Annotated in this window: 60 protein-coding genes, 1 tRNA gene and 2 pseudogenes (2 of these 63 cut by a window edge); 26 read left to right on the top strand and 37 right to left on the bottom strand. The window is 33.2% G+C overall.

Annotation, left to right across the window (positions count from 1 at the left end):
* From istA to HUE88_RS01980, 5 genes and pseudogenes are all read left to right on the top strand, one after another.
* On the top strand, positions 1 to 1,560 hold the 3' portion of the coding sequence (gene istA, locus HUE88_RS02000) for an IS21 family transposase (protein ID WP_194370579.1). 9 nt of this gene lie to the left of the window's left edge; 1,560 of the gene's 1,569 nt are visible here — the last part of the coding sequence; its start codon lies off the left edge, out of view; it ends in the stop codon at positions 1,558 to 1,560.
* Between the two features lie 18 nt (positions 1,561 to 1,578).
* Positions 1,579 to 2,331 (top strand): IS21-like element helper ATPase IstB, encoded by a 753-nt coding sequence (gene istB / locus HUE88_RS01995; protein ID WP_194370577.1) that lies wholly within the window; start codon positions 1,579 to 1,581, stop codon positions 2,329 to 2,331.
* Positions 2,332 to 2,409: 78 nt separating this feature from the next.
* On the top strand, positions 2,410 to 2,859 hold the full coding sequence (locus HUE88_RS01990) for a tyrosine-type recombinase/integrase (RefSeq protein WP_194372473.1): 450 nt from the start codon (positions 2,410 to 2,412) through the stop codon (positions 2,857 to 2,859).
* Positions 2,860 to 3,170: 311 nt separating this feature from the next.
* Positions 3,171 to 3,482, top strand: coding sequence for an NINE protein (locus HUE88_RS01985; protein WP_194370575.1), 312 nt, complete (start codon positions 3,171 to 3,173; stop codon positions 3,480 to 3,482).
* A 174-nt stretch (positions 3,483 to 3,656) separates the two neighbouring features.
* Positions 3,657 to 3,845: pseudogene (locus HUE88_RS01980) on the top strand (DEAD/DEAH box helicase family protein); the annotation flags it as partial.
* 103 nt (positions 3,846 to 3,948) lie between these two features.
* On the opposite strand, the gene HUE88_RS01975 reads toward HUE88_RS01980, so the two are convergent.
* Positions 3,949 to 4,161, bottom strand: a complete 213-nt coding sequence (locus HUE88_RS01975) for a hypothetical protein (protein WP_194370571.1) — start codon at positions 4,159 to 4,161, stop codon at positions 3,949 to 3,951.
* 261 nt (positions 4,162 to 4,422) lie between these two features.
* On the opposite strand from HUE88_RS01975, the pseudogene HUE88_RS01970 reads away from it, so the two are divergent.
* Positions 4,423 to 4,734 (top strand): annotated as a pseudogene (locus HUE88_RS01970) (DEAD/DEAH box helicase family protein); the annotation flags it as partial.
* A gap of 115 nt (positions 4,735 to 4,849) precedes the next feature.
* On the opposite strand, the gene HUE88_RS01965 reads toward HUE88_RS01970, so the two are convergent.
* A complete protein-coding gene (locus HUE88_RS01965; protein WP_194370569.1) occupies positions 4,850 to 5,773 on the bottom strand; it encodes a HEPN domain-containing protein in 924 nt (307 codons plus the stop codon).
* Positions 5,774 to 6,829: a DUF262 domain-containing protein gene (locus HUE88_RS01960; protein WP_194370566.1), complete on the bottom strand. Its 1,056-nt coding sequence runs from the start codon at positions 6,827 to 6,829 to the stop codon at positions 5,774 to 5,776.
* A gap of 144 nt (positions 6,830 to 6,973) precedes the next feature.
* Between HUE88_RS01960 and HUE88_RS01955 the strand changes: the two genes are divergently transcribed.
* Positions 6,974 to 8,377, top strand: coding sequence for a DNA cytosine methyltransferase (locus HUE88_RS01955; RefSeq protein ID WP_194370564.1), 1,404 nt, complete (start codon positions 6,974 to 6,976; stop codon positions 8,375 to 8,377).
* On the opposite strand, the gene HUE88_RS01950 is transcribed toward HUE88_RS01955, so the two are convergent.
* Positions 8,374 to 9,561, bottom strand: coding sequence for an MvaI/BcnI family restriction endonuclease (locus HUE88_RS01950; protein WP_194370562.1), 1,188 nt, complete (start codon positions 9,559 to 9,561; stop codon positions 8,374 to 8,376). The genes HUE88_RS01955 and HUE88_RS01950 overlap by 4 nt on opposite strands.
* Positions 9,562 to 9,573: 12 nt before the next feature.
* Positions 9,574 to 10,086 (bottom strand): helix-turn-helix domain-containing protein, encoded by a 513-nt coding sequence (locus HUE88_RS01945; protein ID WP_194370560.1) that lies wholly within the window; start codon positions 10,084 to 10,086, stop codon positions 9,574 to 9,576.
* A gap of 377 nt (positions 10,087 to 10,463) precedes the next feature.
* Between HUE88_RS01945 and HUE88_RS01940 the strand changes: the two genes are divergently transcribed.
* A complete protein-coding gene (locus HUE88_RS01940) occupies positions 10,464 to 11,042 on the top strand; it encodes a tyrosine-type recombinase/integrase (protein ID WP_194370558.1) in 579 nt (192 codons plus the stop codon).
* Positions 11,043 to 11,106: 64 nt separating this feature from the next.
* Positions 11,107 to 11,403, top strand: coding sequence for a hypothetical protein (locus HUE88_RS01935; protein WP_194370556.1), 297 nt, complete (start codon positions 11,107 to 11,109; stop codon positions 11,401 to 11,403).
* Positions 11,404 to 11,420: 17 nt separating this feature from the next.
* On the opposite strand, the gene HUE88_RS01930 is transcribed toward HUE88_RS01935, so the two are convergent.
* A complete protein-coding gene (locus HUE88_RS01930) occupies positions 11,421 to 11,567 on the bottom strand; it encodes a hypothetical protein (protein ID WP_194370554.1) in 147 nt (48 codons plus the stop codon).
* A 383-nt stretch (positions 11,568 to 11,950) separates the two neighbouring features.
* Between HUE88_RS01930 and HUE88_RS01925 the strand changes: the two genes are divergently transcribed.
* Both HUE88_RS01925 and HUE88_RS01920 read left to right on the top strand, forming a co-directional pair.
* Entirely contained in the window at positions 11,951 to 12,253 is a 303-nt protein-coding gene (locus HUE88_RS01925; protein ID WP_194370553.1) for a DUF2958 domain-containing protein, read from the top strand.
* A 1-nt stretch (position 12,254) separates the two neighbouring features.
* Positions 12,255 to 12,395: a hypothetical protein gene (locus tag HUE88_RS01920; protein WP_194370551.1), complete on the top strand. Its 141-nt coding sequence runs from the start codon at positions 12,255 to 12,257 to the stop codon at positions 12,393 to 12,395.
* Between the two features lie 82 nt (positions 12,396 to 12,477).
* On the opposite strand, the gene HUE88_RS01915 is transcribed toward HUE88_RS01920, so the two are convergent.
* From HUE88_RS01915 to HUE88_RS01900, 4 genes are read right to left on the bottom strand one after another with little or no spacing between them, the layout of a single operon-like run.
* Positions 12,478 to 13,632, bottom strand: coding sequence for a hypothetical protein (locus tag HUE88_RS01915; protein WP_194370549.1), 1,155 nt, complete (start codon positions 13,630 to 13,632; stop codon positions 12,478 to 12,480).
* 17 nt (positions 13,633 to 13,649) lie between these two features.
* Positions 13,650 to 14,921, bottom strand: coding sequence for a hypothetical protein (locus tag HUE88_RS01910; RefSeq protein WP_194370547.1), 1,272 nt, complete (start codon positions 14,919 to 14,921; stop codon positions 13,650 to 13,652).
* A 44-nt stretch (positions 14,922 to 14,965) separates the two neighbouring features.
* A complete protein-coding gene (locus tag HUE88_RS01905; protein WP_194370545.1) occupies positions 14,966 to 15,508 on the bottom strand; it encodes a hypothetical protein in 543 nt (180 codons plus the stop codon).
* 1 nt (position 15,509) lies between these two features.
* Positions 15,510 to 15,857 carry a hypothetical protein gene (locus tag HUE88_RS01900; protein ID WP_194370543.1) on the bottom strand — a complete coding sequence of 116 codons (348 nt, stop codon included), beginning with the start codon at positions 15,855 to 15,857 and terminating at the stop codon, positions 15,510 to 15,512.
* Between the two features lie 316 nt (positions 15,858 to 16,173).
* On the opposite strand from HUE88_RS01900, the gene HUE88_RS01895 reads away from it, so the two are divergent.
* Positions 16,174 to 17,397 (top strand): hypothetical protein, encoded by a 1,224-nt coding sequence (locus HUE88_RS01895; RefSeq protein ID WP_194370541.1) that lies wholly within the window; start codon positions 16,174 to 16,176, stop codon positions 17,395 to 17,397.
* An 87-nt stretch (positions 17,398 to 17,484) separates the two neighbouring features.
* On the top strand, positions 17,485 to 18,612 hold the full coding sequence (locus tag HUE88_RS01890; RefSeq protein WP_194370539.1) for a tyrosine-type recombinase/integrase: 1,128 nt from the start codon (positions 17,485 to 17,487) through the stop codon (positions 18,610 to 18,612).
* Here the strand turns inward: HUE88_RS01890 and HUE88_RS01885 are convergent.
* From HUE88_RS01885 to HUE88_RS13755, 3 genes are read right to left on the bottom strand one after another with little or no spacing between them, the layout of a single operon-like run.
* Positions 18,609 to 18,920, bottom strand: a complete 312-nt coding sequence (locus HUE88_RS01885; RefSeq protein WP_194370537.1) for a hypothetical protein — start codon at positions 18,918 to 18,920, stop codon at positions 18,609 to 18,611. The two genes, HUE88_RS01890 and HUE88_RS01885, sit on opposite strands and share 4 nt — an antisense overlap.
* On the bottom strand, positions 18,901 to 20,169 hold the full coding sequence (locus HUE88_RS01880; RefSeq protein WP_194370535.1) for an McrC family protein: 1,269 nt from the start codon (positions 20,167 to 20,169) through the stop codon (positions 18,901 to 18,903). The genes HUE88_RS01885 and HUE88_RS01880 overlap by 20 nt, the downstream gene beginning before the upstream one ends.
* A gap of 5 nt (positions 20,170 to 20,174) precedes the next feature.
* Positions 20,175 to 23,201, bottom strand: coding sequence for an McrB family protein (locus tag HUE88_RS13755; RefSeq protein WP_229860121.1), 3,027 nt, complete (start codon positions 23,199 to 23,201; stop codon positions 20,175 to 20,177).
* A 190-nt stretch (positions 23,202 to 23,391) separates the two neighbouring features.
* On the opposite strand from HUE88_RS13755, the gene uvrB reads away from it, so the two are divergent.
* Entirely contained in the window at positions 23,392 to 25,374 is a 1,983-nt protein-coding gene (uvrB, locus tag HUE88_RS01870) for an excinuclease ABC subunit UvrB (protein WP_194370534.1), read from the top strand.
* Between the two features lie 13 nt (positions 25,375 to 25,387).
* A complete protein-coding gene (locus HUE88_RS01865; RefSeq protein WP_194366297.1) occupies positions 25,388 to 25,954 on the top strand; it encodes a DedA family protein in 567 nt (188 codons plus the stop codon).
* Positions 25,955 to 25,973: 19 nt separating this feature from the next.
* Here the strand turns inward: HUE88_RS01865 and pckA are convergent, their stop codons facing one another.
* Positions 25,974 to 27,557: a phosphoenolpyruvate carboxykinase (ATP) gene (pckA, locus tag HUE88_RS01860; RefSeq protein ID WP_194370532.1), complete on the bottom strand. Its 1,584-nt coding sequence runs from the start codon at positions 27,555 to 27,557 to the stop codon at positions 25,974 to 25,976.
* Between the two features lie 159 nt (positions 27,558 to 27,716).
* Here pckA and HUE88_RS01855 point away from each other — a divergent pair.
* Positions 27,717 to 27,791: transfer RNA gene (locus tag HUE88_RS01855), tRNA-Val, on the top strand.
* Positions 27,792 to 27,874: 83 nt separating this feature from the next.
* Here HUE88_RS01855 and HUE88_RS01850 read toward each other — a convergent pair.
* From HUE88_RS01850 to HUE88_RS01835, 4 genes are all read right to left on the bottom strand, one after another.
* Positions 27,875 to 28,330 (bottom strand): hypothetical protein, encoded by a 456-nt coding sequence (locus tag HUE88_RS01850; RefSeq protein ID WP_194370531.1) that lies wholly within the window; start codon positions 28,328 to 28,330, stop codon positions 27,875 to 27,877.
* A complete protein-coding gene (locus HUE88_RS01845) occupies positions 28,327 to 28,590 on the bottom strand; it encodes a hypothetical protein (protein ID WP_194370530.1) in 264 nt (87 codons plus the stop codon). Before HUE88_RS01845 ends, HUE88_RS01850 begins: the two co-directional genes overlap by 4 nt.
* Positions 28,591 to 28,655: 65 nt before the next feature.
* Positions 28,656 to 29,207 (bottom strand): YqiA/YcfP family alpha/beta fold hydrolase, encoded by a 552-nt coding sequence (locus HUE88_RS01840; protein ID WP_194370529.1) that lies wholly within the window; start codon positions 29,205 to 29,207, stop codon positions 28,656 to 28,658.
* A 52-nt stretch (positions 29,208 to 29,259) separates the two neighbouring features.
* The gene (locus HUE88_RS01835; RefSeq protein WP_194370528.1) at positions 29,260 to 30,162 is read right to left on the bottom strand and encodes an MBL fold metallo-hydrolase; all 903 of its coding nucleotides are present in this window, start codon (positions 30,160 to 30,162) and stop codon (positions 29,260 to 29,262) included.
* Positions 30,163 to 30,389: 227 nt separating this feature from the next.
* Here HUE88_RS01835 and nrfH point away from each other — a divergent pair, with 227 nt between their 5' ends.
* The 4 genes from nrfH (at position 30,390) to HUE88_RS01815 (ending at position 34,568) form a co-directional block, all read left to right on the top strand.
* On the top strand, positions 30,390 to 30,926 hold the full coding sequence (gene nrfH, locus HUE88_RS01830; RefSeq protein WP_194370527.1) for a cytochrome c nitrite reductase small subunit: 537 nt from the start codon (positions 30,390 to 30,392) through the stop codon (positions 30,924 to 30,926).
* Between the two features lie 10 nt (positions 30,927 to 30,936).
* Positions 30,937 to 32,427, top strand: a complete 1,491-nt coding sequence (gene nrfA / locus HUE88_RS01825; protein WP_194370526.1) for an ammonia-forming cytochrome c nitrite reductase — start codon at positions 30,937 to 30,939, stop codon at positions 32,425 to 32,427.
* Between the two features lie 91 nt (positions 32,428 to 32,518).
* The gene (locus tag HUE88_RS01820) at positions 32,519 to 32,857 is read left to right on the top strand and encodes a DUF3465 domain-containing protein (RefSeq protein ID WP_229860120.1); all 339 of its coding nucleotides are present in this window, start codon (positions 32,519 to 32,521) and stop codon (positions 32,855 to 32,857) included.
* A 112-nt stretch (positions 32,858 to 32,969) separates the two neighbouring features.
* On the top strand, positions 32,970 to 34,568 hold the full coding sequence (locus tag HUE88_RS01815) for a cation:proton antiporter domain-containing protein (RefSeq protein ID WP_194370525.1): 1,599 nt from the start codon (positions 32,970 to 32,972) through the stop codon (positions 34,566 to 34,568).
* Between the two features lie 103 nt (positions 34,569 to 34,671).
* Here the strand turns inward: HUE88_RS01815 and HUE88_RS01810 are convergent, their stop codons facing one another.
* The gene (locus HUE88_RS01810) at positions 34,672 to 35,814 is read right to left on the bottom strand and encodes a BaiN/RdsA family NAD(P)/FAD-dependent oxidoreductase (RefSeq protein WP_194370523.1); all 1,143 of its coding nucleotides are present in this window, start codon (positions 35,812 to 35,814) and stop codon (positions 34,672 to 34,674) included.
* Positions 35,815 to 35,865: 51 nt separating this feature from the next.
* Between HUE88_RS01810 and rimO the strand changes: the two genes are divergently transcribed.
* Positions 35,866 to 37,179, top strand: a complete 1,314-nt coding sequence (gene rimO / locus HUE88_RS01805; RefSeq protein ID WP_194370521.1) for a 30S ribosomal protein S12 methylthiotransferase RimO — start codon at positions 35,866 to 35,868, stop codon at positions 37,177 to 37,179.
* Positions 37,172 to 38,167, top strand: a complete 996-nt coding sequence (tilS, locus tag HUE88_RS01800; RefSeq protein WP_194370520.1) for a tRNA lysidine(34) synthetase TilS — start codon at positions 37,172 to 37,174, stop codon at positions 38,165 to 38,167. The genes rimO and tilS overlap by 8 nt, the downstream gene beginning before the upstream one ends.
* On the opposite strand, the gene HUE88_RS01795 is transcribed toward tilS, so the two are convergent.
* The 8 genes from HUE88_RS01795 to HUE88_RS01760 form a co-directional block, all read right to left on the bottom strand.
* A complete protein-coding gene (locus HUE88_RS01795; protein ID WP_229860119.1) occupies positions 38,150 to 38,566 on the bottom strand; it encodes a hypothetical protein in 417 nt (138 codons plus the stop codon). The genes tilS and HUE88_RS01795 overlap by 18 nt on opposite strands.
* 112 nt (positions 38,567 to 38,678) lie before the next feature.
* Positions 38,679 to 39,203, bottom strand: coding sequence for a hypothetical protein (locus HUE88_RS01790; RefSeq protein WP_194370518.1), 525 nt, complete (start codon positions 39,201 to 39,203; stop codon positions 38,679 to 38,681).
* Positions 39,200 to 40,192 (bottom strand): hypothetical protein, encoded by a 993-nt coding sequence (locus HUE88_RS01785; RefSeq protein WP_194370517.1) that lies wholly within the window; start codon positions 40,190 to 40,192, stop codon positions 39,200 to 39,202. The genes HUE88_RS01790 and HUE88_RS01785 overlap by 4 nt, the downstream gene beginning before the upstream one ends.
* Positions 40,192 to 41,025: a tyrosine-type recombinase/integrase gene (locus HUE88_RS01780; protein ID WP_194370516.1), complete on the bottom strand. Its 834-nt coding sequence runs from the start codon at positions 41,023 to 41,025 to the stop codon at positions 40,192 to 40,194. The genes HUE88_RS01785 and HUE88_RS01780 overlap by 1 nt, the downstream gene beginning before the upstream one ends.
* Positions 41,003 to 41,461: a hypothetical protein gene (locus HUE88_RS01775; protein WP_194370515.1), complete on the bottom strand. Its 459-nt coding sequence runs from the start codon at positions 41,459 to 41,461 to the stop codon at positions 41,003 to 41,005. The genes HUE88_RS01780 and HUE88_RS01775 overlap by 23 nt, the downstream gene beginning before the upstream one ends.
* Positions 41,451 to 42,074, bottom strand: coding sequence for a lysophospholipid acyltransferase family protein (locus tag HUE88_RS01770; RefSeq protein WP_194370514.1), 624 nt, complete (start codon positions 42,072 to 42,074; stop codon positions 41,451 to 41,453). The genes HUE88_RS01775 and HUE88_RS01770 overlap by 11 nt, the downstream gene beginning before the upstream one ends.
* On the bottom strand, positions 42,067 to 43,368 hold the full coding sequence (gene miaB, locus HUE88_RS01765) for a tRNA (N6-isopentenyl adenosine(37)-C2)-methylthiotransferase MiaB (RefSeq protein WP_194370512.1): 1,302 nt from the start codon (positions 43,366 to 43,368) through the stop codon (positions 42,067 to 42,069). The genes HUE88_RS01770 and miaB overlap by 8 nt, the downstream gene beginning before the upstream one ends.
* Positions 43,369 to 43,377: 9 nt before the next feature.
* Complete coding sequence (locus HUE88_RS01760) at positions 43,378 to 43,623, bottom strand: HP0268 family nuclease (RefSeq protein ID WP_194370511.1); 246 nt, start codon at positions 43,621 to 43,623, stop codon at positions 43,378 to 43,380.
* Between the two features lie 292 nt (positions 43,624 to 43,915).
* Between HUE88_RS01760 and nusA the strand changes: the two genes are divergently transcribed.
* The gene (gene nusA, locus HUE88_RS01755; protein ID WP_194370509.1) at positions 43,916 to 45,049 is read left to right on the top strand and encodes a transcription termination factor NusA; all 1,134 of its coding nucleotides are present in this window, start codon (positions 43,916 to 43,918) and stop codon (positions 45,047 to 45,049) included.
* A gap of 101 nt (positions 45,050 to 45,150) precedes the next feature.
* On the opposite strand, the gene HUE88_RS01750 is transcribed toward nusA, so the two are convergent.
* The 3 genes from HUE88_RS01750 to HUE88_RS01740 form a co-directional block, all read right to left on the bottom strand.
* Positions 45,151 to 46,107: an ABC transporter permease gene (locus HUE88_RS01750; RefSeq protein ID WP_194370508.1), complete on the bottom strand. Its 957-nt coding sequence runs from the start codon at positions 46,105 to 46,107 to the stop codon at positions 45,151 to 45,153.
* Positions 46,108 to 46,222: 115 nt separating this feature from the next.
* Positions 46,223 to 46,885 carry a TorF family putative porin gene (locus HUE88_RS01745; protein ID WP_194370506.1) on the bottom strand — a complete coding sequence of 221 codons (663 nt, stop codon included), beginning with the start codon at positions 46,883 to 46,885 and terminating at the stop codon, positions 46,223 to 46,225.
* Between the two features lie 196 nt (positions 46,886 to 47,081).
* Positions 47,082 to 48,452: an OprD family porin gene (locus HUE88_RS01740; protein ID WP_194370505.1), complete on the bottom strand. Its 1,371-nt coding sequence runs from the start codon at positions 48,450 to 48,452 to the stop codon at positions 47,082 to 47,084.
* Positions 48,453 to 48,557: 105 nt separating this feature from the next.
* Between HUE88_RS01740 and HUE88_RS01735 the strand changes: the two genes are divergently transcribed.
* On the top strand, positions 48,558 to 48,914 hold the full coding sequence (locus tag HUE88_RS01735; RefSeq protein ID WP_194370503.1) for a hypothetical protein: 357 nt from the start codon (positions 48,558 to 48,560) through the stop codon (positions 48,912 to 48,914).
* Between the two features lie 40 nt (positions 48,915 to 48,954).
* Here HUE88_RS01735 and fabI read toward each other — a convergent pair whose 3' ends face one another.
* From fabI to gap, 4 genes are read right to left on the bottom strand one after another with little or no spacing between them, the layout of a single operon-like run.
* The gene (fabI, locus tag HUE88_RS01730; protein WP_194370502.1) at positions 48,955 to 49,776 is read right to left on the bottom strand and encodes an enoyl-ACP reductase FabI; all 822 of its coding nucleotides are present in this window, start codon (positions 49,774 to 49,776) and stop codon (positions 48,955 to 48,957) included.
* A 13-nt stretch (positions 49,777 to 49,789) separates the two neighbouring features.
* On the bottom strand, positions 49,790 to 50,503 hold the full coding sequence (locus tag HUE88_RS01725; RefSeq protein ID WP_194370500.1) for a triose-phosphate isomerase: 714 nt from the start codon (positions 50,501 to 50,503) through the stop codon (positions 49,790 to 49,792).
* 3 nt (positions 50,504 to 50,506) lie between these two features.
* Complete coding sequence (locus HUE88_RS01720) at positions 50,507 to 51,706, bottom strand: phosphoglycerate kinase (protein ID WP_194370499.1); 1,200 nt, start codon at positions 51,704 to 51,706, stop codon at positions 50,507 to 50,509.
* Between the two features lie 28 nt (positions 51,707 to 51,734).
* Positions 51,735 to 52,736: a type I glyceraldehyde-3-phosphate dehydrogenase gene (gap, locus tag HUE88_RS01715; RefSeq protein ID WP_194370497.1), complete on the bottom strand. Its 1,002-nt coding sequence runs from the start codon at positions 52,734 to 52,736 to the stop codon at positions 51,735 to 51,737.
* Positions 52,737 to 52,808: 72 nt separating this feature from the next.
* Here gap and nadD point away from each other — a divergent pair, with 72 nt between their 5' ends.
* Positions 52,809 to 53,357, top strand: a complete 549-nt coding sequence (nadD, locus tag HUE88_RS01710; RefSeq protein ID WP_194370495.1) for a nicotinate (nicotinamide) nucleotide adenylyltransferase — start codon at positions 52,809 to 52,811, stop codon at positions 53,355 to 53,357.
* On the top strand, positions 53,342 to 53,677 hold the full coding sequence (gene rsfS / locus HUE88_RS01705; RefSeq protein WP_194370493.1) for a ribosome silencing factor: 336 nt from the start codon (positions 53,342 to 53,344) through the stop codon (positions 53,675 to 53,677). The genes nadD and rsfS overlap by 16 nt, the downstream gene beginning before the upstream one ends.
* A 13-nt stretch (positions 53,678 to 53,690) precedes the next feature.
* Here the strand turns inward: rsfS and HUE88_RS01700 are convergent, their stop codons facing one another.
* The 3 genes from HUE88_RS01700 to HUE88_RS01690 all read right to left on the bottom strand — a co-directional run.
* Complete coding sequence (locus tag HUE88_RS01700) at positions 53,691 to 55,817, bottom strand: methyl-accepting chemotaxis protein (protein WP_194370491.1); 2,127 nt, start codon at positions 55,815 to 55,817, stop codon at positions 53,691 to 53,693.
* Positions 55,818 to 55,918: 101 nt separating this feature from the next.
* Positions 55,919 to 57,316: a membrane-bound lytic murein transglycosylase MltF gene (gene mltF, locus HUE88_RS01695; RefSeq protein WP_194370489.1), complete on the bottom strand. Its 1,398-nt coding sequence runs from the start codon at positions 57,314 to 57,316 to the stop codon at positions 55,919 to 55,921.
* 23 nt (positions 57,317 to 57,339) lie between these two features.
* Positions 57,340 to 57,671 carry the final stretch of an ArsS family sensor histidine kinase gene (locus tag HUE88_RS01690; RefSeq protein ID WP_194370487.1) on the bottom strand. Its footprint extends 943 nt past the window's final position, so the window shows 332 of its 1,275 coding nt (coding positions 944-1,275); its start codon lies off the right edge, out of view — the gene reads right to left on this strand; the stop codon is at positions 57,340 to 57,342.

The following is a 57,671-nucleotide window of genomic DNA, read 5'->3' as shown; positions in this document are numbered from 1 at the left end:
ATAGATATGAAACAGATAAGAGAAGTATTGAGATTGTATTTGCTTGCAAACCTCTCTGCTCGAAAAATTCAAGGGGCTACAGGTGTAGCTAGAACAACAGTACAAGAGTATATCAAGCGATGTAATGAAAGTGATATTGTTACGTATGAAATGCTTACAAACATCAATGATGAAACACTCAATCAAAAACTATTTGGTATAACATCCACAACTATTACTCCAAATCCTTCTAAAATAATGCCAGACTACAATAGCGTTCATCAAGAGATGAAGCGTAAGAAAAAAACAAAAGTTACACTGATGCTTCTATGGGAAGAGTATAAAGCAACATATAGTGAACAAGCGTATGCATACACACAGTTTCGGGTTTACTACAGACGTTATAAACAAAGACTCAATCCATCAATGCGTCAAATACATATAGCAGGAGAGAAGGTGTTTGTAGATTATAGTGGTGTTACTATCCCTATTTATAACCAAAAAACTGGTGAAATAGATAGTGCACAAATATTTGTTGCAGTACTTAGTGCTAGTGGTTACACATTTGTACACGCAACACCTAGCCAAAAACAAGAAGACTTTATACTTTCACATACTTTAGCTTACCTATTCTTTGGTGGAGTGCCGCAGATCGTAGTCCCAGATAATCTTAAAAGTGCTGTCATCTCCAACAATAAAAATGGAATAGTTATCAATGAAAGTTACGCAGCATTAGCAAGGCATTACTCTATGAGAGTAGAACCAGCGCGTCCTTATAAACCTAAAGATAAGTCCAAAGCTGAACAAGGAGTTCAAGGGATACAACGATATATTTTAGCCTGCTTTCGTCATACAAAGTTTTTTAGTGTAGATGAGCTTAATGATGCTATAGCTTCTCTTATGGATAGATACAACAATAAAGTGATGAAACATATCAATAAGAGCCGTACACAACTCTTTGAAGAACTTGAGAAAGATGAGCTCCAAGCACTCCCTGCGAATCGCTATATCTATGAGCAATACAAACGAGCCAAAGTAGGCATTGATTATCACATTACGTTAGAAAAGTGCAACTACTCAGTGCCATTTCAATATATGCAAAAAGAGGTTGAAGTTCGATATTCCACACATCATGTGCGAATATACTACAGCAATGAAATTATTGCAACACATCCAAGATTAAGAACAGTCGGTACATTCTCTACCCTCAATGAGCATCGTTCCCCAGATCATGAATATATCCATAACAAATGGAATCCAGAACGCTTACGTTCTTGGGCAAAAAGTATTGGAGAGTACAGCTCTGTGTTTATAGAAGATTGCTTTGAATCTGTGGGGTATAAAGAACAAGCGTTTAGAAAGATTATGTCTGTTCTAAAAATGGCAAAAGAGTATGGAAATACAGAGTTTGAATTAGCCTTAATGTATGCAATAGAGCATAAGCTTACAAGAGTCAAGTCAATTCGTTCAGTGCTGGACAAAAGACTCTACTTACAAAAAAGTTCAAATAATAGAGACTATATGATACCTACACTTTTCAATACACACGAAAACCTTCGTGGTGCTGATGAGTACAAATAAAAAACAAGGATTTAAAAAATGACACATTCACAACTACAAGAGAAGATAGAAGATTTAGGCTATAAAGGGTTAAAAGAATCTTATGAGAGACAGTGTGAGGATATCAACTATACAAAAATGAGTTTCGAAGAAAGGCTATACCAACTCCTTGACGCGCAAGACCTCTTTTTAAAAAATAAAAAAATTACAATGAATCACAGACTTTCTAAGATTAAAGACAAACAAGCAGCACTTGATGCTATAGAGTATAATCCAAAAAGGCATTTGGATAAAGCACAAATCCAATCTCTTGCTCAACTTAATTTCATTACTGCAAAACAAAATATTATTATCACTGGAAAAACTGGTACAGGCAAGAGTTATTTAGCTCAAGCCTATGCCAATCATGCGATTCATTATTCATACAAGGTCTCTTACGTGCGGATGCCATCACTACTTGAAGAGATACGACTTGCTCGAATTGATGGAACATATATCAATGTTCTAAAAAAGTATTCACGATTTCAATTGCTGGTACTTGATGATTTCGGCGTTATACCAATGGCAGATAATGATGCAACAAATTTATTTGAAATTATTGAAGATAGAACATCCATAAACTCAACTATCATCACGTCTCAACTTCCTGTGAGTGAGTGGTATAATTATCTCAATAACAATACAGTTGCAGATGCAATTTTAGATAGGATTGTTCACTCATCGCATAGGATACAACTTAGTGGACCATCTATGAGAAAAATCAACTCATTAGCCGAAAATGTAGAGTATTGAAAATCAACATCCGGCCACTTTATGCTAAAATGATGCTACAGAAAATATCCTCTTAGAGGGTGGCCGGATGTCTCCGCGATTGGTGGCCCGTTTGAACGTCATGCGCACTCAAATATCGATTTAAAGACTCAAACAGTACAAATCTTCGATACTAAGAATAAAAGCTGGTATACCGCATATATGAACTCTAAGATTTTCAACTCGGAGAATTTTATCTTTATAGATAGTTTTAGGTTTAATGATTTTATTTTTTATAATCGAGAGAGAAAATTAACACATCGTATTGTTGCTTATCATATGAGACCAATTTATAACGATATGTTTAATCAAGGGTTAGCAGATGATGATTATAAGTTTAGAGTTTGCAACCACACGCTTCGCCACACTTTTGCTTCTCACTTAGCGATAAATCAAGTGCCATTATTTGAGATACAGAAGCTTATGAATCATAGAAGTGTCTCCATGACCCTTCGCTATATGAAGCTAAGTGAGGCGAATAAGGTATCTGCTGTAGAAGGCATTTATTAGAATCAATATGTATCTTCTGTGGTATATTCAATATTTGGTGAAGTTTTCTTATGTCCAAACTGCAAACCTCCTTCCTCAAACAACCAGTTAAAATACTGTAAGTCTTCATTATATACTTGGTATAAAGTTTTAGTACTGTGTTTTCCAAAACCCAACGATATAAATCATTTGGAATAAACCTTATGGATTTATCATAATTAAGTCTCTTTTTGTAACAATTATAATTATTTTTAATATGTTTTCATATTAAACTTGACTTATATATAGAAAGTAATAATAATGGTTAAAGTTTATTATATAAGGATGAAAACATGAGCGTAAATATAGAACAAATGAGACTAGAGGAAAAGAAAAAGAGTGCTGTTATAGCATATATAATGTGGTGGTTTCTTGGACTTTTTGGAGCGCATCGTTTTTATATGGGTAAAAGTAATGGTGCCACTATGCTTATTATTAGTATTTTAAGCTTTCTTACTATGATCATTGTTGTTGGTTATATTGGTTTACTAGCGATGCTTGTCTGGTGGGTACTAGATGCAATATCTCTTCATAAATGGGTTACAACTTATAACTTAGAGCTTATCAATAATTATGAGAAAGCAACTGTATCTGCTAATAACTAAATATATTACTTTCTTGTTATTACAAACACAACTTTAAATACCGTAATGTATGGTGTTTAAAGTAGCCTATAAGAACTCAGTAATAAATAATATTTCGGCAGCCTGATAGCAGCCATATGCAATAAAATCACCTCAAATCCAAACCATTCACAACTAAATGCTATAATCTTATCAATGAAAAACTCAATCAATTTTAAAGCAAATACTCCATATGAGCCAGCAGGTGACCAGCCTACTGCTATTAAAGAATTAACTGACTCTATACTAAAAGGTAATCGTTATCAAACCCTAGAAGGTGTTACAGGTAGCGGTAAAACGTACACTATGGCTAAGGTTATAGAATCGGAGCTAATTTCGACATTATCTTGATACCAAAATTTCTTAAAATATGGATACAACTTGCGTTATACTGATAATTTTTGGTCCTTCGTCTACAATTAGAGATTATGACAGTTTACAAAGACAATTAAACTTCATGATTATAACTAAGTGTAATGTTAATGACACTCTCAGTTTTTTTTTGTGCTAAACCATAGGATTCACAAAACTGCTTTTTTACTGCCTGATCAAGAGAGGCAAGTTCAATCTTATAGTCTACTATTGTGTCTTCTTCAATAACTTTCATGTTAAACGCTGCTATTTCTTCTTTTGAAGGTTTTTTACTAATGCTAATATACAAGCTTTTCCTCACTCATTAAAATTTGAAACAGAATTATAGCCACAAAAATCTATTTTTATTCAAGTTTTAAAAAAAATGATTAAAAGTTAATCATTTTTTTTAAGTATATATTAAAAATTTATGATAAGGGACATAAATATGATATCTTTTGGTAACTAAGTAGCATAAATCCTTAAATTTCTCGGCAGCCTGATAGCAGCCATATGCAATAAAATCACCTCAAATCCAAACCATTCACAACTAAATGCTATAATTTCACCAATGAAAAACTCAATAAATTTTAAAGCAAATACTCCTTATGAACCAGCAGGTGATCAACCTACTGCTATAAAAGAGTTAAGTGGTTCTATTCTAAAAGGTAATCGTTACCAAACACTTGAAGGTGTAACAGGTAGCGGTAAAACGTACACTATGGCTAAGGTTATAGAGAATGTTAAGATGCCTACTATTATTATGACTCATAACAAAACTTTAGCGGCTCAGCTGTATAGTGAGTTTAGAGGTTTCTTCCCAAATGCACATGTAGAATATTTTGTATCATATTATGATTATTATCAGCCTGAGGCTTACATTCACAAAGGTATAGCTGCCTAGTATCTTTTAAAACTGTTTGTTTCTAAGGTGTTTAGAGTGTTTTAGGTTTTTGTTTAGAATGGTTTCGACAGCTTATTGGCAGCCGTTTTATTGTTTATGAGTGCCAGTCAATAATTCGCTTTTGCTCATTTAGAATAATTAAAAATTCATCTTTTGCAAGCAGTCTTGGTTTTAAAAAAATGAGAGCTGCATCTAAACTATCCCATATTTTTCTTGCTTTCCCTGATATTACAGTTGTTTCTCTATATCTAGTAGTACCAGAAACAGTTTCTAAAAAACGAAAGTTAAGAGCATTTTCAATAGTATGATTATCGATTGGGATACTATAGTTAGCATTAATTTGTCTATTTCTAGCAATCAGTAAAATATCAAATGCAGAAGATATAGAAATGATATCATTTTTAATTTCTTCTAACCATCCATAATTATATTGAAAAGTTGCATCATGAGCAGCACTATGTCGTCTTGATGTAGCATTTTTAAATACCTGAATTAAGATTGGTATACCACTCCCTATCTTAGTAGACACTTCTCCTAGTTTATTCCAACCCCCGGTAATACCAAATGCTCTTATAACATCTGCAATTTCTGTATCAGTGACATTTGAACCTGATGACACTAATGAAAAATCAGACAACTGAAATGTTGGATTTTTTGTAGAATGTATTTTTAAAGCTTCATCTTGAATTAAAGCTTGCCAATTACCACCATTCTTTTTGAGCATATTAGCTTTAGAGTTTAATGAATTTAAAGCACCTCTTATTGATGCATTTTGCAATGATTCTGGCAAACTTGTAAATTGAACATTTGAACTAGATAAAGTAACTAAAGCTTCTGAAGTTCTTTTTTTTATATAATCTTCCAAAATATTAAAAGCAACAATCCCAAGACCTTTTCTTAATAAATTAGCAATACCATTGTGATTGTTAATTCCAACTCCATTGTCAACTAAATAAGGCTCTTTAATTGTTAAATCTAGATACTGAAGTCTATCAAACAACTCCTGTTTAGCAGACACTTATATGTCTCTTAATATCTTATAGAACTCATCAATTCTATAATATACACTTTTACTATTTGACGTAAATTCAATTAAAGATTTAGAAAATTTTTCATCTGTTTCTAATTTAGATATCAGAGCTTGTTTTACATGTTCGGCTTTGCTTAATGCATTAATTCTTTCTTCATTGGTTAACATAGCTGAACAAACCATTTGAATATCATAATAACCTTGAAGAACTCGACTCGTTCCATCTGGTTTTTTAAAACCTTTATCCCCCCAGATAGTTTCACAAAATTCTAATGAACTTTTAAATTTATGCTCTTCATCTTCAATACTCAAATCATTACTTTTTAATTTTGTTGCCATAAATGTATCCATCGCTATATCCATATTTCCGGGAAAATTACTCCAACTATTAAGAAGCGTAAAAAAGCGTAATACATATTGAACATCTGTCATTTCTTTATACATTTTTGTCGTTTCATCACTATTTAATTGTTCTTTGAAATATCCAATCTCTGAGAGCATAAGTAACATATCGTTAAATTTTCCACTGAATGCAACATTCCTTATTTCTTGTGCATTTAAAGCAACACCGGCTTTATTTAGTCTCAAGAAAACTTCGTGTTTTAGTTCAGAATTAGATTGTCTTAGCATTGTTACAACTCTCAAGTAAGGTCTGATTTTTAAAGCATTAGAAAGTGCAGCGGGTAAATCATTAAAAGTGTATCCCTCGAGTTCAGTAAACTTATCCAAGTTTTGAAGTTTTAAATTTTCATATAAAAACCTATAAATTGCAGTCACTCTTTGCTTGCCGTCAATTACAGAATATTTTCCATACTCTGCTTCTGCTAAGTAAATAGGCGGAACAGGAATATTAAGTAAAAAGGATTCTATTAGACTTGATTCTTTATTTGTAGTCCATCTTTCTCTTCGTTGATATTTTGGTGATACATCAATTGCTTCATTTTTTACCATATCAGCAATAGACTGTAATGATAAGTCCGATTGTTGTAATACCAGCGAACTTTGTGAATAATTAAATTTTTCTTCTATATCTCGAGAGTTCATTTTTACACTTCTTATGTTAATTTTAATTAATACAATGATAGCAAATTATTTAATAAATGAAGTAACATCTACATAAATAGCATATAAAAATAGCAAATTGCAATATACCTGGACTTTTAAAATCATTACAGATATAATTCCATTATGAAAAAAAAATATATAGATTTATTTGCTGGTTGTGGTGGACTTTCACTAGGGTTTGAAACAGCTGGTTTTGAACTTGGGTTTGCTGTAGAGAAGTCTCCTATGGCTGGTGAAACTTTTTATCACAATCTTATAAAAAATATTAAAGCTCCAGATGAGTGGAATAAATACCTTCTTAAATCTGCAGAAGATAAATTAAAAGCTGGTTTATACATTGGTGAAACTATCTCTCTGCTAGAAAAACCTGAACTATTAAAAGCCACAAAAGAAAACCTTGGAGAGATAGATTTAATTGTTGGTGGTCCACCATGTCAAGGGTTTTCATTGGCTGGGAAACGAAATCCAAAAGACCACAGAAATGAATTACCATGGCAATTTTTAGAATATGTAGAAATTTTCAAACCTAAAGCTGTACTAATGGAAAATGTTCTTGGAATGAGAAGTCGCTTCTCCAAGCACGATGAAGATGCTCCATTTACAAAAATTAAAAATCTTTTGGAAACAGGTTTTGGAGAAGATAAAGAATCAACTCAATATGTTGTGCAAGAACTCCAATTAAATGCGATGCATTATGGTGTCCCACAATATAGACCAAGAGTTTTACTATTAGCTATCAGAAAAGATATTGCAGATAAGCAGAATTTATTTGCCACAGACGACATTTGGAATTCTAGTGATTATTTTAAAGGCAACGAAGGTTCTCCCCTTTGTCCTATTCCAACCATTAAAGAGAAAGATATACTATCAGTAAAAGATGCTATTGGAGACTTCTTTGCCGAACCAGAAGATAATTCCAGATACCTCGATAAACTCAATAGCAAAAGCGGTTTTAAAAAGACTATTAAAGGAAATAATGCACATTGTGAAAACAATAATCTAAGACAGCATTCAGAAAAGACACAATTAAGATTTAGACTATATCAGTATTTTGCACTTAACGGCATTACTACAAAAGTTTTCAATCTAGCAGCCAAATACTCAGCAACAAAAGATAAAGTTTTTTATGACCAAATTGATTTAGAAATTAATAAATGTACTTTTCCAGCTACTTCGCCAGATGGAACAATATTAGCGAATACGGAAGGAGAACTCATAGCTTTAATAATCAGTCTTGAAACGAAGAAGCATTCACAAAGACCACTTAAGCTAAATTCTCCATCACCAACAGTTGTTAGTGTTCCAGATGATGTTATACACCCTATAGTTCCAAGAACTATGACAGTAAGAGAGCAAGCTAGATTTCAATCATTCCCAGACTATTTTGAGTTTAGGTCTAAAGAGACTACAGGTGGGGCTAGAAGAAGAATTGATGTACCACAATATACACAAGTAGGTAATGCAGTACCTCCGTTAATGGCAAAAGCTATAGCAGAGCATATAAAGAAAATATTAGATAAGAGTTAACAGTCCGTATCTTTAATACATAACTTGACTTGTCGTTTGAAAAGTGTTGGTATATGCTGCTTACCTATTCTCCACAAGAATCCATGGTCTCTTGTTTTACCTGTTTCTGGGTCATGGTGGATTGCAAAATCTAAACTCACATTCCCCATTTCCATCAAACTCATAAAGTTAATAAAAGAGCTATCCTCACAATAAAGAGCAGACTCATATAAAAATGTTTCATTCACATCATTTTTACTTTTTCTATTTTCTGATAATGCTTTTATAAAAACAGTCTGCTTATGTTTAGCAGCAAGAGCATCTCTTAAAGTTTTATAATCATAATAAACTACTCGTTCTCCATTTTTAGTAACATATATTTTTTGTGTTTCTGAATCAATAGTTAGCTGCCAGCCTTTTGAGTTTTCTTGAATAGTGTTTATTGTAATGTAGAGGGCGTATCTTTTGTTCTCGTCGTCCCAATAACCATAATCTTTTACAAGTGATGTTCTTTTATTGCTTAGCTTTGCATAATTTGGAGTTTTAGCAAAAAGTGTTTGAAGAGTCGTGTTGTTTTGTCTGGAACATTTAATTTCGACACCTTTGTAGTCAGGTTCTTTACTAGAGTTAGCTACAATTCCCAAAAGCGATTCAAAAGTAAAACCAATTCCAGTATCTCCACCTCTCATTGTTTTTATATATCCTCTATTAAATAGCTCTTTTGTTTTTGCTTGAAGTTCTAATACTGCTTCAGGTAAGTTATCGGCATCAATTTTAAAGATCGTGCTAAGTGTGTGTTTAAACTCTTCAATATCTCCTTTAAGAGGGATAGCATATAATTTACCATCCCATACTGTTAGTAATAATAAGTCAAAAGCTTCCAAAACTTTCTTTAAAGAATAAATCCAAAATCGTGGATCTCCACTTTTTGTTTTAGGTCTATAAAAACTAACCTCTTTGGTTACAAATTCACCATTAGTTAAAAGCTCAACTTCATCTTTTAATCCATTTTCAGAACCTTGTTCCATAGTTACATAATCTATCTCTAGATTCTCTTTTAATAGCATTCTTAGTGGTTCAGAAGCATCAATAATTGACTTTTGCAACATTGTTGGAGTCATTCTAATTAACACATACTCATTATGAGTAGAGTTTTCTAAAACATCTATATAAGCTTGCTCATTTGTATTTGCGGTAAATACCATTGTTTATTTCCTTTATCTATTGTTTAGAACTGTAGCTATTTTATGTAAAGTAGCTAGTCTAAAACTATGTTCTCCACCTTCTATGTGGACAAGTGTTGTGTTAGAGATATTTGCTTTTTTTGCAAGTTGCTTTTGAGTCAAGTTTAAACCTTTTCTCTTTTGCATAAGTAACTCACCAATATGCTTCATAAACAAGGGATAATTCATATTTAAAAACTGTAAAGATGAATCACTTGAAAGTCCTAAAAATATTTCATCTATAAATATCAAAACTTCATTTGAAACAGGTATTAACTTAGTTCTAATAGAATCATTTTTTGTAAACGACAAACTCACTTTTAAACCAGAAAGCAACTTTACATATGTGTTAATTAAAACACCTCCATGTTTGGCACTTTCAATTTTTTGTATTTGGTCATATACAATCCCAGTCTCTAAAGCCAGAGCTTGTAGACTCATGCCTCTAGTGTTTCTAGATTGTTTAATCAAAGTTCCAAATTCATAAGTGAATTCTTCAAAGCTCATAAAATATCTCCTTTTCTAACAACATTGTAACATACTGAAAAATTTATTAATCGGTAATAATTAAACTATTTACTGGTATTTTTAATAATTATTTAGTTGTTAAAATAAAACTGATGCTAGTCTCACAAAGTCAGAATCTTGCCACATGAGAATACATTACTTATACCATACAGAACAATATGGCTTCGATAGTGTCTTTTCTCTTTGTCTTCAGTCCTTGAAATAAATAACAGCCATACAATTCAATTACTATAAATTCTAATAAAACCTAATCATTGAAGCTATAGCGAGCTTTACTCTCTATGTGGTATCAGTATGTCAGATTGGATACTATAAAATCCTCTATATCAGTAGAAATTATAGTAATTGGAGACAAAATGAAAATTCAGAGAATTAAAAAGAGCATAACAGAGAAAGAGTATAAAAAGTTGATGGCTTATGCAAGAGGCGATGAAGATATTAAAGAGTTCAATCAAAAACGCTTTTTTAAAATATTTTCATTACTTTACTATTCTGGTTTACGTGTAAATGAAATTACGCAGATTAAGTACAGCCATGTAGATGACATCATTCAAAATGGTGAAACAGTTGTAATATCTCATAAAACTAAAATGGAACGCGTTTTATATTTTTCAGAGAGTGCAATTAAAGAAATAAAGAAATATTTTACTTACGCTGAAAATGAACTTGATAACTTTTGTATCACATCATGGGGAAATCCAAAAAAGACTTTTCATGAGATTAGTTTAATTCAACTCGTAAATAAATATATGAAGCAAATCTTGGGAACTGGTTTCACATCTCACTCATTTCGACAAGGGCTTATAACTGAAATGGGTTCTCGAAGTGTAAATCCTCGTATCATCCAAAGTTTCATTGGGCATAAAAACATAAATACAACTTTAGGGTACATTCGCCCCACAGAGGACGATATAAAGAATTCACTTGTAAGATAACTTCCACAAGCTTTTACAAACCATCTCCTATAATCTCCTATAAACGAAAAGGAGATTCATTCAAATGCAAAAAACAAATACTCTCACTGTAATGGTCAACTCCAAAAATTATGACATCACAGTTCAAGACAGTTTTACTATTTGGCTTTCAGTTCAAATGCATCAAGACTTTAAAACTCACAATATTTCTCGAAAAGAGCTTCTCAGAGCTTATGTCTCTAAAGTGCATGAGCTGTTTTTGATTGAACAAAAACTTGATGGTGTTCTTGAATCTTTTTCTCACAGACTTAAAATATGGGTGGACAGCATGGACAGGTTGGACGGAATCGAGCCACAAGAAAGTACAGCCGATACAAATTAATGTATCGACTGCGCTATTTAAAGCCCTACAATTTTGAGAGCGACTTGTGTTTCATATGACATTGGTGGAGCTTTTACTTCTTTGCCATCCTTTTTATCCTGTTCCATCTTCGCTACCGCCTGTAGCAAATATTCATGTTCTTTTTGTGTGAGTGTGATTTCCATAATTTAAACCTTTTTTGAATTTTATTTATTATTTGTTTAGTTCCTTGAAATCTGCGGCAAGAGGATTTGAGTGATTTGATAAACATATACATCAAACGAAAGCTATTCATTTGGACTCAAATTTACATTGGGAATTATTTTAATAAATTTAAGAATTTGCTTACTTTTGTAAGTCTGTAATAATTCCATATTAATCATTTGTTCAGATCACTTAACCACAAAATATATTATTGATATTAGAACCTCTCCATGTAAATATCTTCGTCATTTCTATGGTATTAAAAGAGACTACAAAGCCCTATAGTATGGGAGAAATTAGCCATTAATACCATAGAAATAAATAATTAAGATATAATAATTACTTATATCTCAAGGAGCTTAAAATGTTAATAACAAAAGAGTTAGAAAAGATGATTCCGAAGCTATATGCAACGGAAGATATAAAATTAGAAAATAAAATAGTTTATGCAAAATTCTTTACCCCAGATGCCAATTGGACATGGTGGGTATTAGAATACGATAAAGAGGACAGAATAATGTTTTGCTATGTTCAAGGCATGAATGATGAGCTAGGTAATGTAAGTCTAGATGAGTTAGAAAGTGTAAGAGGTCCATTAGGACTTAAAGTTGAAAGAGATTTATATTTCAAACAAACGCGATATGGAGATATAAAAGAGTTGAATTGAAATGAAAGAGAGTAACCCAATATGGGATTATGAAGATTATTATTACTTTGCATTTGTAGGATATATAGAAATAAATATAAGAGCCTACAAAGATAGAGAAATACAAATGAGTAGCATAAAATTTGCTGCTCATTTTTTTTAATAATAAAAAGTGGAATGGGTGTTGTGGGTGTTTTAGGTGGGTATGAAGAACACCCACTTCACCCACCTCACATAACCCACTTTTAGAGTGAAGCAATTTTTTGATCTATAACTTTTGCAATAAGAGTAGTATCAATTTCTAAATTTTGCACCAAATCCTCTTTTAAAAATAAAAGTACCGAAGCATCTATTTCTTTCGATATAAAGGGGAAAATATGGTGTTCACAATTGTACGCGAATGTCTCTTCCGTTTGTTCATGAAAAATGTTATATGTTACAACATCAAATCTATGACCGCCAGTATTATCGATAGCAATGTACTTTTGATAAAGCCGAGTTTTTATAAGCACCAAGTAGGCAGTAATGGTAAATATACTTAACCAGAAATCACCATCGAGCATTTCAAATTGAGCACCTTTTGGTAGATACTCGCCAAAAGGATAAGTCACATCTTGTTTTTTACCTGCTTCGAGTTCCTGCTCTGTCCAAGTCCCTCCGTTAAAAGTTTGATAAAAAATCGGTACGATATCCATCGGTATAAGAGCAATAGCTTTAAGTGAATGAGCTAAAGCTTGCCTCGTCGTTACATAAAAATATGGATGACCTGTATATGCAATCAGGTAGGCATCTTCAGGCAAAAAATCTGTAACTTCAGGCATTGTGAGTTTTCTATCTTCTAAATCTTCAAGTTCCTCCCCATAAATAGTAATATTTTCTGGGTTATATTCATCTGGAAGGGTTAGACCTATTTTCTTTACTGTGTCTTCCCATTCAGATGTTTTAAAATTAAGAGCAAACTCCGCATATGTTTTTGTATAGAGTTCTAAATCTGAAGGATTCATATTTGTCGTATCTAGTTTAGGAATGATGTAGCTATCATTATCGAAAATAGCAAACTGAATAAGCCCTCTGCAGTTTTCTAAATCTGCAAAAGTTGGAATGGAACCATTCGCACCAGCTACAAATCCAAGTTCCTCAAGCTCTTTTCGGAGTTCTGTTCCTGTAGCTTTAGGCATTGGGATATTGCTTAAAAGTTGCCATAAACTTTTCATACTATATCTTTGCCCCATAGGTGCATTAATACTCTTGAGCATAGTAAAAAGTAATAGTATTTGGGATGCAATATATTCTACTGTCAGCTCTATTTTTTGTATGCCATTTGAAACCATTGTTTGTTTTACTGTCACAGATTCTGATACGATAGGCTCTTGTGCAGTTAATTCTTCTTTAAAATTCATTTTAATTTTCCTTTTTTTTATTTAATATTTTTTGATAAGCTCTTCTCAAATGCCTTAGCATCTGGTAAAGCAACTTGTGTTTTCACTGATAGTTTGAGATTTTTACCGAAGCAGTTCTGAAAGTAACTCCACGCTTCTATAAAAGAGAGCGAGTATAGTTTCATCAGAAAACTGATAATATTTCCGGAGAAGGTTCCACCGAAATCTTTGATTAAATTTGTATGTGAGATTGATGCAGATGACGTCGTTTCATCTCTCATTTTGAACTTAAAATTTGCGTCAACTGTAAAACCTAAAAAAGTTAAATATGCTGCAATAAGTGTTTGGCTCAGATACTTTTTAACAACGGATGTTTCAGCTCTGGAAGTATCATTTAGGTAACTGTAAATAGAAAGAACTCTGCCTTTATCTTCTTCAGAGATAAGGATTACTCCATTATACGATTTAGGTATAAAAGTATTTTTTGTGGAGTGTGTGTGTATGGTGCCCGAAATATATTTCTGAGTGCTTTTTCTGTAATCTTTTTCATCTCCGATAGGGATAGCTGTTAAATCTAACACCTCACCCTCAATAATCGTACTGTCTATAACTTTCTTTGAGAGTGGATACTCTAATGTTGGGCTGGCTTCGACAATAAGCCTAGAGGCGTCAGCTACTGCTAAATCTACATAATATCTCTCAAGTTTTGCTCCTGATTTACTCTCTTTTATGTATGCAAGATTCACATCATCTCTATTTGCTCTTCGTTTTATATATTCACTAAAGTCATCTATACTTTGAGCTGTTGCATTCGCAACAATTAGATAAATATGCCACGATGGTTTATCACTCCGTTTTTCACCTGTTTGACTGTTGTATATTCCAGCAGATGAGCTAGGACGGATTAACATTGCACAATCTTTTAATGCCGGAACTAAAAGTATTAATGAGGCTCTAACTTCCTCTACTGTACTCATTCTAAAGTGTTGTGGCTGAGACTCATCATAATCAATATCAAAAAAATAGAGTGAATACGCACCCTCAGTATATGGGTACAAATCATTGAAATATTTGATGTGATTTTTACCTCTAAAGATAAAATCCGGATTTTCTATTTCACTATAGGCTTTAGCTGTCTTGGATAAGCCCGAAACCTCAGTAGCTAATCCAAGAGTTATCGTGTCGAAGCTACTCATTTGCTTTAGGTACTCATCAAAGGCTTTTAGATTTGGAACTTGCAATCTTTGATAACGAGATAGATGCATAGCAGCACCTATACTCTTGGTAAAGTCTTTTTTATAACTCTTCACTACTGGTTTTGTCAGTGAGGTGAATTGTGTGAAAAAGATTTGCATCAGAATATATCAGCAAGGTAATCTTGATTATTTATGCTATTTCGAAGGTAACGTCCCTTATTACTGTGGACTATATGTAGAAGTTTAAGTGAATAGAGGTCAAGCATTTTATAAAGTTCTATTTCTGAAGTAGAAAAATTTGAGATTTTTGCCTTGAGGCCTTTATGTGTTAAATAACCTTTTGGATTTAATATCAGACCTATAGTTGATGTAGAAAAATCTTCTGAGATCTCGTAAGAATGTAAATCTAACTGTTGCGCACTTCTTGATATTAAAAGAGTTGGTGGAAATTGTAGTCCAGCATACAGTAGGTTTCCATATCTTACTTCGACACAAATATTTATTTTTAATGCTTGAGCTAATTTTCCATAATAGTTATTTATAAAAATCTCAAAATCATTTCTGCTTATGTTGTTTTTTGTGTTGATATTACTTAAAAGGACATCACAAATTAATTCAGGAAGAGAGCTACTTATTTCAAAACTCACAACATCTTCATCAACGATTACATATACATTTATAGTAGGTAGTGTAGGTACCATCTTAAAGTCCTCCCGTAAGTTCTAGTGCGGGCTGATAACCATTATCTGCCAAGTCATTTAAAAGAATAAATGCCATATCTTCATTACCTGCATTAAGAAATGCCATTGCTAAATTATAGATAGCTGGACGCAACATTGAATCTTCATGTTTCCAAAGCAACCCATCTTTATGTGTAGATGCATTCATCCCATCTCTTTTGTATTGACTATTCATATAGAAGGCTACTTCTGTTTCAGTCTGCTTGTTAGCTATTTCAGCCTCTGTTAATGGACGGATTATAAATTTTGGTTCTTTACCTAAAACTACTTCCGACTTCATAGTATTACTTGTGTTTAATTCTTTTTTCAAAATTGACTCCTTGTCAACTGTTTGTACCTTCTTGCGAAGGGGTAAGCCTCTCTCCTGAAAATTGAGAGAAGTCTGGGTCACTTAGAGCGGTTGTATAGATCCCGATTTAACAATAATAAGTCAAAGAACACGACTGAAGATGAAGAGTTTGCGCATCAACTCTAAACTTCAATCTGTAATAAATAAGGAACTTATTAGGAACTCCATTTATGTTTGGGAAGTATAGGGAAGTGCTGTTGAGCTGTGATTATAAAAATATTGGACTAGGGGGTATGTTTTAAATTAAATTAGATACTATTGTACTTCAAGAGGTAAAATGGATAAAAGTTATATTGCATACTATTTGAGGCGTCTATATCATCATGTGTATTTCAAAGAGCTCGTAAAAGAGTATGACACATCCATTAGTGATGAATATTTTCAACTTTACAAAGAAGTGTTGCATAGCAAAAATCTAAATAATAGTTCCAATGATGAAGATTTTTTATGTGATTTTGTAGCTGATTTAGAAGGCTTTCGTTTCAACATCAATATAAATTTAAAGAAAGGGACGAAAGAATACAGCGAAGCATTAGTAACTTTTAAACAGTTACAAATGCAGATAAGACAAATAGACATCATTATGATGTGCGAAAAAAACCTAGGTTGTATTCATGATATCTGCCATGATAAACTGTTCCAAATAAAAGAAAAAAAATATCGTGATTATCCAATTGTTGAAGAGATATTAGAACTAACACATAAAAGATTGCTAACACGATGTAGTGATAATGATAGACTAGAATCAATTAATCAAGTATGGATGAGGACTCCAACAGAAGCTCAAAAAATACTAAATAATACTTTTGAGTATGTAGCGGAAATGATTGGGGAAATTTCTCTTCCAAATGAGTTCACAGACATTGCACCTAAAACAAGTAATAAAAAAACATTTGAAGAAGTAAAAACTAATCTCATCAATAATATAGAAAACTTATCTTTTGTATTTTTAGCACTTTTGACATCAGATGAAAGAAAATGGCGAATGCATAAAAAAGATAATTTTTTATCTTTTATGCTAGATGATTACATTGAAAAAGTAAAAATTAGTCCCAAAAAAGAGGAAGTGTATATATTTTATGATTTATATATGGCTCTAAATAAATCATGTACAACTACTTTCTATGTTAAATATTTTCAAAATATTGGAGCAAAAAAAGACTTTCCTAAAAAAATCAATGAACTACGACATTTATATGGATCTACTTATTTATACACTCAACTTTTACTATATAAAAGCCTTTTTAGTGTCAGAAAAGACTTTAAGCACTTAAGTACAATTTTAATAGGTATAGAGTTAGGGTTGGATGTTAATAGAATAAATAATTTGGCTAATGCAGTTGATAATATTTCTAATAAAAAAATAAAGAAAATAAAAAATAAAAATATTGCATCTAACTATGAAAAGATTACTCAAGTGCTTGATAAGCATTGGCTTGTTGAGGAAAAAATAATCAATTTTCGACATGACAAAGATGGTCAAAGTATAATTTACACTTAAAACACCTTACCCACCATAGACACCTTAAACACTTTTACCAAATCTCTCAGTCCAAACCAGTGATAATCTTTAAAAAAGAGTATCAACTTGAAAACACAATACATCAAAAGTAAAAAGTACACAGGCATCAGCCATCGAATAACAAACCTCGACACCATCTACTACTGCTCATACAAAACCAAAAAAGGAAACTACTCTCGTTTCAAGTGCGGTTATAAATCAGCTGGATATAGTGAGAAATTGGCATATGAATTTATGCAGAGTGAAAAGCAGAAGATACTCAATGATATAGATACCCATAGTTCTGTTAAAAAAACATTCACATTAAAAGATGCTGGTGACTTATATTTTAAATATTTAGAATTGAAGCAAACTAGCGATTATCGAAACTCCCATCTAAAATTTCAAAACCATCTTCTTAATTTTTTTGGAGCTAAAACAGATTTAAAAGATATTAGTAACACTCAGATACATGAGTATAAAATTTACAAACTACAGACTCATGCACCAGCTACTACAGCTATGCATATTAGTATATTATCCAGCATTTACAACTTCATAAAAAGAGAGTATCTACCAAATCTTATAAATAATGCTAGAGGTATAGAAAGTACAATTCATGTAGATAATGCTCGCGAAAGGTATCTAACTTTAGATGAAATTCGCAATTTAATTTTTGTACTAGAAGATAATACTTATGATAATAAACCTGCGATAGCCAAGCTTTTACTTTACTTTGTGAAGTTCGCTCTTAGCACAGGAGCTAGAGCTAGCTCTATACTCAATATAAAACGCTCAAATATCGATTTAAAGACTCAAACAGTACAAATCTTCGATACTAAGAATAAAAGCTGGTATACGGCTTATTTAAACTCTAAAATATTTTTGTCTGAAGATTATATTTTTATAGACACATTTCTACAAAGCCATTACATCTTTTGGAACAAGGGAAGAAAATTAACACATCGTATCGTTGGTTATCACATGCGACCGATTTATAACGAAATGTTTAATGAGGGATTAGATATTGATGATGCAAAACATAGAGTTTGCAATCACACCCTTCGCCACACTTTCGCTTCTCATTTAGCTATAAATCAAGTACCACTGTTTGAAATAAAAAAACTGATGAATCATATGGACGTTAATATGACCCTTCGCTATATGAAACTAAGTGAGGCGAATAAAGTATCAGCTGTAGAAGGAATATACTAATTTTTTTCTTTAGGCAATCTACCATCAACCACTCTTCTATGATATGTATTAGCAAGTAAACATCGATTAATTATATTTTCCATATGCCAATATGTATGTTTTCCATAATCAAAAAAAGTCATCTGCTTTGAGTAAAAAAATTCTTTATATCCATTATCATCTATATAGTCTGCCAACTTTAAAAATAATTCGTTATCTACTTGTTCTTGAACGATATACCAATGAGGCCAAGTATCAGAATAGGTTTTAGCAAAAGTCCAAGAAGATTCTTCTATAAAGTTTTGTAATTTATCTTCTAAAATATTCATAAAACACTTCATCCTCTGGATTCTCTAAATCAAAAAATAAAACTTTTAATTTTAATCCACCCATATCTTTTTGATAATGATATTGATGCTCCGTAAGTTCACTCTCATTTTTCGGATAAATCAAATACATATTTTCACACTTAGGACTTGTATATTTTGTGCCATATGCATACAACTGATACATATCTGCCTGACTTACTCCTTGATGAGTTTTATCTTCGCTGAGTAGTTTCCACTTAGTATCAGCAATAATCACTTCCGCATCATGTCTAACTACGATGTCAGGTTTTAATTGAAACTTTCCAGTGTTTGAGTCTAAATAAGCTAAATGGTGTTCTCTATCTTGCAGTGAAACTTCTAAACCATTTTTCTTTAACATATGCCCTACATAATCTTCAAAAAGCAAGTTCATATCAAAAAGTAATGCAAAAGTAACTTCCTTACCCTTATATGGAGAAAATGAATTTTTATATAAAAATATTTTAGCCCATTGCAAGACAAGTGCATAATCATTCATCTGTCTATCAAGTCTTATTTTTTTAAAGTCTTCTTTTATGTTGTGAGACACTTTGATATCATCAAATACAAATAAAAATTCTCGAATTCTTTTCTTATTATTGTTAGCTTTTGACTTTTTATATAAATATTCTAGTGCTGTTTTAATCAGTCTATTTTCTACTCTATCTTGAATGAACTCTTGATACTCAACATAGAATTTTTCTTTATGAATAAGGTTTTTTTGCATATGTTCTTTAATTTTTAACTTACCCTTCAAAAAGCTTAAGTTATCTTCTTTATCAATATAATCAGACTTGATACCTTTTTGAATAAGCTTTTCTAGTTCGACTAAAAACATAGTAATGAAAATCTCGAGTAATGGTAAATTTGATGCTTTTAAGTTCGCTGTATTAAAATTTTTAAAAGGAGATTTTCTAAGAGTCTTTAGCATCTTAATTAAAATATTTTTAGATTTAGCATCATCTGTATTTCTAGCAATTTTTGGAAGTATCTCTATTGTTACTCCACTTTTAGTTTGAATAACACCTACATAGTTTTGAGCTTGTAGATATTTATGTAACTTATTTTGACCTAACTTTAAATATTGAACCGTATCACTATTTTGCAGCACAAATGATTCTACTTCATCGAAGGTCTTTTTATCCACTGCCTTATTATTACCAATATCTTCACTGCCTATAAATATATAGCTATATTCACTAAGTGTAATATGTGCTTTTAAAATTTTCATTTATATTATTTACATATCTTTTCATACATTTTTAAAGTGAATGTATCACTGATTTTATAACCAATCTGATCATCTTCAATATCTTCATGATTAAATCCAAGAACATTTTTCTCTAAAAGCTTTTCACTTTGTATGAATTGATAATCGTGAATTTTGTCTTGTTCTGAATCTAACTTGGCAAGCTGTTTTACATGATCCCCTAATACAATCTGTATTTTTTCCCAATCATCATAAAAATACTCTTGGAGTAATGGAATTATTTTATTTCTCATTACATTGTCAAGTTCTTTGAACGTATCTATACCTATGAAGTACGCATGCCCTATTGTATGGTCCCTATCATATAAGTACTCAACTCGACTGTTAATTACCCGAAGTATCTCTTGAAGATTTACACCACTATTCTCTACATTCGTACTAATACTATCTAGGTTATGTTGCGGCATCATCTCTTCAAAGTCGAATCGTCTTCTGAGTGCTGTATCCATTAAAGCAATACTTCTATCAGCTGTATTCATTGTTCCGATTATATATAAGTTGTTTGGTACACCAAACATCTTCTTTGAATATGGCAGCTGTAGCTGCACTTCCTCATCAGCACCTATTCGTTTTGATGTTTCAATAAGTGTGATTAACTCTCCAAAAATCTTTGAAATATTTCCACGATTAATTTCGTCAATTACTAGTACATATTTTTTCTCATCTTCTTGACTTTCAATCTCTTCAACAACATCTAACTTAACTTTTTGAAACTCTTTATAAATTGAAAAATAATAGGTATCTTTTTGTCTTTGATTGTTAATTCCGAATATCTCTTTTGCTAATTGTCTAGATGTTTTTATCTCTAAAGAAGAAGCTAATATTTTATATAGTTCATCTACATTTAACTCCAATGTGTTTTCGTTATAATTTGAATCGTTTGCATATATAGAAATCTTTTTATCATTCACATCTTTGATAAAGAATTTTCCACCTTTCGTCTTTTCAAATTCAATTTGACCTTCAATAGCATTATTTATAAAGTCTTCAATTCTTTGATTAAGTGACACTTCTTTTGATAGTTCCGCTGCTGTTTTTTTACTATTCAAATAATTATCTTTTGCTCGATTAGCGATAACTTGAAATATACCCTCTTCAAGCTTGTATTTAATCTCATCACTATTTAAATCTGCTCTGATACCTTCAACAAACTCTTCATATCCGTAACTCTGATGAAAGGTTATAAATTCAATTTGACCATCTCGCTGATACTGCTCAAATTTTAATTTTGCATCTTCTCTATTATCTGGAATATATCCATCAATTATTTCAAGAGCTTTATTAATTGTATTGTATGTTTTACCTGTTCCCGGAGGTCCATAAATTATCGTATTTAGTTTATGCATATCACTTCCTGTAGATTTCATATTTTTAAAGATATAGTTTTCAAAATTTAAATTATTGTATTTTTTAAATCCAGATTGAGTGGTTCTATCTAATTCACTTTTCATTGCTGATACTATTGATAACCATTCATCGCCAGTAGGTGAAAATATTTTGTAGTAATTATAATATGGCTTAGGTGGACTTCCATTAAATGGCTCACTTTCATCGAGTAGTTTAGTTCTTGAGATAACACCATATATCCCTTTATCATTTGAAGCATACAGATTAAAACAATACCTTTGACCAATAGTAAAATTTAAACGATCATTTCCCACACCAAATACAACTCTTTGATCATCGCGCGAAATGTTTAATTCATCAACAATCTTTTTTATATATTTTATATATGTATTAAAATCATTTTGATCAAATTTATTTTTTACTTTGTCAAAAGTATCTATACTTTGTAATGAATCTAAAAATTCAACATATGATTTAATCGATGCTGAAAAATAACCACCATTTCCATATGATGGTGCTTCTTTATGATAATACTTACCATTCTCTTTTTTTTGATCTTTTAATAAGTCTTTGTATAGGAAATTCAACTTATCTTTATCAACTGTTTCAAAAATTTCATATTGAAGTTGATCAGATAGTATCTCTATGGCTTTAAGGTATGATCCGAGTTTATTACTACTTTCACTATTAGCCTGTTGCTTCATCCATTCAATATATAGCTCTTTATAATTGGTAGTTTCTTCGTTATCCACATCTTCATTTTGATCAAGCATTTGATATAAGATATCTTGTGCTAAAATATTATGATTTGTACCATCATAGTATTCTGGGATTAAGCTTTTAACTAACTCTATTAATTCGGTATCATTAATTATATATTTACTGATCAATTCATCTACTAAAGATAAGTAATGCACATATTTTTGGTTTGTTTTAGCTACCTTGACACCCAATAAAGTACAGTATTTTTTATAATAAGAATTTTTATAATAAGTATATTTACTCGAATCGTAAAATGTTAAATATGTAGATATCGATCGTTCATCTTGATGATGTTGTAACGTCTCGCCTAAAGAACGATATACTCTTAGTGTATCACTATTAAATGTTTGCACACGAACACCTAATTCTATACTTTCGTCAAATAGTTGCTTGAATTGTTCTCTTAATTCTTCTGGTTTTTTTTCTGCTAAATGTCCAAGGACTGCAACACCCATTTGATATACCAAGTTTCCAAATTTAATACTTTTTATTTCTTTATGAAAGTCAGAAACATTAATATCAGGACGATGATTATATTTTTTTGCAATTTCCCATTTATAGACTTCATCTTTTAAGTGAGTAGTGGAAATTCTTTTTTTATATTCTTCTAGTAATACTTTTACTGGATCATCTTTATCTTTAATAATAAAACCTAAATTTTCTAAAAAAGAATTCACTTCTTTCCCTCCAGAAAAATCGTTAGAACTTAATTCTAATCCATTGGCATACTTATTAGCAAGTGATACAACAAGCTTAGGAGGATAAGTTTTACCGTTGTAAATTAAATTATACTTTGAGGAATCTCTTTGTTTATCAATACCTTGTCTATCAATATCGTTAATTGCTTTATCTATGTGCTCTCTTGATATATTTTGTGGAATCATTAATTTATAACCTTTGGAGGATATCTACTATTAAACTTGTATTCAACAAAATAATAGCACAAAGTAACAACAATACATAATGTACTTTAAATATATCACAAATAATTTCTCGGCAGCATTATGGCAGCCGTATCTCTAAAAAAGCACCTATTTTCACTAGAAAAACAGCAATTTCGCTATAATTTCACCAATGAAAAACTCAATAAATTTTAAAGCAAATACTCCTTATGAACCAGCAGGTGATCAACCTACTGCTATAAAAGAGTTAAGTGGTTCTATTCTAAAAGGTAATCGTTACCAAACACTTGAAGGTGTAACAGGTAGCGGTAAAACGTACACTATGGCTAAGGTTATAGAGAATGTTAAGATGCCTACTATTATTATGACTCATAACAAAACTTTAGCGGCTCAGCTGTATAGTGAGTTTAGAGGTTTCTTCCCAAATGCACATGTAGAATATTTTGTATCATATTATGATTATTATCAGCCTGAGGCTTACATACCTCGTCAAGATTTATTCATAGAAAAAGATAGTGCTATCAATGATGAGCTTGAGCGCATGAGGCTATCTTCGACTGCAAACCTTCTGAGTTATGATGATGTTATAGTTATTGCTTCTGTATCGGCTAACTATGGTTTAGGAGACCCTGAGGAGTATCAAAATATGGTTCAGGTTTTAGAAGTGGGTGATGAGATTCCTCAAAAGAAACTTCTTCTTCGTTTGGTCGAGATGGGCTATAGTAGAAATGACAGCTATTTTGACACCGGACACATAAGAGTTAACGGAGAGAGCATAGATATATACCCTCCATATTTTGAGCAAGAAGCTATACGCATAGAATTTTTTGGTGATGAGATTGAAGCTATATACACTTTTGAGATTATAGATAACAAGAGACTAGAAGAGCATAAACAAGTCACTATCTATGCAACTTCACAATTTAGTGTAAGCCAAGAGAAGATGTCCGTAGCCATTAAACGGATAGAAGAAGAGCTTGATGAAAGACTTGCTTACTTTCAAAAAGAGGGAAAACTGCTTGAACACCAAAGACTAAAGCAGAGAGTTGAGTTTGATTTAGAGATGCTTCAAACAACAGGTATGTGTAAAGGGGTTGAGAACTACTCAAGACTTTTGACAAACAAAAAACCTGGGGAAGCTCCATTTACACTACTTGACTACTTTGAGGTCAATCACAAAGATTATTTAGTCATAGTCGATGAATCACATGTATCTCTTCCTCAGTATCGCGGGATGTACGCAGGTGATAGAGCCAGAAAAGATGTCTTGGTTGATTACGGTTTCAGACTTCCTAGTGCTTTAGATAACAGACCGCTAAAAGCAGATGAATATATAAATAAAGCTCCTCATTATCTTTTTGTTTCAGCTACACCCGCTCAGTATGAGCTAGAGATGTCAAGTGTTATTGCTAAGCAAATTATTCGCCCTACTGGATTACTTGACCCAATTATAGAGATAAAACCTTCTGATAATCAGGTTGAAGATATTCACGATGAAATTAAAAAAATAACAGTTAAAGATGAACGTGTTCTTATAACTGTTCTTACGAAAAAAATGGCTGAGGCGCTTACAAAGTATTTAGCAGATTTGGGAATAAAAGTTCAATATATGCACTCAGATATTGATACAATTGAGAGAAACCAAATCATACGATCACTTAGACTTGGAGAATTCGATGTACTAATAGGTATAAATCTTCTCAGGGAAGGTCTAGATTTGCCAGAAGTTTCTCTTGTGGCTATTTTAGATGCTGACAAAGAGGGGTTTTTGCGAAGCGAAACCGCTCTTGTGCAAACAATCGGTCGTGGTGCTAGAAACTCAAACGGCAGAGTTATTTTATATGCCAACAAAATCACTGGCTCTATGCAAAGGGCAATAGACAAAACAACAGCAAGAAGAGAGATTCAAGAGGCACATAATAAAAAGCATAATATAACTCCTACAACCACTATTCGTAAATTAGATGCAAACCTAAAAGTAGAAGATCATGGTGCTATTTATCAAAAACATAAAAAAATGGATAAAATACCGGCATCAGAAAGAAAAGCAATGGTTAAAGAACTCTCGCTTAAGATGAAAGAAGCTGCTCGTGAGTTAAACTTCGAAGAGGCAGCTCGTCTTCGTGATGAGATAACAAAAATTAAAAAACTTTAGGAAGATTTAAAACATGGAAGATACATTTAGCAATTTAACAACTTATGGATATATAGGACTATTTTTATACTCGCTTGGCGGTGGCTTTGTAGCACTTATTGGTGCCGGTGTTTTGTCATTTATGGGGAAAATGGATTTAACTCTTTCAATGTCCATAGCTTTTGTGGCAAATTCTTTAGGTGATTTTTTACTTTTCTACATGGCTAGGTATCAGAAGAGTATGATGATGGATGGTCTTCGCAAGCATAGAAGAAAGCTGGCTCTTGCTCATATTATGATGAAAAAAAATGGTTCTTGGATAATACTTATTCAAAAGTTTGTATATGGGATAAAAACTCTTGTCCCTATTGCTATCGGTCTTACTAAATATGACTTCAAAAAATTTGCTATTTTAAATGTTGCAAGTGCTGCAGTATGGGCTTTAGTTGTTGGACTTGGGAGCTACTACTCAGGCAGCTATTTAATAAAAGTTGCAGAGTTAATTGGTGATAAACCTTGGATAGCACCAATCATACTTGTAGTTTTTGGTGGGGCTTTATGGCTCTATATGACTCAAGCCACAAAAAGAAAAGTTAAATAATTTTTATACTAAGTAGGAATTAACTTCCTACTATTGGTCCTGCTGGAGAGTAATCTTCATGCTCTCCATCGTTGTATTTTTTATAATTTTTAATAAACATCTCAGCTAAAGTATCTCTTGTTTTATCAAACTCATCTTTGTCTTTCCAAGCGTTACGAGGATTTAATATTTCTGGGTTTAATCCTCCAAGCGTTCTTGGTACATGTAATCTAAATGTTTTAGTAGTATCAAACTCACTATTTTGAATACTTCCATCTAAAATTGCGTTGATACAAGCACGAGTGTCTTTTATGCTCATTCTATGACCAACACCATAAATTCCACCCGTCCAGCCAGTGTTAACTAGATATACATTTGAACCATGCTCATCAATTTTCTTACCTAAAAGTTTTGCATATTCAGTTGGGTGTAGTGGTAAAAAAGCCTCACCAAAACAAGCCGAGAAAGTTGCAACTGGCTCAGTAATACCACGTTCAGTTCCAGCAACTTTTGCAGTATATCCGCTTAGGAAATAGTACATTGCTTGCTCTTTAGTAAGTTTTGACACAGGAGGTAAAACACCAAAAGCATCGGCTGTTAAAAAGATGATGTTTTTAGGGTGTCCTGCATGTAGAGTCGGTTCATGATTTTCTATGTGCTCAATAGGGTATGAAACACGAGTGTTTTCAGTTTTTGAGCTATCTTCATAGTCAACCTCACCCTCTCCATACATTACTACATTTTCTAAAAGAGCGTCTGTTCTAATAGCATTATATATTTCTGGTTCACTATTTCCATCAAGGTTAATTACTTTTGCGTAACATCCACCCTCAAAGTTAAATACACCATAGTTATCCCAACCATGTTCATCATCACCAATCAATGCACGATGTGGGTCAGTAGATAAAGTTGTTTTTCCAGTTCCGCTAAGACCAAAGAAAAGTGCAGTATCACCATCTTTTCCAACATTTGCTGAACAGTGCATAGGAAGTTTATTTTCTAATGGTAACCAGTAGTTCATCATTGAAAAAATACCTTTTTTCATCTCACCACCGTACCATGTGCCACCAATGATGGCTATATTTCTCTCAACATCAAACAGTACGAATACTTCAGAGTTCATACCATGTTCTTTCCATTTGTCATTTACCGCTTTACATGCGTTTAAAACAGTAAAATCTGACTTAAAAACTTCAAGTTCCGGCGGCTCAGGACGAATAAACATGTTCTTAACAAAGTGTGATTGCCATGCTATTTCAGACACAAAACGAACTGATCTTTTTGAAGCAGCACTTGCTCCACAAAAAACATCAGTTACGTAAATATCTTTATTTGAGAGTTGTTCTTGAGCTATTATTAAAAGTTCATCAAAAATTTCAGAAGAAATTTTTTTATTTATATCACCCCAAGCGATATGTTTGTTCGATGGCTCTCTATCTACAAAATATTTATCTTTTGGGCTACGTCCAGTGAAAATACCTGTGTCAACAGCTGTTGCACCTTTTTTGGTAAGAGCACATTCGTTATTGTCAAGTTCATGTTGAATTAACTCTTCATAACTTAGGTTATGATAAACATTACCAACATTTTTTAGACCTATTGCTTCTAACTCAACTAACTTCATAAATTACCTTTTGGGTGCTTTTTAATTATGGCGAAATTATACACTTAATAAACCTAAATTAAAAGTAAATATCCAACTCTGATTTAGATTTTTAGGAACTTTGCATTAAGCTTGATAAAAAAAATTAATTTAAGTATTTTTTGCTAGAATTACGCTCTTGCTCGATTAACTCAGCGGTAGAGTGCTTCCATGACATGGAAGAAGCCACTGGTTCGAACCCAGTATTGAGCACCACTTCAGATTACACAAACATAGATTCTAATAACTTTGCCTCTATCTCTTACTTAATATACAATCATATAAATAATATAGCTTTTTTAAGAAAGAATATGCCTCAATTGCATTGCAAACCACAATATCCCAAGGTTCAAGAAAAATATCATCAAAGAACTTCCTCTCGAGACCAAGTTTTGCAAAATAGTACGTCCTTTTTTATGCGTTTTTAGAGCTATCCTCATATGAACTATAGTAAATACAGTTATTGCACCAACATAAAATAGTTTATGGCTCATCATGTAACCAAGTTTGGACTCATTTATATCAAGCGTAAGTACCTCTATAAGGTTGAAGTTAATAAATAAAAAGCTACCTGTTGTCAATAACACTATAAGCCAAAACACCTCAAAATATCCGTATAGTGGTCCAAGATGTTCATATGTTTGGGCCTGTGCTTCTTTTCCCTTTAAAAATATTCCAAGAATAAAAAGTAGTAAAGCACCACCTATCCAGGCAGTTGCAGCTAAAATATGAATATACAGAACTATATCAATCATCTGTTCTCACTGTTTTTTATAATGTACCAATTTTTTTTACTATCGGCTTTAGGCTCTTTTTCAGCACTTGTTTTATTCAGTAGGTGTTGAATAATTTTTACATTTTCAAACAGATTACTGACAGGCTGAAGTTGTGGCAGACTAATCTTTGGCTGGGCCTCTTTGTTTGGCTTTTGAGGTTCTATAGAAATCCATTTTACTTGAGCACATAACTCTATTGCTATAAAAAAAACACTCAATACAGCTACTGAAAATTTCATCACCGACTCCAAACATATAATTATATAAGTGCAATCATATCAAGATTGCATTTAACTAACGCACTTTAACATATAAACTCTCTTATTCTTTCAAAGTGTCTCTCAATGTGATCATAACCATGACTGCCACCCTCTTCTGCAATTACACTTGCATTTACAAATTTATTGACAGCCTCTTTATAGTCAAGAACCTCATCGCCCTTTTGAACCAATAGCATAAAATTATTTTGATTTACTTCATCTACTTTGTAGTTTTTGAGCATTTTTATATGAGAATCTTTCCACTCAAAACTGCTCTCATCATAAAAGCTTGTTGCATAGCCTATAAGTTTACCAAGCGTTTCATAAGGAAATATAGACGGGTTTATAAGAACACCCTTTAGCTCATGCTTTTTAGCTAAATATATAGTATAAAATCCGCCCAAAGATGAGCCTATAAGCTTAACCTCTCCTTTATAAGACTCTATTAACTCTTCTAAAGTTTGTATGGCTAATTCTGGAATATAAGACAAAGACGGAGCTATAAAGTCCTCATCTAAACTTTTAAAGTAATCTCTAAAAGCTTTTGCTTTGCTACCTTCTCCGCTTCCACCAAAACCGTGTATGTAAATAATCATCTATATAACTCTTTACACAAAATATTACTAAAAAGCATTTGTAACTTCAAACTTATTGCTCCCACTCTAGTTTTCTATATGCTATTGCAACATTTGGCTTATGCTGCTCATAGTAAGTTTTATACTCTTTAAAATCTTCCATTTTTATACTCTCAACTGCATCATCAAGTTCCACACCATTCTCCAAAGCAAGAGCAACCTTCTGAGTAAGATTAGTCAAATATCTGTAAGTTGCATCTATCGAGCTTTTATCTACTATCTCTCCATGTCCGCCTATGATGTACTTAACGTTTATAGTTTTTATTTTCTCCAGAGCTTCAATCCAGTTTCTTAAATTTCCATCTCTGATAACAGGGATTCTTTCACTAAAAACCAAATCTCCTGCAAAAACTGTTTCATACTGAGGTATATGAATAAATATATCACTGTTTGAGTGTGCTCTTTTATCTACAGCTTCAAGGTAGATTTTTATACCGTTTAGTTCTAAAACTTTTGCACCATCTACAAATGTGCTTGGAAAAACTTGTGTAGTTCCTGCATAAGCCTCTTTAGAGATTTTGCTTTGCATTCTAGTCTCTTGAACTTTTTCTACATTTTTAAACTCTTTTGAACCTACAATCTCTACCCCGATCTCTTTGTAGTAAGCATTACCCAAGTAATGGTCATCATGCCCGTGTGTGTTTATAAGATAAGATATTGGCAAGTCCTTAATCTCTTTCATCTTTGCATGTGTACTTTTTGCATAAAGATATGAAGGACCACTGTCTATAACGATATAACTATCACCCATATTTACATAACAAGAGTTTGAGATATTTCCATTATTCACCTCATTCATAACTTCTGGCAAGCCAAAAAAGCAATATGTATTAGAGTTTACTTTTGTTTCAGAGAGGGTATATTCAAAAGCAAAGAGAGAGTTTAAAAGCAACACGTTTAATAGAAGAAATTTCATAGAACAACCTTTTTTTAGATTTTACATTGGCTCAAATAATATCGTAAATTGTCTTAGGTTTATTTATACTATAGATAATTATAGATAATTATATATAACTACTATTAATAATTTTCTTAAAAAAAATTTGCTATACTTCCATCTGAATACTCATTCATAATGTAGTTGTTTATAATTTTTTACGTTATATACAATTATAGACTCTATGTTTACTCAAAGGATAAGAAATGAAAAAAAATGTAGTTATTATGTATGGCTCAATTTTAACTTTTCTTATTGCTATTGGTTTTTTTGTTTACACTTTAGATGCCTCAAAAGCACTGTCATACTTGTCAAGTGATCCTAGAGCTTGTGTTAATTGTCATACAATGAACTCAGCTTATGCAACTTGGTCAAGAAGTTCACATAAAGATGTGGCTACATGTGTTGATTGTCACCTTCCTGTTGGAGATGCGGTAAAAAAATATGCTGCAAAAGCTAAAGATGGATGGAATCACTCAGTCGCTATGACACTAAAATCATATGGTAATAATCTTACCATAAGTGAGGATGGAGCTAATCGTGTTCAAGAAAACTGTATTCGTTGTCACAGCAACTTAACTTCCGTAATGGCTGTTAATGCGATAAGAGGTCACAGCAATAGTAATAAAAGTCTAAAAAATGAGCGTAAATGTTGGGAGTGTCATAAATATACTCCTCATGGTAAAGTAAGAAGTTTAACTTCAACACCATATAACCTTGGTGTAAAAGAAAAAATAAAATAAGGGGTTTAGAATGAACAAGTTTAAAATTTTATTTGTCATTTCAGCTGTAGCAATTGGTCTAATGGGCATATTGATTGCTTCAATTAATGAAGGTAAAAAAGAGCAAGCACAAATTAATAGTGTTCCAAAGATAGATAGATGGGAAACAAGAAATGAAGAGTTTAGAAAGCACTATCCAAGACAATATGATTCATGGAAACAAACAGAAAAAAGTGATGACATTGATGATTTGCTAAAAGAGTATCCTGAGTTAGTAGTTCTATTTGCAGGTTATGGTTTTGCTAAAGATTACAATGCTCCAAGAGGTCATGCTTATGCTGTTGAAGACAATAGAAATTCATTAAGAACTGGTGCTCCAGTAGATGAAAAAACTGGACCTATGCCAACTGCATGCTGGACTTGTAAGTCTCCAGAAGTTCCAAAAATCATGGCTACAAAAGGCGATGCGGAATACTACACTGGTAAATGGTCTAAATACGGCTCAGATATTATTAATCCAATAGGATGTGTTGATTGTCATAATCCTAATACTATGGAACTACAAGTTAACAGAAAATATTTGGCTGAAGGCTTAGAAGCTGAAGGTAAGATGAAACTAGAAGACGCAACTCAGCAAGATATGAGAACGATGGTTTGTGCTCAATGTCATGTTGAATATTATTTCAAAAAAACTCCAAATCCAAAAGGTGGGACAGCTGTTGCTGTAACTTTACCATGGGCAGAGGGAACTGGAGTTGAAGATATGGAGAGATATTATGACAATCTAGATTTCAAAGATTGGACTCATAAAATTTCTAGGGCTCCAATGATAAAAGCTCAACACCCAGGTTATGAGATGTGGAAAACAGGAGCTCACGGCAAAAATGGTGTTTCATGTGCGGATTGTCACATGCCGTACAAAAATGAAGGTGGAGTTAAATATACTGACCACAAAATTGCTAATCCACTTGATGATATTGCTAGTACATGTATGAATTGTCATAGAGTTAGTGAAAAAGAATTAACTGAAACGATTGCAGAGAAAAAAGCTAGAAAAGATGAACTTCATAAAAAAGCTATGAAGCACTTAGCTGCTGCTCATCTTGAAGCTGGTAAAGCTTGGGAAGTTGGAGCGACTAAAGCTGAAATGGAACCAATCTTACTAGACATTAGACATGCTCAATGGAGATGGGATTATGCTGTTGCTTCTCATCCTGCATTTTTTCATGCACCAGAAGAGACTTTAAGAGTGCTTGCGACTGCAATAGACAAAGCTGGAAATGCTAGAATTAAACTAGCAAAAGTTTTAGCAAAACATGGTGCTTCTGACTATGTAGCTCCTGCACTAACTTCCAAGAAAGTTGCTCAGGAGATTACGGGTTTACCGTTTAAGCAACTAGTAGATGATAAGAAAAAATTCCAAAAAGGCTTATTGAAAGAATGGGAAAAAGATGCTCAAGAAAAAGGTATCTATAATCCATCTTCAACTAAAAGTATCGAGAAGTTGAAAACTTCTTACTAACATAATACTCCTTTTAGAGGGTGCTTGCCCACCGGCACTCTCTAGAGCAATATGTAATAGATACCATATAAAATTAAAACTGGAGCTTTAATTGAAAAAAATATTATTTGTACTACTTATGAGCTTGGAGATATATGCTGGTACACAAATGTGCAGTTCTGGTACAGTTGTTAAACTACTCAGTGACGACAACAAGGGCAGTCGGCATCAAAGGTTTATAATAAAATTATCATCTGGGCAAACTTTATTAATTGCTCACAATATTGATTTGGCACCAAAAGTATCCTCACTAAAAAAAGGTGGTTTTATAAAGTTTTGTGGCGAACATGAAAGTAACGCAAAGGGCGGAGTTGTTCATTGGACACACCATGATCCAAATAAGCGTCACGTTGGTGGTTGGCTAGAATACAATGGTCAAAGATATGAGTAACATGTAACAAAATAGCGTAGACTCTCAGGCTGAAAAAATTTTAAGAACATTGTGTATATATTTCATACATAAAATTTTAAAAAAACTTTCATAACTATATTATAATTGGTTTATGGAAAATCTACTATTAGCAATATTTTTAACAATTGCGATTGCAACTGTACTCAATATAATTTTAAAGAAATTTGATATCTCACATATTATCGGGTATATTTTATCTGGAACTATTATTAGTTATATCTTTGGATTTAACGGTCTTAACATATATTCACTTGAGCTTATAGGCGAGTTTGGAATAGTGTTTTTGATGTTTACAATAGGGCTAGAACTTAGCTTCTCAAAAATTAAAAAGATGAAAGATATACTTCTTACAAATGGCTTGTTGCAGGTCTTACTTAGTGTAGTGGTGATATTTTTACTCTCTTTTTATCTTTTTAAGCTTGATTTTAATACATCGCTTATTATATCGTTGGCATTTTCACTTTCATCAACCGCAATAGTGCTGACATATCTCAAAAAATCAAAAGATATTCTCACTCCGTATGGACAAAAGTCTATGGGAATACTTATATTTCAAGATTTAGCTGTTATCCCTATTTTATTACTTATGACATTTTTGTCAAATGACACTTTATCTCTAAGTGAAGTCCTGATAAAAACAGTGATTTCAGCTATTTTAGTACTTGTTTTTATGTTTACAATTGGAGAAAAAATTGTAAATGCTCTTCTTCAGTTTTCAGCAAAAGCAGAACTCGAAGAGTTGTTTTTAGGCTCTGTTTTTTCCATTGTTATCGGTGCTTCATTACTTACTCACGAGATGGGTTTCACATACTCTTTGGGGGCATTTATGGCGGGAATGATTATAGCTGACACTAAATATAATGTTAAAGTTGAGTCAGATATCGCTACTTATAAAGATTTACTTCTAAGTGTATTTTTCTTTGGTGTTGGAACAAAAATTGATATGATTTATTTTTTAGAAAATATATACATTGTCATTTTTATTTTCTTATTGGCAATGCTTTTTAAATCGATTGTAATTTATGCCATTATCAGACGAAACTCAGACAAAAACACTTCCGCAAAAACTGCTTTAGCCTTAGCTCAAATTGGTGAATTCTCTTTTGCTATCTTTGCAATTGCCGGTTCTCATAAACTTATAAGTGAAGAGATGACTAATTTTTTAATACTTGTAGGTGTAATGTCTATGATTTTGACTCCTTTTATACTGAGCAATATTTATAAAATATCATCTTATTTTGAAAAAGAGTTTTATGAGTCAGATGTTATCACCCCCATAAAGTTAAAAAATCACATAGTTGTCGCAGGGTTTGGGACTTTGGGAAGAAGAGTTGCAACAGACTTAAAGGCAAAAGGAGTTGACTTTGTTATCATCTCCGACAATCTAAAACATGTACTTCTTGCAAGAAAAGTAGGTTACTCGGCATATTTTGGGCACTTAAACAAGTTGCCTGTTTTAGAGTCTTTAGCAGTAGATGAAGCAAAAGCCATCATCTTAACAGTAAGTGATGAGCATCAAAAACGACTTATCAGCGAAGCAATACTCAATTTTTTTAAATATGCAAATATAATCATTAAAGTTGACAGCTCAGAAGAAAAGCAAAATTTAAAAGATTTAAAAGAGTTAGAGTTTGTAGATGCAAGCTATGAAATATCCAATGTACTTGTCAATCATGCGTTAAACAAATAATTAAAGAATATATGAGATTGCAAAACAAGTTTGTAATGGACAACGCCTCCGTCACCCTGAACTTGATTCAGGGTCTGGTTGAGTACTTCTTTAGAGTGTTCAATTAGCTAAGAGAGTTAGCACACGTTACCCCGCTGCTAAACGCCCACTGAAAGTTGTAGCCGCCTAGTTCGCCTGTCACATTTACAACTTCTCCTATAAAGTATAAATTCTCTACATGTAGAGATTCCAAGGTTGCAAAATTCAGCTCACTGCTTAAAACTCCGCCACGACAAACTTCAGCTTTACTAAAACCAAAATTACCTGCTGGAGCGAACTCGTAGTTGTGAATATTTTGCAGTTTTTTCACAGATTCTGAGTCTATTTTTTTGCACTCCACATCTTCTACATGTAGAGCTTCTAAAATCGCTTTTGAGAGTCTTTTTGGAAGAGGGACAACTGAACTTAGTAGTTTTTTACTACCTTTGATAAGCTCTAAAATATTATCATCTGGTAAGAAATCTATAGCAATATTTCCTTTTTGCCAGTAAAGAGAAGCAGATAAAACAGCAGGACCGCTGATACCCTTATGTGCAAAAAGCATCTCCTCTTTTAAAATTTTTCCATCTACATGTATGTTTACATAACAGCTAAGTCCGCTAAGTTCTTTCATCCAAAACTGATCTTTTTGAACTGTTAAACCTACAAGAGCCGGAGTGAACTCTTTTACCTTTATGTCAAAACTTTTTGCAATATAGAGACCGATATCGCTGGCACCAAGTGTTTTATAACTTTTGCCGCCCGTAGCTACTATTAGTTTTTTTGTTTTATATATGCCCTGCAAAGTTTTCACTTCAAAAAGCCCATCTTTTTTCTCTACATGTAGAATCTCTGTGTTTAAAAGCATCTCTGCATATCTGGTCTCTTTTTTTAAAATATCTATAATTTCATCAGAAGAATCTTTACAAAAGTAGTAACGGTTCTTTCGTACAACAGGCTTTACGCCGTTTACATGTAGATAATTTAACAAGTCGTCTTTAGAAAAATTATTCAAAGAGTAAGATACAAATTCCGAGTCCCCATCATAATTATCTTCGCTTACATGTACATTTGTTATGTTGCACTTTCCGCCACCGGAAATTTTCAGTTTTTGTGCAACTTTAGAGTTACAATCAACCACTGCCACAGCTAGGTTTTTATCTAAATGAGAGGCGCACATCAAACCGCTAGCCCCTGCTCCCAAAATTATTACATCATATATTTTCATGATGGCATTATACTTTAGATATAATACGAAAAATATTTAAAAGTAGTAAGAATGAGCAATAAACTTCATATAGTATCTCTTGGGTGTACAAAAAACTTAGTTGACACAGAAGTCATGATGGGTAAACTTCAAAATTTTGAACTAACCGATGAGTCAGGCGATGCAGATGTAATCATAGTAAACACATGTGGGTTTATTGACGCAGCAAAAGAGGAGTCAATTAATACAATTTTAAATCTTCATGACGCAAGAAAAGAGGACTCTGTTTTAGTAATGGCTGGCTGTTTGAGCGAGAGATACCAAATCGAGTTGGCTAAAGATATGCCTGAAGTTGATATCTTTACCGGTGTTGGCGACTATGATAAAATTGATGAACTTCTTAGAGATAAAAAGAGCCGTTTTTCAGATTCAGTTTTTTTAATTGATGGTGCCGAGCGTGTAATTACAGGTTCAACTTACCATGCTTACATTAAACTCTCAGAGGGTTGTAACCAAGTATGTAGCTTCTGTGCAATTCCATCTTTTAAAGGCAAGCTAAACTCAAGAAACTTAGACTCGATTGCAAAAGAGGTCGAGGGGCTTGTTGCAAAAGGGTACTATGATTTCTCTTTTGTCTCACAAGACAGTAGCTCATACCTGCGTGACCAAAATGTAAAAGACGGTCTAAGTCTTCTTATTCAAAGAATAGAGCTTATAGAGGGTGTTAAAAGTGCCAGAATCCTCTACCTTTACCCTTCAACGACAACTATCTCTCTTCTAAAAAATATAGGCAAAAGCAAGATTTTTCACAACTACTTTGATATGCCGATTCAACATATAAACGATGAGATGCTTCGTATGATGAAAAGGGGTTTCGGTAAAGAGAAAACTATTGAGCTTTTGGATTATATGAAGTCACTTCCTAACTCATTTATCAGAACCAGCTTTATTGTCGGACATCCAAATGAGACACAAGAGATGTTTGAAGAGATGTGCGAATTTGCAGCATCTTTTGGATTTGACAGAATCAATGTATTTTCATACTCCGATGAGGAGACAACACCTGCATACGATATGAGTCAAAAAATCAGCGCAGAAGTGATAGCCGAACGTGCTGATATATTAGGTCAAATAACAAGCGAGTGTTTAGAAAAATCCCTAAGGGCTGAAATCGGTAAAGAGGTTGAGCTTGTAATAGATGGCGAGAGCGATGAGCACGAGTACCTATTAAGTGCAAAAGAGCTTATTTGGGCACCTGAGATTGATGGTGAGATTTATGTAAACGACAGAACTAAAGATGATGACTTAGTATTTGGAAAAATCTACAAAGCAAAAATTACCGATATGGTTGGAAATATTCTAACTGCGACAGTAGATAATGCTTGAAAATAGAACACTTCAAAAATTAAAAGATAAAAAAAATCTTTTAGCCTTTTCAGGTGGTGGAGACTCCACTGCTCTGTTTTTTCTTCTTATAAAAAATAACATCCCTTTTGATATTGCTATCGTAGATTATGGAGTCAGAGAACAGAGCAAAGAAGAAGTTCTCTATGCTAAAGAGTTGGCTCAAACACATAATTTAAAATGCCATGTATTTAATGCTCCAAAATTTGTAAAAAACTTTGAGGCTAAGGCAAGAGAGATCAGATACTCTTTTTTTGAAGAGTTAATTAAGACACACGGTTATGAAAATCTTATAACTGCACATCATCTTGGTGACAGATTTGAGTGGATGCTTATGCAGTTTTGCAAAGGGGCCGGCTGTGCTGAAATAGCTGGTATGCAAGTAGAGCAAGAGAGAGGCTTTTACACACTAATCCGCCCTCTGCTTCATCTGGACAAAAAAGAGCTTTTAGCCTATCTACATGTAAATGAAAACAAATACTTTGAAGATGAGAGTAACCTAAATGAAGATATAAAAAGAAACTCCTTTAGACATAACTATTCTGCGCCTCTTTTAGAAAAATATCTCCTCGGTATTAAAAAAAGTTTTGATTATTTAGACGAAGACAGAGACAGCCTTATTGAAAAACTAGAAATTAAAACTATTGGTGAGTTTGCATATTTTGAAAACTCTCAAAATCCAAGAACTAACATCTATACAATTGACAAATATCTAAAACTAAAAGGGTATATGTTAAGTGCAAAAGAGAGAGAAATTCTAAAGAGTGAAAAAACAGCAGTGGTTGGACGAAAATTTGTTGTTAATCAAAACAGCGACTTTGTTTTTATAGCCCCTTTTACAGATGCGGTAATGTCAAAAGAGTTTAAAGAAGAGATGAGGATTTTAAAAATAGAGCAAAAACTTCGCCCATACATATATAAAAACAAAGAACTCTTTGTAAAAATAAAAGAGTTACTTAGTAGTGTTTAAATCTTTTTTATTGTTATAGACTTTCATAGTAAAAGATGAGCTAATAATTTCACCATCTCTTTTAAAATTAATTGGAAAATTTACAGATATTATCCAATCGCTCTTATTTACGGCATCTAAAAATGCATAAAAACTCTCCGGTGAACTTATCTCTGATGTTGTATTAACCTCATAAACAGCGAACCCCTCTTCATCATCTATTTTAGAGTGCTTAGATAAGCTTAAAGAACTAAAAAAAGTTCCATGTTGCTTTTTAAATCTTTGTGCGTCAAAATCTGTTTGAAATGCTGTTATAATATGTCTGTTATCACTTTTTAATTTTTGAAGTATAACCTCTGTCTCATATGAAAAATCTTCTAGTTGTCTTAATTCAAGAGATTCTTTATTTAAATCACTCATATTAATTCTATATTTTTTCCCTGATGGAATTAGTACAGAAAACGAGAAAAATAAAACAAAGATAAGCAAAAATACAGAGAGCCCCAAAAGGTAGATAGTTTGTCTAGTGATATTAGTTTTCACCCTTAATCTCCTCTTCATCTATGTAATTTGTTGAAACAAACCTATACCATCCATTTTCGGCAGGATAAAAGCTACTGTAACTTCTGTTAAATATAGAGCGAAGTGGGGCTTGAAGCATAAAGTTGTATATATCCTTATTTGGCGTAATCCCGTAAAGAATCAATCCGTTATCCATGATTTTTGCTTGAGAGAGAGTTATTCTGCTTGGAACTAGATCGAACATGTTATTTATACTGTCTTTGAGTACACTGTTTTTTGTGAATATTATTTCGCTAAGCATACTCTGCTTCTCTATTTGCGTAATTTGTTTTTTCATATGGTCTGTGCGGATACGAATTTCTAGCTTTTGCTGACTTATTTCAGCCCTGTTTTTATCAAATCTATAATCACGAAACAACAAAAAAATATATGTAAGCAAAAGCATAAGAATTGCCACTGCAAAAAAAGTAAAAAGAAGTTGCATATCAGTAGTTAAAGCAGTTTTAGACCTAGGTTTTATATAGCTATATTTCATTGTAGCTCCATTTTAGCCATCTCACATACCTCTACACATAAATCTATCTTTCTTATAACAACACTTAAGAACATCTCCTCTTCCAGATATTTTTTAAGATCCTTGCTTACGCCAGCAGCATCTGCTATAAATATATTTTCAATAAAATCACTGTTGTATGTGTTGTCTTTATAAAAAGAGTTTACGCAATCGTGTATTAATGAAAACCTTTTGTAATCTTCATTAAATCCATCTTCTTCAGCTTCATAACTTTCATGAACTATCTCTTTCATGTCAAGTGCTTCTGCAAATTCATCTATATCTTCGCTGCTGTCTAAGTCTTCTATGTCACCAAAATCATCTAAATCTTCAGAGTCAATATTGTCCAAATCAATGTCATCTTCATCCAATAATAAGTCATCATCATCCAAGGAGGAGTCAATCAAAATATCCTCGTTATCATCCCCAAGATTTATTTTTATATATTTTGCATAAAGAAGTTTAGAGTTATCAAAAATAGTTAAAGATATGTTTGAATCTTCAATCAATAAAAACATTGCAAAATTATTTTCAATCTTATCTTTAAAAAATTTACTTAGTACCACAAAAGGTGAAAATATAAAATCCAGACCTATGCTTTTATACTCTCTCTCGATTAAATTTATCTCATCTTCTGACGTGTATGCAGCCCACAAATTAGAAACACATACACTTTTTGAAAAATTAATATCAATATATCTACTCATTTCATCAGCACTACATGTAGGAACTGCACCTTGATTTAATGATTTATCTAATATTGAAATATAATAGTAAGGTGATGACTTAATGTATGTCTTAATAAATTCATACATTTTTGAGTTTATGCTATTTGTCTCAAATCGCATTTGTATGTTTTCAACTATAGAATCTTGGGAACACACCTCAATATATACAACAGTCGCTACTTTCTCAACAAGAATATTAATAAAAATTTTTGTATAAAAAGCATCTACTAATTTTCTAATCATTAATCGTCCACTTTAGAAAGCGGATGCGCTTTGTTATAGTTTTGTTGTTTCAATGCACTACCCAATTTTGTATATATTTGTGTTGTAGCCATAGATGAGTGACCCAGCAACTCACTAACATCCGCTATAGGAGCACTGCCATTTAACAGCTCAGACGCATACGAATGGCGAAGTTGATGCGGAGTAGCTTTCAATCCAACTCTTCTAAAGACTTTTATAATAATATATCTTAGACTGTTTTCGCTTAATCTTTCGCCATTTTTTTCAAAAATGAACTTTTTTTGCAGTGTTGTACTCAAATGTTCTTCGAGCATCTCTTTTGTGGAAGCTAAAAGTGGAATATCTCTATGTTTATTGCCTTTTCCCAAAACCCTTACCCAATCATTTGATATATCATCCATTTTAAGTGATGACAGCTCAGATATTCTCAGCCCTAATGTGTATAGCATTGTTACTATCAGCTTCTCGTCTGATTCACAGTGCGATAATGCCTCAAGAATGTGCTTGTGAGAAATCGGCTTTGGAAGAGTTTTTGCAACCTTTACACTATCATCTGCTTTTAAAGTAACATCTACTCCATTCTCATTTAAGTACTCAACAAATGAACGGATAGAACTAAGTTTTTTGCTTATTGTTTTTGGATTAAGGGGGGCAATTTTTATTCGATACGGCATAAGATTGAAGAGAAGATGATTTTTTTCTTCTACTATTTCTATATATAAAAGTGCCTCTTTTAAAGACTCATCATAACTTTTAACAGTTAAATCGGAGTAGCCCAGCTCCTCTAGGTTTTGTAAAAATTCTTTGCGCTTAGCGCTTATTAACTTTTTCAAGAAGCTTCTCAAACATGTCATAATATTTTGCTGATTGGGCAACTAACTCTTTATCGGTTATAACGCTTGGTGCCAGTTTTATATATGAGCTAATCATTATGTTACAAATCATCCTTATTTTAGCTTTGTCTGAATCTGAAATATCTTCATGAAGTGCTATCTCGTCTATTACCTTGGTATATTTTTTAGCATCATCATTGTATCTAACATATCTAAGTGAATTTTGAGATTGAGCCATAATAGTTGCTGCCATGCGGTTATATATATCCAAACTAAATGCCTCTTTTGCAAGAGTGTAAGCCTCTTTATAGTCTGAAACTTCGTAGTAGTATTTAGCTTTTAAAGACTTTTCATAAGATGGGCTCAATAGAAAAAATCCACCCATAATAGCAAGTAAAGAGAATGAAAAAATAAAAAATATTACTTTAGGCTTCATGTTTTAGCAATCCTTCCTTGATTAAAAGTTTAGCCTCTTGTATATCCATTTCACTAACATCAATTTCAGATGTTGAATAATAATGTAAGGTCCCAAAAGGTTTTGGAATAATAAACTTATCCCAAGAATTTAACTGCCAATATTTTGTAGGCTTTACGTTTAGTAGTACTATCTTTGCCTTAGTTTTTTTAGCCATAACAACTATGCCATCAGCAACTTCATGTCGTGGACCCTTTGGACCATCTGGCGTAATTCCTATGTCATATCCATCTTTTAATGCTCTAATACCCTGAATCAAAACTTTCGCTGCATTTCTGTTTGTAGAACCCGCAATAGTTTGTAACCCAAAGTATTCTATAGTTTTTGAGATTAAAAGTCCATCAAAATGGCTGGATATTAAAACTTTGGCTTTAAGAGTTTTTCTATATCTGAAGTAAATATAGGGGAGCATTAAAAGTTCACCATGCCAACAGGCTAAAATAATAGGCTCATTTCCTACACTTTTTGGAGAATGGAACACTTTTTTGTTTGTTAAGTGAAGTAGTCTAATTAGTAAAGATGCAAAAAATGGGACAACCATTAGCACGGTTGCACGAAACAATCTTTTACGCAACAATTTCTCCAGTTAAAATAGTTCTACCAATAGCACTAATTTTAACATCACGAAACTCACCTAAAAGTTCATCTGAACCTTTAACTTTAATAACAATATTGTTGTCACTTCTACCACTTACAAAATAATCTTTGTTTAGGTCTTCAAAATAGACTCTGTATGTTTTGCCTAAAGATGTAGCATTTATCTCATCTAGTATCTCAGTGTGAAGATTTTGCAGCGTTGTAAGTCTAAAAGAGGCTACATCTTCGTCTACCGTATTTGTAAAATGTTCTGCCTCAGTCTCTGGCCGAGGGGAATATTTAAAAGAGAAAATTTGATCAAATCTCACTCTCTTCATAACATCAATGGTTTCTTTAAAATCTTCATCACTCTCACCGGGAAATGCCACAATAATATCTGTGCTTATACTGACCTCAGGACAAACACTTCTTAATTTTTCTACTCTATCCAAAAACCACTCTTTTGAATAACCGCGCTTCATATCTTTAAGCACTTTTGTAGAGCCACTTTGCAACGGCATATGCATTGATTTACAGATTTTAGGATTTCTTGCAAACTCCTCTATAAACTCATCATCCATATGAAACGGGTGAGGAGAAGTAAAGCGGATTCTTTGCAACCCTTCAATTGTGCTCAAGCGACGAAGCAGTTCTGAAAAGTTGACTTTTTCATGTTCACCTGAAAATCTGCGACCATAATTATTTACATTTTGACCTAATAAAAAAATCTCTTTAGCCCCACTGTTTATAGCTCTAGTAGCTTCTCTGATAATAAGTTCATCAGGTATAGAAATCTCATCACCTCTTGTTTTTGGAACTATGCAATAGGTACAAGATTTATCACAGCCCATTGAGATGTTTATAAAGGCTTTGTAGGGTGATGTTCTAAAGTCATCAAAAGCAAATTCGCTCTCATCATAGTTAATATCTACTTCAACAGCTTTTTCTTTATGCAGTATATCTGTTATTTTAGAAACATTTCTAGCACCTAGAACAAAACTGACATATGGAGCGCGTTTAATAATTTCTTCACCAAGATGAGAGGCTGTGCAGCCACAAACACCAATTTTAGCACCATCTTTTTTCTTTTTGTTAAAGACGCCCAGCTCTGAAAAAAGTTTAGAAACCGGTTTTTCTCTAACTGAACAAGTATTTATTAAAATTAAATCAGCACTTGCCAAATCATCTGTGAGGCTGTAATTTTCTTTCTCACTAAGCTGAGCAATAATATGCTCAGAATCACGAGAATTCATAGCACAACCCAGAGTTTCAATAAATAGCTTCTTTGACATAAATAAAATCTATTTTATAATGTGAACTTGGTACATGTACTCACTATCAGCAAGACCATATTTAACTTCACTCATGTAAAAGCTTTTGCCTTTTGCTTCAAAATGGTCTTGAAGTTCTAACAAATCTTTATGAGAGTTCTCTTTATCGAAATAGAAAATAACACTATCATCTTTTTCAACAATAGACTCCAGTTTAGCTAAATCAACTTTCTTCGGTTTTGATGCAACATCAGTTCTTGCAAATTTTAAATCCATAATGTAATCCTTAATATTTTTAGTATTGTAAAAGTCTTGCATTATATACAAAATCTACTAAAAAATCTATTAAAGATGATTTTATCAAATTTGGGTATAATTTCACACTTCATAAGAAATCCCACAAAATTTTAACACTGTTTTTTATGAGTAAATCATAAAATTTGCCTTTAATAAAGGGCTGTCTTTGGTCACCATAGCGGTGAAAGCGCATATAAAGGGACCTAGTTTCTTTATTAAATAACTAGATGAAGGAAGCCTTCATTTTTATAAATAAAATCAAGGAATATTAATGGAAAGAATACTAGACATTATTGACGCAATTGCTCACGAAAAAGGTCTTGCACCTGAGAAAGTAACAGAGGCACTAAAAACAGCATTTATTCAAACTGCAAAAAGAGTAATCGACAATAAGTTTGCTTTTGAGGCAGTAATTAACAATGAAACTAAAACATTAGATATTATTCAAACAATTACTGTTGTTTCAGATGATGATGGAAGACTTAAAGATGAAGAGATAGCACCTGCTTTTATTTCTATATCAGAAGCAAAAGAATATGATGATCAAGTAGAGCTTGATGATCAGCTTCAAATTCCACATGAGTTAGAAGAGTATGGTAGAACTGCTGCGTCTCAACTTCACCGTGAAATAGAGTACCATATCCAGAGACTAGTTGAAGATGAGATGTTCAATAAGTATAAATCTAAAATAGGCACACTCGTAACTGGCCGTGTTACAAGGGTTGATGCTCAGAACTCCACATACATAGAAGTTGACGAAGTGCGTGCTATTCTTCCAATGAAAAGTCGTATAAAAGGTGAATTATTTAAAGTAGGCGATCATATGAAAGCTGTAGTACGCCGAGTAAATATGGATAAGGAGAATGGTATACAGATAGAACTCTCACGTACTTCTCCTAAATTTCTTGAAGAGCTATTAGCGTTGGAAGTACCTGAAATTGCAGATGGTGCAGTTATCATAGAGGGTTGTGCAAGAATTCCTGGAGAGAGAGCTAAAGTTGCTCTTTTAAGCACTCATCCTCAAGTTGATGCAGTCGGAGCAACTGTCGGTGTAAGAGGTGTTCGTATAAATGCTGTAAGTGCTGAGCTTATTGGCGAAAATATTGACTGTATTGAATATACATCAATACCAGAGCTTTTCATTTCAAGAATTATGGCTCCTGCAATTATTTCTAATGTTGAGATAATTAAAAATGAAAAAGGTGAAGCCGAAAGAGCAATCGTAACACTTCCATCAGATCAAAAGTCAAAAGCTATAGGTAAAAGCGGTATAAATATCCGTTTAGCATCTATGTTAAGTGGATTAAATATTGAACTAGTAGAGAGTGGTGGCACTACTAGTGAAGATGGAACGATTGAAGAATCAAAAGATGGTGTTGATGCACTTGAAGCACTATTTTCATAATTAGTCCGACAAAGGAATAACTCCCTTTGTCTTCTCTATGGCCGCTATGGCCACTAAAGACTGAGCTTATCAGCTCAGATAAATCATACTAATTTAATTTATCATCTTTTCATATACGGATTCAATTTCAACAACAACAAATCCGCAATCATATTTCCTAAAAGTGTTAAAAATGCTGTTATCATCAAAGTACCCATTATTATAGGATAATCTCTGCTCAAAGCACTCATAAAAAATAGTTGTCCCATCCCCTCTATACCAAAAATTGACTCTAAAATAACACTACCACCTATAAGCCCGGGTAGAGAAAGTCCTAATAGTGTGACAATTGGAGGAAGCAAATTTGGAAGTATATAGTAGCGAAGCAGCTCTTTTTTGTTTAGCCCGCGAGATAATGCAAAGTAGTAGTAATCACTCTTTAATATCTCTAAAGTAAGTGAGCGTACATATATAATCATACTTCCAAGTCCAACAAATATCATAACTCCAACCGGTAAAACTAAATGCCAAGCCATATCAAGATAATACAATATGCCTATTTGTGGTTCGATTGAATGAAGTCCTGATATTGGAAACATATCTAAGTTTAAAGAGAAAAATATTATAAAAAGAAGTGCTAAATAAAATGAGGGCATTGAAAATGAAATTAATGAAATCTGTCTTATTAGATAATCCATCTTTTTTTCATAATTTAAAGCCGATTTTATCCCCAGATAGAGAGATATAACAAATACTGCAACAAGCGCTGTAATATTCATAATCAGAGTAACTGGAAGCCGTTTAAGTATCTCAGAACCAACGTCTTGACCAGAGACAAAAGAGATTCCAAAATTCAGACTAAAAATATTGATTACCCAGTCAATATATTGTACATGTAGAGGTTTATCAAGTCCATAAACAGCTTTTAAAACAGCTATTGCCTCCTCAGTCATATTTGGGTTTAGCTCACCCGCTGCAAAAAAACTATTTGGTGCTGCATGAATAGCCAAAAATGAGATAACAGAAATAATGAGTAGCATAAAAATGATATAAAAAAGTTTTTTGATTAGTGTGTACATGTGAAGAATTATAGCCAAAGAATAGTTTAAATACCCACCATCCTAAAAAACAGGAAAAGGATAGTGGATGCAGGAGAATAAAAAAAACATGCCCAGGCTAGCCTGAGCATGGTGATTAGAAGCTTGTACCTATTGTAACAACGACATTTTCTTCATCTGCACTACTGTCAAAATCATCATTGTATTCGGCATACATAACATTTATATCAAATTTGCCAAATGACTTACTTAGCCCAACCGATGCATACTTTCCATAATCCTTATAATCACCATATGTTGCATCTAAAGATATGTCCATTGGAAGAGGGATTGAGACACCAGCCTCCCAAGTATCAGAATCTGCATCGTTAGTACCATTAATACCCGCATAGTAAGTTCCGCTAATTGCTATAACATCAAAATCGTATCCTAAAGTAAGGTGTGCCTCTGCAAAGTTATTGTCAGAATTACCATTATAAGTAAATTCTAATACACCTACATCATAACTTAACTTTCCAAGTTCACCTGCATAACCAGCATACAGATCCAATTCCATTGTAGCACCGCTATATACTTCATCACTAACATTTGAACCCCAAGTACCTATATAAAAACCTTTATAAGACACATCTATTCCACCTTGAATTGCTGTAGTATCTGCTGTTTGAGAATAACCTCTCCAAATGTAGTTACTTGCCATTGCCATATTTGCACTAACTTCTATTTCTGATTTTGCCTCTTCAGCGAACGCCATTGTTGCAACTAAAGCTGCTGCTATACTAAGTTTAGTTAATTTCATTTTTCTTCCTTTGATTGTTTGATGGGGAAAGTATAACAGCTACTGAGTATTATAACTACTATATATTGATTAATTTTTAATCAACTAGTAGTATAAAGATTAAGTTCTTATTTAATGTGAGTAGTAATAGAAGTTTAAATGGCGTCCACCTTCCCAAAAGGAAGAGGAAAGGGAAGATGGACTGAAGTGAAAATTATTAAAAGTTATATGTTAGGTAAAGTTGAAGGTCTATACTTTCAGCATCACTCGCTGTACCAACTTCATCATTATCAGCATAAATAATAGCTGCCGCTGTATCTAGTGGACCAAAAGATGTAGAAGCTCTAAAAGCAACTTCTTGTAATTCTCTAGCAGCAAAACCACGAACAGCTTGAACTGTAGCACTACCTGCTTCTATATCAGTATCATAGTAACCTAAAAATAGATCTATGTCAGAAACTTTAGTTTGGGCAGTGATAGCGAATGTATCAGCACCAACTGCAGATACATTACCATAGTTCCATCTCATCTCAGTATAAAGTTTTGATACACCACCAATAGTAGCAACAGAACCAGTTGCAGTATTAGCAACACCGAGAGTACCATCTTCATCAACTGAAGAATATGCTAGCTTAACAGTTACAACATCTTTAGCTTCATAACCAATCATTGCCGAATAAGCTGTAGTAGCTTCTGTATTTGCACCAATTGGAGCAAAAGAAGTTAAAGTTCCAAGATTTGCATTATCATCTAAGTCTGTACTTGCATATTGAGCACCAACTAAAATACCATCTAAGTTTAGATCAGCTTGTAGCCAATACGCTTGAGCTAAATCAATCATATCATAGTACCAAGCTTGAACAGTAAGTGGTTTAAAAGAGTTATTTACTAAACCAAATGCATATGTACCTTGAACGCCAAATGTATTAAATAAACCATCTGCTGAAACATAACCAGCAGCTGCTGCACCATAGTCATTTAAATTGTTAGACGCATTGTTTTCTCTATTACTTGACATATCATCAGCAGAACCATTTGACTTACCGATATATGTTGCTACAATAGTTGTATTTGGAAGAGACTGATTGATTAAAACAACAGCTTCAAAAGTATTCTTATCAACTCCCCAAGTTTCTGTAAATGCTAATGGTGTATCTAAAGATTGGCGACCAATTTTTAAAGTTGTATCAAAAGCAGTACCTGCTAACCATACTTCATCAAACCACATAGCTGAATCAACTTGTAAATTACCACCTAATGCAGAGTGAAAAGTTGCACCTGTTGAAGCAGAAGCAGTATGTGCATTTGACCATACAGAATCTACTAAGTTGTGTTCAACACCAAGTGTTGTAACAACTTGCATACCAACACCAGCAGATACACCTTTAGTTAAATCAGTAGTCAAATCTAAACGAGCTGCGAAGTTCGTATAACTTGAATCTTTATTAAACATATCTGTATCATTTTCAGTTGAACTTTGTGTTCCATAATACAACTCTGCATTACCAGATACCTTTGTGTTCTCAATTGCAAATGCACTTGAACCTATCAGCATTACTGCCACTAAACTTAATCTTTTTAATTTCATATATTCTCCTAGAATTAATCTTGTCGGAATTATGTCATAATAAACTTTAAATTAAGTTGATGTTATTATTAAATTATAATTAACTTATTATAGTATACTTACAAAATGAAAAATATAGCACTAATAATATCAGTAACAATACTGCTAAATGGCTGCAGTCAGGTTGATGGAGCAAATCCGTCTCAAAATAAAGCATTAAACACTATTGCAGGAAAAGAAGAAAAAACTGAAAAAGGTTTCTTGCAAAACACAATGGACAGTTGGGTTGAAAAAGATTGGACACCAACCATTGAAAAAGATGAGAAAATAAAAGAGACAAATAAAGATGAGGATAGAGAGTTTACTATTCAAGAGTTTATAGATAAAGCTTCTGTATATAACAAAGCTCACATAAATGATGAAGCTGAGGCTTCACATGTAAAAAAAATGAACGCTTTGCCGGTTATTGGAAATATAAAGTAATTGCAGGTTGCAGCCTCAATATAATAGAGGCTACATGTAGTTATTTTCTCAAATCCCAAGAGAGAACAGTTTTCCCATCTTCAGTCTGCTCAGCAGCAGCCATACCCATAACATTGTATCCACTATCTACATAATGAATTTCACCAGTTACACCAGAAGCTAAATCACTTAAAAGATACATAGCAGAGTTACCAACTTGTTTTGTAGTAACGTTTCTTTTTAGTGGCGCATTTGTTTCATTCCAATTAAGGATTTGTTTAAAGTCACCAATACCAGCAGCAGCTAATGTTCTGATAGGACCAGCAGATATTGCATTAACTCTTTGTCCTTTTTTACCTAAATCAACAGCCATATATCTAACAGTTGACTCTAGGGCAGCCTTTGCAACACCCATAACGTTGTAGTTAACTATATACTTTGGTCCACCAAGGTATGAAAGAGTAAGAATAGATGCATCATCGGTCAATACTGATTCTAAGCGGTTTGTTAAGTCAATAAGGGAATATACAGAAACATCCATAGCTATTTGAAATGCTTTTTTTGTAGTTTTAATAAATGGCTCTGAAAGTGCTTCTTTTGGAGCAAATGCAACAGAGTGAACAAGAAAATCAATCTTGCCAAAATCTTTTTCTATAAGTTCTGCAATTCCTGCCATATGTTCTTCGTTTGATACATCAAGCTCATAAACTTTATCACTTCCAAACTGTTTAGCTATTGGTTCAACTCTCTTTTTTAGAGCATCATTTAAATAAGTAAATGCCATTTCAGCACCTTGTTCTGCACAAGCCTCAGCTATACCATACGCGATTGATTTGTTATTTGCAAGTCCTACTATAAGACCTTTTTTACCCTTCATTATCATTCTATATATTCCTTTATTTATTATTTTCTATATTTTGAGCATATTTAACCATAGTACAAAAGTCATCGCTATTCAACGAAGCACCTCCAACTAAAACACCATCAACACCATTTAAAGCTAAAACTTCTTCCGCATTTGAAACTTTTACACTACCTCCATAAAGAAGAGGCGCCTTGCATTGTTCTTTTAATTTCAAGTGCAAAGATTCAATATCTTCTAATGTTGGAGTCAGCCCTGTTCCTATTGCCCATACTGGTTCATAAGCTAGTATAAGATTTTCATACTCTAAGTCTATACCTTCAAATTGAGAAGATAAGTAGTTCATCATAACCTTATCTCCAGCTTCTCTAATTTGTAATGATTCGCCTATGCAGTAAACTATTTTAAACCCTAACTCTTTGTAAAAATTAAACTTCTTAACTACCTCCGCTTGTGTTTCACCAATTACATGTCGTCTCTCACTGTGACCGATTAAAATAGTTTTTATATTAAACTCTTCTAACTGCTCATTGCCAATTTCACCGGTAAATGCACCATTTTGAGCCGGATAAGCATTTTGCGCACCAACAGTTACTTTTCCTACATGTAGATTTAGGCTAGAGAGTGCAGGGAAAACTAAAACCTCTTGCGAGATGCCATGTTGATTTAAAAAATTCTCAACTTCGTTTATATATTTGTCTGTTTTTTCTCTTGTAAGATTAGTCTTTAAGTTCGCTGCTATTATCATTATTTATCCCTGTTTTACTATTAGTGATGCAACGCCCGGCAATATTTTACCCTCAAGAAGCTCTAAAGTAGCCCCTCCGCCAGTTGAGATAAAACTCATCTCTTCATCAACTCCAACTTTTTGAACCAAATCTGCAGTATCTCCACCGCCAACAACAGTTGTAGCATAACTATCCGCAACATAGTGAGCTATTTTATTGGAGCCGCGAGCAAACTTATCCATCTCATATACACCCATAGGCCCATTCCATAGTACAGTTTGAACATCGCCCAATACTTCTCTGTAAAGTCTAACTGTTGCCGGTCCTATGTCAAGCCCCATCCATCCACTCGGAATCTCTTGAACAGGCACTACCTTGCTGATTGAATCTTCTGAAAATTTCTCAGCTGCTACAACATCAACAGGCAGATAAAACTTGACACCGAGTCTTTTTGCCTCATCCATAATATGCTGTGCATCTTCAAGAAGGTCATCTTCTACAAGTGAAGCGCCGATATCGTACCCCATTTGCTTTAAAAATGTAAATGCCATTCCTCCGCCGATAATTATTTTATCAACCCTTGTAAGCAGGTTTGTTAATGCCTCTAATTTTCCTGAAATTTTTGATCCGCCAATAATAGCAGCAAAAGGGCGCACCGGATTTTCAATCAGTTTTGAGAAAAACTCTATCTCTTTTTGAAGCAAGAACCCGGCTGCCTTATGCTGCGCATCAAAAAAATACGTAATTCCTTCGACCGAAGAGTGAGCACGATGACTTACTCCAAACGCATCATTTATATAAAAATCAGCCATTGAAGCAAGTTTCTCGGATAACTCTTTATTATTCTCTGTTTCACCAGCCTCGTAACGAAGATTTTCCAAAAGTAAAACTTCTGACGGTTTTAGAGACTTCGCCTTTTCAATTGCATCTGGACCGACAACATCCTTAGATAGAATAACATCTCTTTTTAAAAGGTGCTGAATTCTTTTGGCAACTGGCTGCAAAGAGTACTTCTTGTTTACCTCACCTTTTGGACGACCGAGGTGTGAGGCCAATATAACTGCACATCCATGGTCTAAACAAAAGCTGATAGTTGAGAGCGCTGAGCGGATTCTTCTATCATCTGAGATATTTCCGAATTCGTCCATCGGGACATTAAAATCACATCTTATAAAAACTTTTTTACCGGCTAAATCTAAATTTTTAATGTTTAACAATTCCATACAAGTTCCTTTATTTTATAATTCACGTTTATTTCGAGATATGAAGAGCCATATCTATCAGTCTATTGGAGTATCCCCACTCGTTATCATACCAAGCCATGATTTTAATCATATCACCACTAATAACCTGCGTTAAATCCTCAGCTACAATAGCACTATAAGGGCAGCCAACAAAATCTTGGGATACTCTCATCTCTTTGTCCATCAAAAGAATACCTTTTAGTGAGCTGTTTGCCATCTCATTAAATACAGCAGTTACCTCTTCTCTTGTTGTTTTCTTTTTCACCACCACATTTAAGTCAACCATAGATACGTCCGGCGTTGGTACACGAACACTCTGTCCATGAAGCTTACCTATAAGATTAGGGAGAACTAAACCAATAGCTTTTGCCGCACCTGTTGTTGTTGGTATCATATTTATAGCACCAGCTCTTGCTCTACGTTTCTCTCTTGAGTGTTTTACATCTAAAAGGTTTTGATCATTTGTGTATGAGTGAATAGTTGTCATAAGACCCTTTTCAATTGAAAAGGCGTCATCTAAAATTTTTGCAACAGGACCGAGACAATTTGTAGTACAAGAGGCATTTGAGACTACTGTCTGACCATCATATAAATTTTCATTAACACCCATAACGAAAGTCGCTGTTACCGTGTCGTTTGAAGGGGCTGAAAAAAGAACCTTTTTAATTCCGTTATCAAGGTGCATCTGAGCGAACGCTTGTGTTAAAAAAACACCGGTACACTCAAGAACCATATCAGCTCCGCACTCAGCAAATTTCAAATTTTTTGGATCTCCATCAGAAAAAACTCTGATTTTCTTTCCATCAATAGAAATGTTTTCATCGTCTATTCGTTCAACACTACTACTGAAAGTTCCATGAACAGAATCGTTTTTTAGCAGATAAAGCATCATATCTGTGCTTGTTAAATCATTAATAGCTACTACTTCGATATCATCTCTGGTAGCAGCTATACGAGCTACGCAGCGACCGATTCTACCAAAGCCATTAATTGCTATTTTAAGTGCCATTAAATTTCCTACTATGATTAAAAATTAAAATTCGGTAATTTTATCTAAACTTAGCTATAATTCGCTTTAAATATGGAAACTATTGCACTTTTTGGCGGGTCATTTGACCCGCCGCATGTCGGCCACGAGGCTATTGTTAAAGCTTTGATAAACTTCAAAGATGTTGAGAAGATTATCGTTATGCCAACATTTTTAAATCCATTTAAATCTAAATTTTATGCCCCCTCATCTCTTAGGCTGAAGTGGCTAAAAGAGATTTTCAGTGATTATAAAAATGTTGAGATTTCTAGCTATGAAGTTGATCAGGCCAAAGCGGTTCCTACTATTGAGACTGTTAAATATCTACTAAAGAGTTATAAAAAAATATACCTCGTTATAGGCGCTGACAATCTCGCTTCACTTAACATGTGGCATAGATATGATGAGTTAAAAGAGCTAGTTACTTTTGTGGTTGTTCCAAGGGACGGTATAGAAATTTCGCCAAATTTTCTAAGACTTGATGTTGATAAAAAAATATCTTCAACAAGACTAAGAGAGCGTGTGGAACTATCAGAATTACCTAAAACAAGTGCAGAAGAGATATATAAATACTACAAGGAAAACAATTGCAAAACAGAATAGAAAGAATAACAGACATATTAGACAAAAACAAAGCGGAGGGGATTGAAGTTTTTGATCTTCGTGAAAAAAATTACTTTGTAGATTATGCAATAATTGCTTCATCATTGGGTTCAAGACATACAACGGCTCTTCTTGACCATTTAAAAACCGATTTAAAAGCAGTAGAGAGGTTTAACAATGTTGATGAGAGCGGTGACTGGGTTGTTATTGATTTAGGGGATATTCTTATCCATATAATGACTCCAGAATATAGAGTTAAGTACGATATGGAGACATTCTTAAGTGGATTAGCTAACGGCAAAGAGGGAGAAGCTCTTTAAGAGCCTCTTTGTATTACTTCTTGACCATACGGTCAAGAAGCCCGAATAGAATCTTAGAATCTTCTTCCGTCACTTTAAACAACTCTATAATCTGATTTGCATTTTCACTCTTGCCTATCAAACTATTTATCTTAGATAAGTTTACATGTACATCTTTGTGAGGAGCTTCCATGTCTTTAAAACAACCTATATGGCCAAATCGTTTTTTACCTTCATTTTGATACCATTTACCCATTCTGCAAGCTGTGTGATCAGCTATTTCATCACTGCTCTTTTTGTTATTTAAGACTGCCGAATATGCATTGTTTTTAATAGCCATATGATCTAATTTAATCATGTTCGCAAAAAGCTCATGTCCAATAACACTGCTTTCATCTTTGATTTTTTCTACATTTGAAACCATTTCAAAAAGCGTTTGACTAAACTCAGTCAATGTATTTTGAGATGCAATAGCCTGTTCTTCTATTTTCTCACTATTTTCATTCATGCTTGTAGCATTTTGCTTTAATACACTTATATTTGCTTCCACTTCACTTGTAGCTTTTTGCGTTCTCTCAGCCAGCTTTCTAACCTCATCGGCTACAACAGCAAACCCACGCCCGTGTTCACCGGCACGTGCGGCTTCTATCGCAGCATTTAACGCAAGAAGGTTTGTTTGGTCTGAAATATCTTTAATCAATGTTATTACGCTGTATATCTCTTCAACATTGGAGCTTAACTGCTCTGAAGAGATTCTAGACTCACTAATCATCTCGGTAATATTTGACATTGATTCCGTAACTTCACTGGTTGATTCTGTTACTCTTTTAATTACACCGCTTGTTTGTACATTTAGCTCATTTACTCCATTTACGTTATCTACATTAGTCTTCATGCTTTCACGAAGGTTGTTCGTATTTTCAAATGCACCGTGTAGCATACTTTCAGAGATTGCCAGTGTAAGTTTATTTTTTTCCATACTCTCTATAACTTCTCTTGCTGCGTCTTCAGCTTTTTGTTTCTCATCATGTGCTTCATTTGCCAAAGCTTCAACTTTATCAAAAAAGATATTCAGACTTGCACTTGCTTTTCCTAGCTCGTCATTGCTGAGAACTGGTAGCCTTTTAGATAAATCTGCATCACCCTCGGCTAAGTCTGATGCGACACGGTCAAGCTGTAGTATCGGGGCAACAATAGCTTTTTTAATAATCATAAACAGAAACAGTAAAACAAATATGTCTAATATTGCCATAATATATACTTGACGGATTAATGATTTCTCAGACTCTGAAACAATCGCTTGCACTTTTGATATATCATTTCCAACTACAGAATAACCTACTATATTGTTTGAAAAATCTCTAATAGGTTCGGATACTATAAGATATTTGTCTGTAATTTGGTGCTCTTTAACATTAGTAACATCAATATTTTTCAAGTCATTGAAAAAATCTTTGTTTATAATGTTCTCATTAACTGCCAGCGTATAGTTTCCAGTTTTTGGGGAAGAAGCGAGAGCTTTGGCGATTGAAAGGTACTCATTATTCATCAGAATAACCATATCATACCCCTTGGCTTTTTTTGCTCTTTTAACTACAGAGTTCAACCCCTGCATAAATTCTACTGAACCCAAGTATTTTTCATTATCTATAATTGGTGCTACACCGCGAAGCACAAATCCTGCACGACCTAGCTCTATTGCTACTAATGGTTTTTTTGTATCCTTCACGCTTACAATTGTTTTTCTAAAAGAACTTAAATCATCACCGAATTTTTCAGGGCTCCATGCTCTTAAAAAACTATGGACGTTAGCATCATGCACATGTATTTTAATATTTTTATAACTTGTGCTATCTTTAAACTCTTTGGAGACAGATTCCAATCCACTTATAGCTATGCTCCTGTCATTAGATTTTAATGCCATAATAACACTGTTGTTTTTAGATATGTTTATAGCATTGGTCAAGCCAATACTCTCTTTTGTCTCTATAGCCTCTTGATAATCCATTCTCAGTGATTGGTCCTGTTCCTTATAAACAACACTCTTCATCTCGTTAATAGAGAAAAAATAATTTACAACTACTACTATAAAGCCTATTAATATGGCAACTATTAACGGAATATGAATCTTTTTGCTGATGGACATATCTGAACTTAACATGATTTTTCTCTTTTTATATAATATTGGTCTTTGAAAAGTATTTTATCTAAATAAATTTATTTTTTACCTAAATGTCTCTTATTTTCCCACATGAATGTTATTTATTGTTCTATGACATTTTCTAATATGCCTCTATAGTCATATATAGAGTCCACATATTTTACAGGTTCGCTCCCCCTTGCGTATCCGTGTTTTAGTTTTTTATAATATTTTTTTTGTGATAGCAGTGGTAATGCCTTTTTTAAGTCACTCCAGATATTTTGGTTTAAACCCATTATTTTGGCTAATGTTTGTGCATCTTGAACATGCCCCATTCCAATATTATAGGCAGCGAGTGCAAATTTCAGCCTATCTTCCCCCATCACTTCAATAGGGACATTTTTAATCATTTGATTTAGATGTCTTGTTCCGCCAACTATACTCTCTTTTGGGTCTAGTCTGTTTTTGACCCCCAACTGTTTTGCCGTAGAGAGGGTTAACATCATTAAGCCTCTTACTCCGGTGAAACTTTTTGCATTAGGATTCCAATGCGACTCTTGGTAAGATTGGGCTGCTAACACTGAGCATGGTATGTTGTATTTTTTGCCAAACTCTTTAAAATAGTCTCTGTACTTTGGGAATCTTGATTTAATATGCTTATAGAACATTTTAGTATTGTAATAATCAAAAAACTGTACAAAACTATAGTAGTGATCTTTTAGTCGTGCCATTTCACCACTTTGATTAAATCCATTCAGCCAAGAGTACATATTAGCTTCAAGTTCTTTGGAATTTGGTGCTAAAACCCAGGCTAGCTGCTCTCTGTTGCTTATAGCAAAGGCAAGTGCAATATTTGGAAAATACCTTTGGTTTATAGAATATATGTTTGAGTCAGCAATAGTGCAGTCTATCTCATTTGAAGCTACCTTCTCTAAAAGTTCTTCTGTGGAAAATTCAGATGTAAAGCTTGCATTTATGTCAAAGCCATCTTCTTGCAGTCTTTGAATTGTCTCGCTATAGCTGGTGTCTTCGCCGACTATTATTCTAAGTCCTGCTAAATCCTCTACATCTTTTGGAAATACTCCATCCCATAACATCCCTCTATAACAGACAACTTGTTCTTGTACTTCAAAATATGACGGACCAAAATTAAAATTTTTCTCTCTCATTTTTGTTTTTGCCAAGGATGCAGACGTTATATGTATATTTGGGCTTTTACTAAGTTCTATTGCCTCTTTTGTCGTGTTGGCTGTTGTAATATTAAGTTCTACCCCCACGCTTGTGGCGTATGAATTGAGAAGGTCATACTCAAATCCCTGAGCTTCATTTGGACCTATGTAGTAAGTTGAGGGGGAGTTTAGAAGCACAACGTTAAGAAGTTTTGTTTTTTTTATTGTTTCGAGCAAAGAGGGCATCTCAATTTTATGAACAGGTTTGTACGCAGTATGACTCAACCATCCAAAAATAAAGAAGGACACTGCGAAAAAAATAATTACCGAAAATTTTATATATTTATCCATTTATATATTCTACAAAGTAAAGCTTATGCGAATATAAAACGGTTAACTCCACTATCATATTCATGTGCTAAAACTTGGTCGTGTGCTTTTAGGATAGAGTCTACAAGATAGAGTCCTAAACCAAAACTATTTTTAGATGGATTATCTTTTGTAAAAGGCTCAATATAATACTGAATTGGATGTGCGATACATGCCCCTTTACTCTCAAAGCATAATTCATGATTTATTATTAAAATTTTCACATGGGCATCTGTAGAGTATTTAATACCATTATCTATCATATTCTTGATTGCCGTCGTATAGAGCCTGAAGTTTGCATATATTTTGTGTTTAGCATCTATATTTACTGTCACGG

It is taken from the genome of Candidatus Sulfurimonas baltica (assembly GCF_015265455.1).
In the GTDB taxonomy this organism is placed as follows: domain Bacteria; phylum Campylobacterota; class Campylobacteria; order Campylobacterales; family Sulfurimonadaceae; genus Sulfurimonas; species Sulfurimonas baltica.
This window is presented reverse-complemented; position numbering and strand designations above follow the sequence as displayed.

Excerpts from the sequence above, each read along its gene's own strand:
- HUE88_RS13755 (WP_229860121.1), bottom strand. The coding sequence starts at position 23,201 with ATGATTCCACAAAATATATCAAGAGAGCACATAGATAAAGCAATTAAC.
- HUE88_RS01945 (WP_194370560.1), bottom strand. The coding sequence starts at position 10,086 with ATGAGCTTTGAAGAATTCACTTATGAATTTGGAACTTTGATTAAACAA.
- HUE88_RS01935 (WP_194370556.1), top strand. The coding sequence starts at position 11,107 with ATGCAAAAAACAAATACTCTCACTGTAATGGTCAACTCCAAAAATTAT.
- HUE88_RS01760 (WP_194370511.1), bottom strand. The coding sequence starts at position 43,623 with ATGGATTTAAAATTTGCAAGAACTGATGTTGCATCAAAACCGAAGAAA.
- HUE88_RS01920 (WP_194370551.1), top strand. The coding sequence starts at position 12,255 with ATGAAAGAGAGTAACCCAATATGGGATTATGAAGATTATTATTACTTT.
- HUE88_RS01845 (WP_194370530.1), bottom strand. The coding sequence starts at position 28,590 with ATGAAATTTTCAGTAGCTGTATTGAGTGTTTTTTTTATAGCAATAGAG.
- HUE88_RS01925 (WP_194370553.1), top strand. The coding sequence starts at position 11,951 with ATGTTAATAACAAAAGAGTTAGAAAAGATGATTCCGAAGCTATATGCA.
- HUE88_RS01985 (WP_194370575.1), top strand. The coding sequence starts at position 3,171 with ATGAGCGTAAATATAGAACAAATGAGACTAGAGGAAAAGAAAAAGAGT.
- HUE88_RS01850 (WP_194370531.1), bottom strand. The coding sequence starts at position 28,330 with ATGATTGATATAGTTCTGTATATTCATATTTTAGCTGCAACTGCCTGG.
- HUE88_RS01915 (WP_194370549.1), bottom strand. The coding sequence starts at position 13,632 with ATGAATTTTAAAGAAGAATTAACTGCACAAGAGCCTATCGTATCAGAA.
- tilS (WP_194370520.1), top strand. The coding sequence starts at position 37,172 with ATGCTTGAAAATAGAACACTTCAAAAATTAAAAGATAAAAAAAATCTT.
- HUE88_RS01790 (WP_194370518.1), bottom strand. The coding sequence starts at position 39,203 with ATGAAATATAGCTATATAAAACCTAGGTCTAAAACTGCTTTAACTACT.
- HUE88_RS01955 (WP_194370564.1), top strand. The coding sequence starts at position 6,974 with ATGAAAAAAAAATATATAGATTTATTTGCTGGTTGTGGTGGACTTTCA.
- HUE88_RS01815 (WP_194370525.1), top strand. The coding sequence starts at position 32,970 with ATGGAAAATCTACTATTAGCAATATTTTTAACAATTGCGATTGCAACT.
- HUE88_RS01745 (WP_194370506.1), bottom strand. The coding sequence starts at position 46,885 with ATGAAATTAACTAAACTTAGTATAGCAGCAGCTTTAGTTGCAACAATG.
- HUE88_RS01905 (WP_194370545.1), bottom strand. The coding sequence starts at position 15,508 with ATGGTACCTACACTACCTACTATAAATGTATATGTAATCGTTGATGAA.
- HUE88_RS01880 (WP_194370535.1), bottom strand. The coding sequence starts at position 20,169 with ATGAAAATTTTAAAAGCACATATTACACTTAGTGAATATAGCTATATA.
- HUE88_RS01960 (WP_194370566.1), bottom strand. The coding sequence starts at position 6,829 with ATGAACTCTCGAGATATAGAAGAAAAATTTAATTATTCACAAAGTTCG.
- HUE88_RS01735 (WP_194370503.1), top strand. The coding sequence starts at position 48,558 with ATGAAAAATATAGCACTAATAATATCAGTAACAATACTGCTAAATGGC.
- HUE88_RS01865 (WP_194366297.1), top strand. The coding sequence starts at position 25,388 with ATGGAAGATACATTTAGCAATTTAACAACTTATGGATATATAGGACTA.
- HUE88_RS01835 (WP_194370528.1), bottom strand. The coding sequence starts at position 30,162 with ATGAAATTTCTTCTATTAAACGTGTTGCTTTTAAACTCTCTCTTTGCT.
- HUE88_RS01895 (WP_194370541.1), top strand. The coding sequence starts at position 16,174 with ATGGATAAAAGTTATATTGCATACTATTTGAGGCGTCTATATCATCAT.
- HUE88_RS01750 (WP_194370508.1), bottom strand. The coding sequence starts at position 46,107 with ATGTACACACTAATCAAAAAACTTTTTTATATCATTTTTATGCTACTC.
- rimO (WP_194370521.1), top strand. The coding sequence starts at position 35,866 with ATGAGCAATAAACTTCATATAGTATCTCTTGGGTGTACAAAAAACTTA.
- gap (WP_194370497.1), bottom strand. The coding sequence starts at position 52,736 with ATGGCACTTAAAATAGCAATTAATGGCTTTGGTAGAATCGGTCGCTGC.
- mltF (WP_194370489.1), bottom strand. The coding sequence starts at position 57,316 with ATGGATAAATATATAAAATTTTCGGTAATTATTTTTTTCGCAGTGTCC.
- istB (WP_194370577.1), top strand. The coding sequence starts at position 1,579 with ATGACACATTCACAACTACAAGAGAAGATAGAAGATTTAGGCTATAAA.
- nrfA (WP_194370526.1), top strand. The coding sequence starts at position 30,937 with ATGAACAAGTTTAAAATTTTATTTGTCATTTCAGCTGTAGCAATTGGT.
- HUE88_RS01740 (WP_194370505.1), bottom strand. The coding sequence starts at position 48,452 with ATGAAATTAAAAAGATTAAGTTTAGTGGCAGTAATGCTGATAGGTTCA.
- HUE88_RS01840 (WP_194370529.1), bottom strand. The coding sequence starts at position 29,207 with ATGATTATTTACATACACGGTTTTGGTGGAAGCGGAGAAGGTAGCAAA.
- HUE88_RS01775 (WP_194370515.1), bottom strand. The coding sequence starts at position 41,461 with ATGAAGCCTAAAGTAATATTTTTTATTTTTTCATTCTCTTTACTTGCT.
- HUE88_RS01720 (WP_194370499.1), bottom strand. The coding sequence starts at position 51,706 with ATGGAATTGTTAAACATTAAAAATTTAGATTTAGCCGGTAAAAAAGTT.
- HUE88_RS01700 (WP_194370491.1), bottom strand. The coding sequence starts at position 55,817 with ATGTTAAGTTCAGATATGTCCATCAGCAAAAAGATTCATATTCCGTTA.
- fabI (WP_194370502.1), bottom strand. The coding sequence starts at position 49,776 with ATGATAATGAAGGGTAAAAAAGGTCTTATAGTAGGACTTGCAAATAAC.
- pckA (WP_194370532.1), bottom strand. The coding sequence starts at position 27,557 with ATGAAGTTAGTTGAGTTAGAAGCAATAGGTCTAAAAAATGTTGGTAAT.
- nrfH (WP_194370527.1), top strand. The coding sequence starts at position 30,390 with ATGAAAAAAAATGTAGTTATTATGTATGGCTCAATTTTAACTTTTCTT.
- HUE88_RS01930 (WP_194370554.1), bottom strand. The coding sequence starts at position 11,567 with ATGGAAATCACACTCACACAAAAAGAACATGAATATTTGCTACAGGCG.
- nadD (WP_194370495.1), top strand. The coding sequence starts at position 52,809 with ATGGAAACTATTGCACTTTTTGGCGGGTCATTTGACCCGCCGCATGTC.
- HUE88_RS01885 (WP_194370537.1), bottom strand. The coding sequence starts at position 18,920 with ATGAATATTTTAGAAGATAAATTACAAAACTTTATAGAAGAATCTTCT.
- miaB (WP_194370512.1), bottom strand. The coding sequence starts at position 43,368 with ATGTCAAAGAAGCTATTTATTGAAACTCTGGGTTGTGCTATGAATTCT.
- HUE88_RS01950 (WP_194370562.1), bottom strand. The coding sequence starts at position 9,561 with ATGGTATTTACCGCAAATACAAATGAGCAAGCTTATATAGATGTTTTA.
- HUE88_RS01810 (WP_194370523.1), bottom strand. The coding sequence starts at position 35,814 with ATGAAAATATATGATGTAATAATTTTGGGAGCAGGGGCTAGCGGTTTG.
- HUE88_RS01785 (WP_194370517.1), bottom strand. The coding sequence starts at position 40,192 with ATGATTAGAAAATTAGTAGATGCTTTTTATACAAAAATTTTTATTAAT.
- uvrB (WP_194370534.1), top strand. The coding sequence starts at position 23,392 with ATGAAAAACTCAATAAATTTTAAAGCAAATACTCCTTATGAACCAGCA.
- HUE88_RS01795 (WP_229860119.1), bottom strand. The coding sequence starts at position 38,566 with ATGAGTGATTTAAATAAAGAATCTCTTGAATTAAGACAACTAGAAGAT.
- HUE88_RS01940 (WP_194370558.1), top strand. The coding sequence starts at position 10,464 with ATGAAAATTCAGAGAATTAAAAAGAGCATAACAGAGAAAGAGTATAAA.
- HUE88_RS01725 (WP_194370500.1), bottom strand. The coding sequence starts at position 50,503 with ATGATAATAGCAGCGAACTTAAAGACTAATCTTACAAGAGAAAAAACA.
- nusA (WP_194370509.1), top strand. The coding sequence starts at position 43,916 with ATGGAAAGAATACTAGACATTATTGACGCAATTGCTCACGAAAAAGGT.